At 48.8% G+C, this 57,671-nt stretch carries 51 protein-coding genes (2 of these 51 running past the window's edge); 22 read left to right on the forward strand and 29 right to left on the reverse strand.

The window, feature by feature from the left end:
* Positions 1-863 carry the 3' portion of an LTA synthase family protein gene (locus MHH92_RS28430; protein WP_340907376.1) on the forward strand. 1,120 nt of this gene lie to the left of the window's left edge, so 863 of the gene's 1,983 nt are visible here — the last part of the coding sequence; its start codon lies off the left edge, out of view; it ends in the stop codon at positions 861-863.
* Between the two features lie 184 nt (positions 864-1,047).
* Here the strand turns inward: MHH92_RS28430 and MHH92_RS28435 are convergent, their stop codons facing one another.
* Complete coding sequence (locus MHH92_RS28435) at positions 1,048-1,941, reverse strand: LysR family transcriptional regulator (protein ID WP_340907377.1); 894 nt, start codon at positions 1,939-1,941, stop codon at positions 1,048-1,050.
* 167 nt (positions 1,942-2,108) lie between these two features.
* Here MHH92_RS28435 and MHH92_RS28440 point away from each other — a divergent pair, with 167 nt between their 5' ends.
* A complete protein-coding gene (locus MHH92_RS28440) occupies positions 2,109-2,966 on the forward strand; it encodes an alpha/beta fold hydrolase (RefSeq protein ID WP_036667906.1) in 858 nt (285 codons plus the stop codon).
* Between the two features lie 159 nt (positions 2,967-3,125).
* Here MHH92_RS28440 and MHH92_RS28445 read toward each other — a convergent pair whose 3' ends face one another.
* The 4 genes from MHH92_RS28445 to cidR form a co-directional block, all read right to left on the reverse strand.
* A complete protein-coding gene (locus MHH92_RS28445) occupies positions 3,126-3,797 on the reverse strand; it encodes a hypothetical protein (protein ID WP_047840815.1) in 672 nt (223 codons plus the stop codon).
* Between the two features lie 46 nt (positions 3,798-3,843).
* The gene (locus MHH92_RS28450) at positions 3,844-4,518 is read right to left on the reverse strand and encodes a GNAT family N-acetyltransferase (protein ID WP_340907378.1); all 675 of its coding nucleotides are present in this window, start codon (positions 4,516-4,518) and stop codon (positions 3,844-3,846) included.
* Between the two features lie 254 nt (positions 4,519-4,772).
* Positions 4,773-5,630, reverse strand: coding sequence for a carbon-nitrogen hydrolase family protein (locus MHH92_RS28455; RefSeq protein WP_340907379.1), 858 nt, complete (start codon positions 5,628-5,630; stop codon positions 4,773-4,775).
* A 112-nt stretch (positions 5,631-5,742) separates the two neighbouring features.
* Positions 5,743-6,627: a cidABC operon transcriptional activator CidR gene (gene cidR, locus MHH92_RS28460; RefSeq protein WP_047840818.1), complete on the reverse strand. Its 885-nt coding sequence runs from the start codon at positions 6,625-6,627 to the stop codon at positions 5,743-5,745.
* A 161-nt stretch (positions 6,628-6,788) separates the two neighbouring features.
* Between cidR and MHH92_RS28465 the strand changes: the two genes are divergently transcribed.
* From MHH92_RS28465 to MHH92_RS28485, 5 genes are all read left to right on the forward strand, one after another.
* Positions 6,789-7,160, forward strand: coding sequence for a CidA/LrgA family protein (locus MHH92_RS28465; protein WP_340907380.1), 372 nt, complete (start codon positions 6,789-6,791; stop codon positions 7,158-7,160).
* Entirely contained in the window at positions 7,157-7,837 is a 681-nt protein-coding gene (locus MHH92_RS28470; protein WP_076251772.1) for a CidB/LrgB family autolysis modulator, read from the forward strand. Before MHH92_RS28465 ends, MHH92_RS28470 begins: the two co-directional genes overlap by 4 nt.
* A 105-nt stretch (positions 7,838-7,942) precedes the next feature.
* Positions 7,943-8,461, forward strand: coding sequence for an AbrB/MazE/SpoVT family DNA-binding domain-containing protein (locus tag MHH92_RS28475; protein ID WP_036612972.1), 519 nt, complete (start codon positions 7,943-7,945; stop codon positions 8,459-8,461).
* 130 nt (positions 8,462-8,591) lie between these two features.
* Positions 8,592-9,287, forward strand: a complete 696-nt coding sequence (locus MHH92_RS28480) for a Crp/Fnr family transcriptional regulator (RefSeq protein ID WP_340907381.1) — start codon at positions 8,592-8,594, stop codon at positions 9,285-9,287.
* Positions 9,288-9,364: 77 nt separating this feature from the next.
* Positions 9,365-10,204 (forward strand): DNA alkylation repair protein, encoded by an 840-nt coding sequence (locus tag MHH92_RS28485; RefSeq protein WP_084649982.1) that lies wholly within the window; start codon positions 9,365-9,367, stop codon positions 10,202-10,204.
* Between the two features lie 125 nt (positions 10,205-10,329).
* Here MHH92_RS28485 and MHH92_RS28490 read toward each other — a convergent pair whose 3' ends face one another.
* A complete protein-coding gene (locus MHH92_RS28490) occupies positions 10,330-10,710 on the reverse strand; it encodes a DoxX family protein (protein WP_051447288.1) in 381 nt (126 codons plus the stop codon).
* 423 nt (positions 10,711-11,133) lie between these two features.
* Here MHH92_RS28490 and MHH92_RS28495 point away from each other — a divergent pair, with 423 nt between their 5' ends.
* Complete coding sequence (locus tag MHH92_RS28495; protein WP_026081419.1) at positions 11,134-11,433, forward strand: winged helix-turn-helix transcriptional regulator; 300 nt, start codon at positions 11,134-11,136, stop codon at positions 11,431-11,433.
* A 104-nt stretch (positions 11,434-11,537) separates the two neighbouring features.
* Here MHH92_RS28495 and MHH92_RS28500 read toward each other — a convergent pair whose 3' ends face one another.
* The 5 genes from MHH92_RS28500 to MHH92_RS28520 all read right to left on the reverse strand — a co-directional run bounded on the left by MHH92_RS28500 (position 11,538) and on the right by MHH92_RS28520 (position 17,715).
* Positions 11,538-12,542 carry a Gfo/Idh/MocA family protein gene (locus MHH92_RS28500; protein ID WP_338707256.1) on the reverse strand — a complete coding sequence of 335 codons (1,005 nt, stop codon included), beginning with the start codon at positions 12,540-12,542 and terminating at the stop codon, positions 11,538-11,540.
* A gap of 68 nt (positions 12,543-12,610) precedes the next feature.
* Positions 12,611-14,269 carry a glycerol-3-phosphate dehydrogenase/oxidase gene (locus MHH92_RS28505; protein WP_340907386.1) on the reverse strand — a complete coding sequence of 553 codons (1,659 nt, stop codon included), beginning with the start codon at positions 14,267-14,269 and terminating at the stop codon, positions 12,611-12,613.
* 400 nt (positions 14,270-14,669) lie between these two features.
* Positions 14,670-16,157 (reverse strand): glycerol kinase GlpK, encoded by a 1,488-nt coding sequence (gene glpK / locus MHH92_RS28510; RefSeq protein ID WP_340907389.1) that lies wholly within the window; start codon positions 16,155-16,157, stop codon positions 14,670-14,672.
* A gap of 28 nt (positions 16,158-16,185) precedes the next feature.
* Positions 16,186-16,755: a glycerol-3-phosphate responsive antiterminator gene (locus MHH92_RS28515; RefSeq protein ID WP_074092664.1), complete on the reverse strand. Its 570-nt coding sequence runs from the start codon at positions 16,753-16,755 to the stop codon at positions 16,186-16,188.
* A 192-nt stretch (positions 16,756-16,947) separates the two neighbouring features.
* Entirely contained in the window at positions 16,948-17,715 is a 768-nt protein-coding gene (locus MHH92_RS28520; protein ID WP_340907390.1) for a GTP cyclohydrolase II, read from the reverse strand.
* 323 nt (positions 17,716-18,038) lie between these two features.
* On the opposite strand from MHH92_RS28520, the gene MHH92_RS28525 reads away from it, so the two are divergent.
* The 4 genes from MHH92_RS28525 to gntK all read left to right on the forward strand — a co-directional run bounded on the left by MHH92_RS28525 (position 18,039) and on the right by gntK (position 22,972).
* The gene (locus MHH92_RS28525; protein ID WP_053061379.1) at positions 18,039-19,313 is read left to right on the forward strand and encodes an ABC transporter substrate-binding protein; all 1,275 of its coding nucleotides are present in this window, start codon (positions 18,039-18,041) and stop codon (positions 19,311-19,313) included.
* A gap of 128 nt (positions 19,314-19,441) precedes the next feature.
* The gene (locus MHH92_RS28530) at positions 19,442-20,308 is read left to right on the forward strand and encodes a carbohydrate ABC transporter permease (protein WP_036613110.1); all 867 of its coding nucleotides are present in this window, start codon (positions 19,442-19,444) and stop codon (positions 20,306-20,308) included.
* A 20-nt stretch (positions 20,309-20,328) separates the two neighbouring features.
* Complete coding sequence (locus MHH92_RS28535) at positions 20,329-21,156, forward strand: carbohydrate ABC transporter permease (protein WP_036612996.1); 828 nt, start codon at positions 20,329-20,331, stop codon at positions 21,154-21,156.
* A 265-nt stretch (positions 21,157-21,421) separates the two neighbouring features.
* Positions 21,422-22,972, forward strand: a complete 1,551-nt coding sequence (gene gntK, locus MHH92_RS28540; protein ID WP_340907392.1) for a gluconokinase — start codon at positions 21,422-21,424, stop codon at positions 22,970-22,972.
* Between the two features lie 672 nt (positions 22,973-23,644).
* Here gntK and MHH92_RS28545 read toward each other — a convergent pair.
* A complete protein-coding gene (locus MHH92_RS28545; RefSeq protein ID WP_340907394.1) occupies positions 23,645-24,034 on the reverse strand; it encodes a nuclear transport factor 2 family protein in 390 nt (129 codons plus the stop codon).
* A gap of 319 nt (positions 24,035-24,353) precedes the next feature.
* Here MHH92_RS28545 and MHH92_RS28550 point away from each other — a divergent pair, with 319 nt between their 5' ends.
* From MHH92_RS28550 to MHH92_RS28560, 3 genes are all read left to right on the forward strand, one after another.
* A complete protein-coding gene (locus MHH92_RS28550) occupies positions 24,354-24,707 on the forward strand; it encodes an ArsR/SmtB family transcription factor (protein ID WP_445744690.1) in 354 nt (117 codons plus the stop codon).
* Between the two features lie 70 nt (positions 24,708-24,777).
* Positions 24,778-25,593 (forward strand): hypothetical protein, encoded by an 816-nt coding sequence (locus tag MHH92_RS28555; RefSeq protein WP_340907395.1) that lies wholly within the window; start codon positions 24,778-24,780, stop codon positions 25,591-25,593.
* Between the two features lie 118 nt (positions 25,594-25,711).
* A complete protein-coding gene (locus tag MHH92_RS28560; protein WP_036613004.1) occupies positions 25,712-26,671 on the forward strand; it encodes an MraY family glycosyltransferase in 960 nt (319 codons plus the stop codon).
* Between the two features lie 121 nt (positions 26,672-26,792).
* Here the strand turns inward: MHH92_RS28560 and MHH92_RS28565 are convergent, their stop codons facing one another.
* From MHH92_RS28565 to MHH92_RS28575, 3 genes are all read right to left on the reverse strand, one after another.
* The gene (locus tag MHH92_RS28565) at positions 26,793-27,611 is read right to left on the reverse strand and encodes a carbohydrate ABC transporter permease (protein WP_340907396.1); all 819 of its coding nucleotides are present in this window, start codon (positions 27,609-27,611) and stop codon (positions 26,793-26,795) included.
* Positions 27,611-28,504, reverse strand: coding sequence for a carbohydrate ABC transporter permease (locus MHH92_RS28570; RefSeq protein ID WP_340907803.1), 894 nt, complete (start codon positions 28,502-28,504; stop codon positions 27,611-27,613). The genes MHH92_RS28565 and MHH92_RS28570 overlap by 1 nt, the downstream gene beginning before the upstream one ends.
* A gap of 138 nt (positions 28,505-28,642) precedes the next feature.
* A complete protein-coding gene (locus MHH92_RS28575) occupies positions 28,643-29,986 on the reverse strand; it encodes an ABC transporter substrate-binding protein (protein WP_076320328.1) in 1,344 nt (447 codons plus the stop codon).
* 489 nt (positions 29,987-30,475) lie between these two features.
* Here MHH92_RS28575 and MHH92_RS28580 point away from each other — a divergent pair, with 489 nt between their 5' ends.
* Positions 30,476-31,507 (forward strand): LacI family DNA-binding transcriptional regulator, encoded by a 1,032-nt coding sequence (locus tag MHH92_RS28580; protein WP_076320341.1) that lies wholly within the window; start codon positions 30,476-30,478, stop codon positions 31,505-31,507.
* A 200-nt stretch (positions 31,508-31,707) separates the two neighbouring features.
* On the opposite strand, the gene cydC is transcribed toward MHH92_RS28580, so the two are convergent.
* The 4 genes from cydC to MHH92_RS28600 are packed head-to-tail and all read right to left on the reverse strand — an operon-like array spanning position 31,708 to position 37,974.
* Positions 31,708-33,645: a thiol reductant ABC exporter subunit CydC gene (gene cydC, locus MHH92_RS28585; protein WP_340907397.1), complete on the reverse strand. Its 1,938-nt coding sequence runs from the start codon at positions 33,643-33,645 to the stop codon at positions 31,708-31,710.
* Position 33,646: 1 nt separating this feature from the next.
* Positions 33,647-35,557, reverse strand: a complete 1,911-nt coding sequence (gene cydD / locus MHH92_RS28590) for a thiol reductant ABC exporter subunit CydD (protein ID WP_340907398.1) — start codon at positions 35,555-35,557, stop codon at positions 33,647-33,649.
* Position 35,558: 1 nt separating this feature from the next.
* Positions 35,559-36,614 (reverse strand): cytochrome d ubiquinol oxidase subunit II, encoded by a 1,056-nt coding sequence (gene cydB, locus MHH92_RS28595; protein WP_340018706.1) that lies wholly within the window; start codon positions 36,612-36,614, stop codon positions 35,559-35,561.
* Positions 36,559-37,974 carry a cytochrome ubiquinol oxidase subunit I gene (locus MHH92_RS28600; protein ID WP_282319970.1) on the reverse strand — a complete coding sequence of 472 codons (1,416 nt, stop codon included), beginning with the start codon at positions 37,972-37,974 and terminating at the stop codon, positions 36,559-36,561. Before MHH92_RS28600 ends, cydB begins: the two co-directional genes overlap by 56 nt.
* Before the next feature lie 382 nt (positions 37,975-38,356).
* Between MHH92_RS28600 and MHH92_RS28605 the strand changes: the two genes are divergently transcribed.
* The 4 genes from MHH92_RS28605 to MHH92_RS28620 are packed head-to-tail and all read left to right on the forward strand — an operon-like array spanning position 38,357 to position 42,852.
* Complete coding sequence (locus MHH92_RS28605) at positions 38,357-39,649, forward strand: tetratricopeptide repeat protein (protein WP_340907399.1); 1,293 nt, start codon at positions 38,357-38,359, stop codon at positions 39,647-39,649.
* The gene (locus MHH92_RS28610; RefSeq protein ID WP_340907400.1) at positions 39,646-40,641 is read left to right on the forward strand and encodes a glycosyltransferase; all 996 of its coding nucleotides are present in this window, start codon (positions 39,646-39,648) and stop codon (positions 40,639-40,641) included. The genes MHH92_RS28605 and MHH92_RS28610 overlap by 4 nt, the downstream gene beginning before the upstream one ends.
* A gap of 1 nt (position 40,642) precedes the next feature.
* Positions 40,643-42,184 carry a glycosyltransferase family 4 protein gene (locus tag MHH92_RS28615; protein WP_340907401.1) on the forward strand — a complete coding sequence of 514 codons (1,542 nt, stop codon included), beginning with the start codon at positions 40,643-40,645 and terminating at the stop codon, positions 42,182-42,184.
* A complete protein-coding gene (locus tag MHH92_RS28620; RefSeq protein WP_076251798.1) occupies positions 42,181-42,852 on the forward strand; it encodes a class I SAM-dependent methyltransferase in 672 nt (223 codons plus the stop codon). The genes MHH92_RS28615 and MHH92_RS28620 overlap by 4 nt, the downstream gene beginning before the upstream one ends.
* A 253-nt stretch (positions 42,853-43,105) precedes the next feature.
* On the opposite strand, the gene MHH92_RS28625 is transcribed toward MHH92_RS28620, so the two are convergent.
* The 5 genes from MHH92_RS28625 to MHH92_RS28645 all read right to left on the reverse strand — a co-directional run bounded on the left by MHH92_RS28625 (position 43,106) and on the right by MHH92_RS28645 (position 51,458).
* The gene (locus MHH92_RS28625; RefSeq protein ID WP_340907402.1) at positions 43,106-45,136 is read right to left on the reverse strand and encodes a glycosyltransferase family 2 protein; all 2,031 of its coding nucleotides are present in this window, start codon (positions 45,134-45,136) and stop codon (positions 43,106-43,108) included.
* 84 nt (positions 45,137-45,220) lie between these two features.
* Positions 45,221-47,191: a tetratricopeptide repeat-containing glycosyltransferase family 2 protein gene (locus MHH92_RS28630; protein WP_340907403.1), complete on the reverse strand. Its 1,971-nt coding sequence runs from the start codon at positions 47,189-47,191 to the stop codon at positions 45,221-45,223.
* Complete coding sequence (locus MHH92_RS28635; RefSeq protein ID WP_340907405.1) at positions 47,148-49,430, reverse strand: glycosyltransferase; 2,283 nt, start codon at positions 49,428-49,430, stop codon at positions 47,148-47,150. Before MHH92_RS28635 ends, MHH92_RS28630 begins: the two co-directional genes overlap by 44 nt.
* 78 nt (positions 49,431-49,508) lie before the next feature.
* The gene (locus MHH92_RS28640) at positions 49,509-50,915 is read right to left on the reverse strand and encodes a DUF6385 domain-containing protein (protein ID WP_235200712.1); all 1,407 of its coding nucleotides are present in this window, start codon (positions 50,913-50,915) and stop codon (positions 49,509-49,511) included.
* Between the two features lie 45 nt (positions 50,916-50,960).
* Positions 50,961-51,458 (reverse strand): DUF6385 domain-containing protein, encoded by a 498-nt coding sequence (locus tag MHH92_RS28645; protein ID WP_091012617.1) that lies wholly within the window; start codon positions 51,456-51,458, stop codon positions 50,961-50,963.
* A gap of 230 nt (positions 51,459-51,688) precedes the next feature.
* Between MHH92_RS28645 and MHH92_RS28650 the strand changes: the two genes are divergently transcribed.
* Both MHH92_RS28650 and MHH92_RS28655 read left to right on the forward strand, forming a co-directional pair.
* Entirely contained in the window at positions 51,689-52,222 is a 534-nt protein-coding gene (locus MHH92_RS28650; protein ID WP_340907406.1) for a hypothetical protein, read from the forward strand.
* A 30-nt stretch (positions 52,223-52,252) separates the two neighbouring features.
* Positions 52,253-52,834 carry a hypothetical protein gene (locus MHH92_RS28655; RefSeq protein WP_036671589.1) on the forward strand — a complete coding sequence of 194 codons (582 nt, stop codon included), beginning with the start codon at positions 52,253-52,255 and terminating at the stop codon, positions 52,832-52,834.
* Positions 52,835-52,926: 92 nt separating this feature from the next.
* Here MHH92_RS28655 and MHH92_RS28660 read toward each other — a convergent pair whose 3' ends face one another.
* From MHH92_RS28660 to MHH92_RS28680, 5 genes are all read right to left on the reverse strand, one after another.
* Positions 52,927-54,297 carry an MFS transporter gene (locus tag MHH92_RS28660; protein ID WP_340907407.1) on the reverse strand — a complete coding sequence of 457 codons (1,371 nt, stop codon included), beginning with the start codon at positions 54,295-54,297 and terminating at the stop codon, positions 52,927-52,929.
* Between the two features lie 69 nt (positions 54,298-54,366).
* Complete coding sequence (locus MHH92_RS28665) at positions 54,367-55,545, reverse strand: winged helix-turn-helix domain-containing protein (RefSeq protein WP_340907408.1); 1,179 nt, start codon at positions 55,543-55,545, stop codon at positions 54,367-54,369.
* A 192-nt stretch (positions 55,546-55,737) separates the two neighbouring features.
* Positions 55,738-56,532: an ABC transporter ATP-binding protein gene (locus tag MHH92_RS28670; RefSeq protein ID WP_036606660.1), complete on the reverse strand. Its 795-nt coding sequence runs from the start codon at positions 56,530-56,532 to the stop codon at positions 55,738-55,740.
* A 2-nt stretch (positions 56,533-56,534) separates the two neighbouring features.
* On the reverse strand, positions 56,535-57,395 hold the full coding sequence (locus tag MHH92_RS28675; protein WP_051154091.1) for an ABC transporter permease: 861 nt from the start codon (positions 57,393-57,395) through the stop codon (positions 56,535-56,537).
* A 193-nt stretch (positions 57,396-57,588) separates the two neighbouring features.
* On the reverse strand, positions 57,589-57,671 hold the 3' portion of the coding sequence (locus MHH92_RS28680) for an ABC transporter substrate-binding protein (protein WP_047840843.1). 967 nt of this gene lie beyond the right edge of the window; the window shows 83 of its 1,050 coding nt (coding positions 968-1,050); its start codon lies beyond the right edge, outside the window — the gene reads right to left on this strand; the stop codon is at positions 57,589-57,591.

The raw sequence follows: 57,671 nt of genomic DNA on the forward strand, positions 1-57,671 counted from the left end.
CGGATGAAGTACTGTATTCCAAAACACTGGATAAGCTGGAATCCATGCAGTCTTCGGGCGATCCCTTCTATGCCCATATCATCTCCATGTCAGCCCACCACCCGTACACTTTGCCTAAAAACAAGGTGAAGCTGACGCTGCCAGAGCGTTACAAGGATACGTTGCCCGGTGATTATCTGATATCACAGCATTATGCGGATCAGGCGGTTGGACAGTTGATTGCTGGATTGAAACAACGGGGATTATGGGAAAATAGCTTGTTCGTCTTGTACGGGGATCACCTGGGGCTTCCCATTTACTCACTGGATCGGGATGACAAAGTCCTTATGAAAGAATTGTATGGTCGGGAATACACATCAGCAGATATGATTAATATTCCACTCATTATCTCGGCCCCGGGCGTTACCCCCGGTGTACAACTGGAACAGATCGGAGGCCAGGTGGATATTCTGCCAACGATTGCCGGACTCACCGGAGTATCGCTGAAGGACCAATTACACTTCGGACAGGATTTGTTACATGAAGGTGGAAATCTCCTACCCGAACGATATTATCTTCCTTCCGGTTCCGTGCTAAACGATGCTTCTCTCTTCATACCGGCGAAAGGATACGGGGACGGAACGCATTATTCCCTAGCTGATGCGGGCAGACAAGATGCCGAGCAACAGCAGACGGGTGTTCCTTCAGAAGAGATATCGAAGATTTCGGCGGAAAAGGTACCTTCAGTATTCTCCACACCCAATAACAATGAGGTGTCTCCTTCGCGGTTTATAACCAAGGAACAATATGATCGGGCATTGGATCTTGCACACTTGTCCAACAGTTATCTAAGCCAGCTCCCGGATCGAAAGGGCGCGAACTGATTTTATTTTTCTAATATTCTAAAAAGAGCTTCATAGTGAATCACCAAGTACTGAAGTTTCTTCAAGATTACACATTTATAACGTACATGATCAATCCTACAAGGATGAACATGTGCGTTATTTGAATTACACACAATCGGCATTCAACCCTTTTCCATTTCAGAAGGCTACAAGAGCTAATGGATCAATATTCTTTAAAATATTTCAGTAGTTCCGATTGGAAACTTTCAGCAGTAAAACTACGCTCTCGATTTTTATGAACAATCAGACCATGCGTAAAGCTTATTTTAGAAGTAAAAGGAAGAATTTTTAATCTACCCATCTTTAGTTCGTTTTTGATCGCTATTTTAGGGACCAAGGCAAAACCTTTTCCACAGCATACAAGTTCCTTGATCATCTCAAGACTTGAAAGCTCTAACGCATCCTTAACCACAATCCCTTCACTCTTTAGAACATCTACAGCAGTCGTATGATACAAACAAGATGTGCCGTTACTGATAAACACCTCGTCATTTAGAATCTGCGCCCCTACACTTTCCACTTTCCAAACCAAATCCTCAGATGCAACAAAAACAATAGTCTCTTCCATAATCGGATAAAAGAGAATGTCATGTCGCTCAGGGTTTTGAGGAACAATGCCAAAATCCAGGGCATAATCCAGCACACTTTTTAGAATATCTTGATGCGCCCCTTGTTCAACACGTAAATTTACGCTTGGAAAGTTTCTCGTATATTCCTGTACAAATGGAAGCATGCGTGTAAGAAAAAAGGATTCCTGTAGTCTAATATTTATTGTTCCGCACGGCTGATTCATATCATTCATACTTTCTTTAAGGGATTCACTTAAGTGGACATACTGATAAGCATATTTGGAAAATACTTTTCCAGCTTCCGTAGGTTCCACCCCTCGTGGAAATCGATGAAACAACTTCTGTCCGCAGATCTTCTCCAGCTGTTGAATATGAGTTGTTACTGTGGACTGGACATAACCTAAGCGCTCCCCAGCTCGGCTGAAACTCTTCTCTTCAAGCAAAGCAATAAATGCCTGAAAAAAACGACCCTCTAAGGAATTTATCATATCTTTCACCCTTTTGTATTTTGATTTGAAATAGCTAGTATTCAATCTATTCGTTATTCAAATGAATAGTTTAATTATACAATAAAAACACGTCATCACCAGTTGTACAAGTAAGTAAGAGAAATAATATTGGACTTCTTAATGAATCCAGAAGGAGATGTAAAAAAATGAAGATTAGTTATCAGCACCAGAAAGTTGGAGATGTCGAAGTTTTTTACCGTGAAGCCGGGCCTAAGGATGGCCCAGTTATTTTACTATTACACGGGTTTCCATCCTCTAGTCATATGTTTCGCGACCTTATTCCCAAACTGGCAGAACAATATCGTGTCATTGCCCCTGATCTTGCTGGGTTTGGTCGTACAACAACTCCACCCCGTAGTCAGTTTGACTTCACATTTGACAGCCTGTTTCGAGTTATTGAAGGTTTCACTGAAGCATTAGCTCTTAAGAAATATGTAATGTATGTGTTTGATTATGGGGCGCCTGTCGGTTATCGCTTGGCAGTGGCTCACCCGGAACAAGTTCAAGCCATTATTAGTCAGAATGGCAACGCATATGTCGAAGGGTTTAGTGACGCATGGGGACCTTGGGAGATGTATTGGCACTCTCCAACACCTGAAAATCGTGAAGCATGTCGTGATTCCTTAACCCCCGAAACTATCCGTAACTTTCAGTATCTTCATGGAACTGATGCTAGCCTTGTTTCACCAGACGGATATTCACTGGATATTGCCTACATGTCACGCCCGGAAGCTGAAGAAATCCAACTGGATTTAATCCTCGATTATAGAACAAACGTGGATCTTTATCCTGAATTTCAGGCTTATTTCCGCAATTATCAACCTCCTCTTCTAGCTGTATGGGGTAAAAATGATCCCGCTTTTCTTCCTGCTGGAGCTTTAGCTTATAAGCGTGATATCCCATCTGCAGAAGTGCATTTACTTGATACTGGGCATTTTGCTCTCGAAACACATGTGACAGAGATCCATGAGCTCATTCACCACTTCTTAAAGAAAATATTTTAAAACCAACTTACATTGGCTCAATCTCAACCTCGAACTAAATAGAAAAAACCCGTAGAAAGCAGGTCCAATAATGGCCTGTTCTACGGGCTTTTTGCATCTGTCATCATTCTTCAAGGTACTTGCAACGCCACTATGATTTAATGTTCTATCCCGTCCAGTTTACAACGGCAGTAGCGCAACCGACTTGCGAGCAGTCAATTGCTCTACCATGGCAAGCCATTCTTGTGGTTTGTTAGGAAGCACTGCATAATATCGATTCAGGAAATCAGCCACTAGGCTTGCTGGCAGTTCACCAAGGGACTCATCGCCTGGCATAAAACACAGATCCAATCCGCCAACTGCTTCGCCGTCACCTTGCCAGGATGGATGAACATATGGGAAGTCCAGACGCTGATATCCCAGATGGGACAGAACTTCGCGACGCACATACGGGTCCATCGGCTTGATGCCGCCAAACTCGTGATCCTGACTCAGATAAGGGTTATAGATTTCGGCAAACATACCGAACAATTCTTTCCCGTTTGCTGCAGCCAGCTTTTGCAGATCACGCTTGCGGTGATTCGCCAGGAAACTGCCGATCCCCAGACCTTCACGCCCAATAATCGTAAAGTCCGTCATGGCTACGTTCCAATCCTCGTAATAACGGTACTCTGTCGCTCCAACAACCTGTCCCTCATGCACAGCCACGAACACCCGAATACCCGGATCTTCCAGTGGTTCTTCCCACAGGGGGAAGTCAAGCACTTCTTCCCGCGGGAAAATCTCCTGCATCAACTTGTGCATTTGGGCAAACAATGGATCTTTAATGGATGTAATACGCGTGAATTCCATGAATAAATACCCCCTAGATTGATGATGTATTTCGTTTAACATTTCTTTATCTGAACGGATTCCGCCACTCCATCAGGGCTGCATAGTTGCAGGATTCCTCATCGTCCAGATAGTCCGCTGTCACACCAACTGGCATGCGCCCACAACGAAGCAGGAACGATATCACCGGATCACGTCTTTCTCCCGCTGCCACCTGATCCAGATATTCCTGCGCAGACAGTTGGTCTGCAACCAGATGATAACCCGGCATTCTACCAGCACCCAGTAACCGATCCATCCCCTGAGCGATGACAAGGTGGTACATCGCCTGCATCATAAGTTGAGCCAGTCCCCATTTGCGGTACTTTGGACGAACACAGAGATCAACAATATACAGCGTGTTGCCATCCGGCTGGTGGTTACGAATATAACCGTCATCCGTTACTTGGGCCCAGGTATGACTTGCTGGATGTGCAGGGTCCCACTGCATCCGTAGCGAGGTCATTGATCCGGCCAACTCTCCATCCACTTCAATACAGATGGCACCCTCCGGGTAATGCTGCACATGACTGGTGAGCTGCTCGTGACTCCAGAGCAGTTCTTCCGGATAAGGAGGAGGGAAACTCTCCGCCTGAATGCGAATGAGTTCCTCAAAGTCGGATGCAACATAATTGCGAACGACTGCCTTTACCCTTTTACCACTTCGCTCCGGGTCGGTGGTCAGCATTTCTTTGGTATACATGTTGCCGGTTCACCCCTTTCCACTGACAAAATGAATTCCCTACTCTGTTTCGCTTCGGTTTTAATTATGTGTTCAAAAAGGTCGGTTTTCAGTACCGAGAAGATGGGATGAAGCTAGAAATGGAGTAGCGGAGCGTAGGGAAGACTACGTGAGCAACGGACATTTCGGCTGAATTCCATATTCGATGCTGATGATGCCACTAGGCATCCTTCGTAATCAAAAGCGGGCTTTTTGAACAACCTCTATAAGGTTGCCTACTCCCAATCGGTATATAGATCAGTACGGCGGTCACGCCAGGTCGTTACCGATCCACGTTCGCGCACCTCATACAACAAGTCCAGATCCAGATCGGCGGTCACGATCATATCGTTGTTAATCTCACCCTCGGCCAGAATGCCACGTGGCGGGAATGGGATATCATTCGGCGTAATGATCGCAGCCTGTCCGTAGTTGGCACGCATGAAATCAACGGTTGGCAAGTTACCCACTGTTCCGGTTAACACAACATATACCTGATTCTCCACCGCGCGGGCATGACTCGTATAACGCACACGGTAGAATCCATGACGATCGTCCGTGCAGGAAGGACAGAAAATTACGTCTGCGCCTTTGGCTTTGGCCATCCGCACAATTTCAGGGAATTCAATATCGTAACAGGTCAGCATGGCAATACGGCCTTTGTCCGTGTCGAACACCTCAAGTCCCTCTCCGGGAGCCATGTTCCATTCCTGGACTTCGGTTGGTGTAATGTGAATCTTGTCCTGACGCGCGATGCGACCATCTGGGTAGAACATGTGGGCTGTATTATATAACTTCCCTTCACGGCGAATGACGTGGGTTCCCCCGATGACGTGCATGTCGTACTTGGCAGCAAGTGACGTGAACAGTTGTTCATATTGCTCCGTAAAGTTTGGCAGATCCTCAATCGTCAGTGCATTGCCTTGTTTGTCCCCAATGGACATTAATTGCGTTGTGAAAAATTCCGGGAACAGCACAAATTCGGTTCCGTATTCACTCGCTGTCCGTATGTAATGCTCAGCCTGAGCGGCGAACTGCTCAAACGAGCTGATTGTTTGTAGCTGGTATTGTACAGCGGATACCCGCAGTTTCATGTTCGTACACCTCCATCATGATTATGCTTCCATTGTAACAACGATCCGGGGTCAACAAAAGAGTATTTACACCGGGCACTACAATGACAGAGCAACCTTCCGATCGCTTCCCTTACTCACCTAGCATCGACTGTGTGAATCCGATCCACTCTCTTGTGGCAAAAGACAGATAGCGGTCCTTCCGCCAGATCATGCCGAGCTGCCATGGAATCACCGGTTCCACCACGGGTATAATGCGCACGCGCATGTGGTCTACCTCACGACAGATCGTCTCCGGTAGCAAGGCTACTCCCAGATTGGCGGCAACCATCGCGCTGAGCAGATCCCACTGGGAGCTCTCATATACCACACGGGGCTGGAACCCAGCATGCTGACAGGCCACAATAATCCGGTCATGCAATGCAAAATCCTCCCGAAACAGCACAAAGGCGTCGTTTTCCAGTTCATGCAGGGCAACCGACTCTTTCCCTGCAAGCGGATGTGAAGGGTGTACGAGCAGGTTCAGCTTCTCTTTCACAAACACAAAATGATCCAACAGCTCATCCACGGTTGGCAGTACGGCCACGCCAATATCCAGTGCACCACTGATCACATCGGCCTCTACTTTTTTGGCACCATCCTCAAATAGTTGAATGGTCACCTGCGGGTAGGCTTTGTGAAATTCACCAATGATCATGGGGAAAAAGCTGGACCCCACCATTGGCGGCAAGCCAATCCGCAGATGGCCTTTCTTCAAGTTCATCAGGTCGTCCAATTCGGACGACAGACTGCGGAATGATTTTTCAATCTCAAGTGCCTGCCGAAAAAACACATGGCCTGCATCGGTTAGTTCAACTTTCTTCCCATAACGGTCCAGTAAAGTGATACCCAATTCCTCTTCAAGACTCTTGACCGTCTTGCTGATCGTGGGCTGGGTGATATACAGGACTTCGGCGGCTTTTGTGAAGCTCTGCTGCCGGGCAACTTCCAGAAAATATTGCAAATGGCGGATATCCATCGGTTGATACTCACCTCTCATAGACAAATGGAATAGTAAACATTCTTAATATGCATTTTACTCATGAAAGAATGCCATGTAAAATTTGTGATATCAAATGAATCATTTTCATTTTAATAATAACTTAAACGATTACGTTGATTATACAAGGAGGGATTGAAGTGAAAAAATGGGGCCTTGGTATTGCACAAGTTGCGCTCTTAATGGTTTTTTCACTGCTCATGGACCTGCTGGCCCGTAATCTCCATCTTCCTGTACCAGGTTCAATACTCGGTATGGTTGTGTTATTCATTCTGCTTCAGACTCGTGTCGTGAAGTTGCGCTGGATTGAAGTTGGAGCTGCCTGGTTGCTCGGTGAACTACTGTTATTTTTTATCCCGTCAGCCGTTGGCATTATGAACTATATGCCCATGCTGGAGCATGACGGATTGCAGATTTTATTCATCGTACTGCTTAGTACATTCCTGGTCATGTCCTGCACAGGCCTGGTGGCTACACGAATTGCCAAACGAAAGGAGCGTCACACCGGATGATTGGATTCCTCTGCCTGTTGTTAACCGTCGGTATCTATTGGGTTACCAAACGAATGTATCGCAATCTGCCTAAAGTATATCTGTCTCCGTTGCTCATTACACCGCTGCTTGTTGTTGGCATATTGCTTGCAACCGGAACGGATTATGCCACGTATAGCAGTGGTGGCAAATGGCTGAGTCTGCTTCTTCAACCGGCCACCGTGGCTTTTGCCGTACCGCTCTATACCTTTTTCCATGTACTCAAAAAACATATTTCCGAGATTGTCTTCAGTGTCATGACCGGTTCGGTCGTTGCCGTACTTTCTTCTGCCCTGCTCGCCAAATGGTTGCGCCTGGATTCAGGTCTAATCCACAGCTTGATCCCGCGCTCCATTACAACACCCATTGCCATGAACGTATCCGCCACTATCGGTGGCATACCCGCAGTGACAGCTGTTTTTGTTATTATGACTGGTCTGCTCGGAGTAATTATGGGCCCTTCCATCGTCAAAATGCTGCGCATCGATGGGGAGATTGCACGAGGCACACTGTTTGGAACCGGTGCCCATGGCACAGGGACATCCAAGGCGTTTGAACTGAGTTCCCTGACCGGTACCATCTCCAGCATCTCCATGGTGCTCGCTGCATTGTTCACTTTAGCGGTTGCACCCGTACTTTCTAAACTTATTTTCCCATAATGGATGGAATTATCCACTTTTTTGAAATATTATTGTTGTATTAAAGCCCTTTCTTCCTTACAATAAGGACAGGTTTTTAATTGTGAATATTGCGGGGGAGATGCGATGAAAAGAACCGGAATGAAGAGATCTCTGGACCGTCTTGGACGAATTGTCCTTCCCAAAGAAATGCGGGATACGATGGAAATCCATATCGGCGATCCGCTTGAGTTTTTCATTGAAGGAAAAGAGTTGATTTTAAGAAAGTACAAATCAACATTATGTATTTTTTGCGGTGATGTAGATACGGAAATGTATTTCAAAGAACAATTCATCTGCCGGACTTGTGCAATTCAATTAAAACACCCGGATGACTCTCCCAACTGGTTCGTACCTCAGAACAAACAGGCTCCTGCACCCGTGGAGCGTCCTGCTTCCAAATCCGCCCCAGTCTCATCTCCCGCTAGGGAAGAAGGGACCACAGCTGACAACCAAGAATACCCGGACCTGCGGCCAAAGACGGCACGTATGCTGCAACAGATGAAAGAAATTGTTGAACAGAATCCCGGTTTGGCTCAACAGCAAATTGCGGAAAAGCTTGGCATCAGCCAAGGACGCGTCTCTCAATTAAAAAAGTTACTATAATCAAAATGGCATTTGATCATTTATAGTCAGAAGACCTTCCGATCAGGAAGTCCCGCTGCAAGAGAACCCGTTGTTTTTCGTGGGTTCTTCTTTTTTTTTTTATATTCATATTGTAATGGAAAGGAGTTCTATGGATAAAATTCTGTATTTATCACAATTCGACCTCATGTCCTCCTTATCCGAGGCAGACCTGATTGAAATGGATGGGATGACTTCTATTACGACCATACCTAAAAACAGACAGATCCAGACACCCGATACGTTTACAGAAGGTTTCTATTTTGTAAAACGGGGAAAGGTTCGTTTATATACATTAAATCCAGAGGGCAAGCAGTTCACTCTCGATATTTTGACGGAAGGTAACGTGTTTGGAGAAATGAACGGAATCTCACTCGGAACACGCTCCGTTTATATCGAAACGATGGAGGAGTGTGATATTTGCCTGATGAACAAACAACGTTTTGAACAGTTTCTGATTGAACATCCAGAATTTATGATGAGACTGATGAACGTACTAAGCGAGCGGATCAAACGAATGAGCGAGTTGACACAGACGCTCGCACTCGGAAACCTGCATGAAAAGGTGTTACATAATCTCTTCCGGCTGGCTGAACAGATGGGATGGATCGAAGAAGATGAATACTGCCGGATTCAACTCGGGCTTACCCATCAGGAGATTGCCTGGATGGCGGGAGCCACACGGGAATCGGTTACGATTGTCATGCAAGACTTGGTAAAATCTGGACGTATTTGTACCGGATTCAAATCAGTCTCCCTTCATCGTGACGAAATCGCTAACCTCCGGAAAATCACTGACCACTTGTAAGATGCCTTACATCCCTGTTCTCCAGCAAGTTGTACTGTATAACTCATGATGTTATACAACCAAGGAGGAGTATACCGTTGGATGCTAAACCAGATCTATTTATCCCTGAAGACATTTTTCTTCGCAAAGGTGCCCGTAAAGCAACGGAAATTCCTGAGCATATCCGCAATTGGCTACAAGCAGGACATATCGAATCGGTCAATCTGACCGAATGGCTGGCTGTAGATCATGTTTCTCTTTTTCAGAAGGTTACCCATGAATGGGGAATGGATGCCGAAACCAGAGCAATTACAGAGCAGTTAACACAGATGGATGAGCAGCGGATCATGAAAATCATCCCGGCCATAGCCATGCAATGGCTTGATCTGTTGAAACGTCCATCAGTCAATGAAAAAACGAATCTCTTTTGTTCCATTGCAGAGCATCGTTCAGACAGTGTTCGCTGCTGGGCGGCTTATATCATTGGGCTAGATTCCGGTCTGAACCTGACTGAAAAGTTGGAGCATATTCGGCCCTTTGCAGCAGATCATCACTTTGGTGTAAGAGAAATCGCCTGGATGGCTGTACGGGAGTCCATCTCTGCCGAATTATCCTTAGCCTTGCAGCAGTTAATCCCATGGAGCGTTGACCCTGATCCACTGATCCGTCGATTTGCCATAGAATCAATCAGACCTCGTGGCGTCTGGGCCAAGCATATTCAGGAGTTAAAAGAAAATCCGGCCATGGCCCTTCCCTTGCTTGACGCGGTGAAATCCGATGCCCATAAGTATGTGCAGGATTCGGTAAGTAACTGGCTGAACGACGCCAGCAAGACCAATCCAGAGTGGGTGCGGCAGGTCTGTGCCACTTGGACTCAGCAGTCGGATACCAAACATACGCGGCGAATCGTTACACGTGCCACGCGAAGTCTTACATAAAAAAAGATGACCACCGCTTACTGGCAGTGGTCATCTTCTGCATAGGCATCCGCGTTTACATTCCTTTTGACAGGAATACCTTTTCCTCAGTAAATAGCCCAATAACGTTCCCTCTTATCTTTAACTTACGCCTGAATCGCGTCCATCTGGCCTTCTTCTTCCGCTTCCAATCTGCGCATGCCCACAACCAGGACAATGATGTTAGCTACCAACAACACAGCCGGGAACGGAACAGCAGCGTATTGTGCATAGATCAGATGACTTCCCACGGCCCCAATCAGAATGAAGGTCAGTATGCCAGAAGCCAGGATGCGAGTCCGTGGAATCAGCAGTCCTACAGCACTAAGCAACTCCGCAGCGCCCAGCAGATACATCGTCCATGTCGGATAAGAGAAACTTTCGAATGTCTGAATCATCATATCTGCCCCACTAATCTTGTTAAACCCCGTCATGACGAAGACACCTGCTAACACAACCAGAAAAACGTAACCCAAAATCTTGTTCATATGTAGATCCTCCTGTAACAAATTATATGTTCCTACTATGTAATGATTATTTTTGCTGCACATTGTAAAAAAAGAATCTATGTAAAAGTTCCCAAAGGTCACTCTGTTTTCAACCGTTCAGCCCCGTTCAATTTTCAGAATAGTACGCGTTCATATTATACGTATTATTTATCACCAACTTACTTTTGTGAAGTTAGTATATAATAATAATATAATTTCTTCAAGTAATTTTTCACTGTATGATGTATAATACATACAAAAGGTATGTTACAGTATATTTTGTAGTAACCCTCATTTACTTGGATGTCCTATATTCTTAAAGCGGCAGAAATCATGTCCTTTCATATACAACTTTGAAGAAAATCATTATGAATCGAGGTGAACACGTTGAAGCTGAAAAAAGTAAAATCACCAAGTCCCTGTATGATCACTCAAGCCATAGACATCATAGGCAAGAAGTGGGTACTGTTAATCATGTACCAACTGTTGTCCGGACCCAAGCGGTTTACGGAGCTTGAAGCAGAGATGGCGATCAGTGGACGACTTTTATCGGAGAGATTGAAGGAAATGGAGACGGAAGGTATCGTAACCCGACACATGTTTCCCGAGATACCTCCCCGTGTAGAGTATGAATTGACACCGAAAGGCAGAGCCATTGAACCTGTCATTGATCAGATCTACAGTTGGTCATCCGACTGGTTGAAACAGCAGAAATCCGAGTAGTTGAATTGCTACTTAATAATCTCTACTCAACATAAATACGCCTGAATCAGGCTGATCTGCGGATCATTCCCTGATTCAGGCGTATTTATATTACCTTCAACCTTTTAATGAGAGAGACGTTTTGAAGGCTGAAGCTGTACCGGCAGACCGGAATCTGCCGATGCCAGCGCCGCCGTCGTAATCTCCTGTGTACGGCAGGCATCCGCATAATCGGACAGAATTCGTGAACGGTCTCCCGTACGCAGGGCGTGAATGAACGCTTCATTCTCACGCTCGTATGGGTTATGTCCTGTCGGAATCTCCAGACCTGCCATCGCATGTTTTGCGGCACTTGGCAGAAGCAAACGTTCTGGCGTCCAATCCCACACACCTGCATCCGTGTAGAACTGGAGTCCTGCGCCGCCCTCTCCGTCTGGCAACAGACATGTATTGGCGATACTGGCAATCGCTCCACTTTCCAGCTTAAGCGTCACATTTGCCACATCGGCTACGGTCACATGTTCATGCTTCTCATGCATGCTTCGCTGAGCTGCTACAGCATATACCTCCGTAACTTCTCCTGCACAATACCGAAGCAAGTCTACAATATGTGTAGTCTGCTCTACGAATTGCCCTCCTGAACCGTCCTGACGCCGCCACCAGGCGACCCCTGGCATTCCGCCCATCCAGCGGCCAAGAGCCATGCCGACCGTCTGTTCTTTCATCGCTTGCCGCAGGACCTGCGCAGCCTCCTGATAACGGAAATGGTATCCTACAGAGGTTAACAATCCACTCTTTTGCACCTGATCCAACACCTGACGTGGAACGTCCATTCCAGTACTCAGCGGTTTCTCCACCAGGAATGGAATACCGCGGCGGATTAATTCGGACTCAATTGATCCGTGAGACATCGGAGGCACACAGATATACACCGCATCCAGCTTCTCACCATCCAGCATATGTTCAAGTTCCCCGTAACCAACAGCATCATAAACGAAGGCCATAGCCTCTGCCTTTTCGAGCGAAGTTCCACAGACACTCGCAACACGAACACCTTCCATCCGTGCGAGAATATCCGCGTGTACCTTACTGAACCAGCCTGTTCCAATGATTCCGATCTGTAATGTCATGGATGTAATCCCCTCTCTATGTTACACGCTTACATGTTCCATTCGACTCTCGATCTTGAAATCCTGCCTTAGATTTTGCCGGATGCTTCCAGCAACAGCTGATCCAGTTCCTGTGTATGTTTAACCACTTCCTCTTCTGACCAGTCCAAACGACCTGCCATATACGAGATAACTGCTGCTTTATAGCGACGAACTTCATTAATACGGAAGAATAAATCACCTGTTCTTCGTACCAAAAAGTCAGATGGAGTTGCAGCCATCTCTTCATCAATCGCGTAATGTAGCATAAGCAATAACTCCTGTGGCATGCCATGAAGATCGGACTTGGTGCGTGGATCGGGCATTCGCTCATACAGTGCCTCCACATTGGAACCATACGTGCGAACCAGCCGCTCCGCAGCAGGTCGGGCAAGCCCGAGAGCAACACCGTCCTTGATCTTGCGCTCCGCATACGATACAAATCCAGCCGATCCCCCTACATCACCGCCGGAGATGGGCATCTTCTTTGTTACACAAGGGCCTATGGAATGCCCACTCTCCTGCTCCATCTGGCGTGCGACCAGATCAACAACCATCTCGGCCATTTTACGGTACCCGGTTAACTTGCCCCCGGCAATCGTAATCAGATTGGATTCGGATACCCAGACTTCATCTTTACGTGATATTTCGGAAGGATTCTTGCCTTCCTCATGAATTAGTGGACGTACACCCGCCCATCCGGATTCCACGTCCTCGGTACCAATGTGTACATCTGGAAACATGCCATTAACTGCATCAATCACATAATCGCGATCCGCGTCGGAAATTTGCGGGTGTGCAGGATCGTCCTGATATACAGTGTCGGTTGTACCTACATAGGTTTTGCCATCACGTGGGACAGCAAATACCATTCGACCATCTGGTGTATCAAAATAGACGGCCTGTCTTAATGGGAATCGTTCACCATCAAAGACCAAATGAATGCCTTTGGTCATCTGCAGCGTTTTCCCCTGGCGCGAACCGTCCAATTCCCGCAGACCGTCCACCCATGGACCGGAAGCGTTGATCACCTTGCTTGCTTTCAGCATATATGCCTGACCGTCGATCTGATCCACGGCTTCAATACCTGTAATCTTGCCATTCTCCTTCAGGAAACCTTTCGCCTTAACGTAGTTCACTGCCTGTGCCCCACGTTTGACAGCTTCTTTCATAACCTCTATGGTGAGCCTGGCATCATCAGTCCGGTACTCCACATAGAGTCCACCACCCAACAACCCCTGTTTGCGTAACAGAGGTTCACTGTCTGACACTGCTCCAGCATTCAACATTTGGCGCCGTTCACTGCGCTTCACCCCGGCGAGCCGGTCGTACACCATCAGTCCAATGGATGTGCTGAAGCGGCCGAACGTGCCAGCCGTATAGATCGGTAACAACATCGGTTCCGGTGTGGTCACATGTGGCCCATTTTCATAAACTACAGCCCGCTCCCGTCCTACCTCAGCAACCATCTTCACTTCATATTGCTTCAAATAACGCAATCCGCCATGGACAAGTTTGGTCGAACGACTGGATGTACCTGCTGCAAAATCCTGCATTTCTACAAGCCCCGTCTTCAACCCACGCGAAGCCGCATCCAATGCAATCCCTGCGCCTGTAATCCCGCCACCAATAATCAATACGTCAAAATGTGCATTCGCCATATTTTGCAAATATTCGGTCCGTTGTGCTGACGAGAACGTTTCTGTCATTCTTGAACCTCCCATGATTTCCTTAATATTTCCGTAAAAAAAACAAAAAAAGGACCACGTCATTCGCTCAGCAATTGCTGAGCGGCACGTGGTCCCTCCCGATCTCCAGACATCATTTTTTAACTTGTGCCTTTATCCTATCACAGATTTTTGACGGCGTGAAGTCCTGAAATGACACATTATTCAAAAAAAATTCAAAAAGTTGTTCTGCCAAAGGATGGAATTTCAAATGAATCCACTAACCTTGTTTTTTTCCTTATAGTGGGTATATTTTTTGCCTTCTCCAGGAAGAATAACCCTGTAAATCATGCATCATTTTCCACCAGTAAATATCATTTATAACATATGTTTAGTTAAAAAGTACAAATACCCACACCAAGAAATATTCATTTCATTTCTTTTATTTAAAAGCCATTGCTGCGTTCACTGCACGCTTCCAGCCTGCATACAATTCTGTCCGCAGTTCCTCAGCCATAACAGGCTGGAAGACACGCTCCGTATTTTCATGATCCGTCAATTCATCCGCACTCGTCCAATATCCTACCGCCAATCCTGCCAGATAAGCCGCGCCCAATGCAGTCGTTTCATTCACCGTTGGGCGTTCGACAGGAATGCCCAGAATATCACTCTGGAATTGCATGAGAAAATCATTGGCCGCCGCCCCGCCATCCACACGCAGAGCATGCACGGGAATACCCGAGTCGGATTCCATTGCCTCCAGTACATCTTTGGTCTGATACGCCAACGCCTCAAGCGTAGCACGGATAAAGTGTTCCTTTGTCGTGCCTCGGGTCAGGCCAAACACCGCACCCTTAACCTCACTATCCCAATACGGACTGCCCAGTCCCACAAATGCAGGTACCATATAAACGCCGTCTGTCGAAGGCACACGTGAGGCGTAATCCTCGCTATCTTTTGAAGAGCGAAGCATTCTTAATCCATCACGCAGCCACTGAACCGCTGAACCTGCAACAAAAATGCTGCCTTCAAGCGCATATTCAACCTTGCCATTCATCCCCCAGGCAATCGTTGTAATCAGTCCGTGATTGGATTGTACCGGGTTCTCTCCCGTATTCATAAGCATGAAACAACCGGTACCATATGTATTTTTCATACTGCCCTTGGTGTAACAGCCCTGACCAAACATCGCTGCCTGTTGATCACCTGCCGCTCCCGCAATCGGAATCCGATGACCGAAGAAATGATAGTCTGTTGTGTGTGCATACACCTCGGATGAACCTCGTACTTCTGGCAGCATGGCCTTAGGAATGTCGAGGATATCCAACAATTCGTCATCCCATTGCAGATCATAGATGTTATAGATCAGGGTACGTGAGGCATTGGATATATCCGTGACATGTGTACCCCCGCTCAGTTTCCAGATCAGCCAGCTATCAATCGTGCCAACCAGCAGTTCACCCTTCTCTGCCCGCTCCCGGGCACCAGGGACATGATCCAGAATCCACTTCACCTTTGTTCCCGAGAAGTAGGGATCGATCAGTAATCCTGTTTTACGTCGGAAAAGGTCCCCGAGACCCTGCGTCTTCAATTCTTCACAGATATCTGCGGTCTGTCTGGATTGCCATACCACTGCATTATAGATGGGTCTGCCTGTTTCTTTGTCCCATACCACAACCGTCTCACGTTGATTCGTAATTCCAATTCCGGCAATCTGGACAGGCTTAATTCCGCTCTCTGCCAGACATGAAGCCATCACGGCAAGAATGGAACTCCAGATTTCATTGGCATTCTGCTCTACCCAGCCCGGTTTGGGAAAATATTGAGGGAATTCCTGCTGTGCAATGTGCACAATCTCCCCGCCACGGTTAAATAGAATAGCTCGGGAGCTTGTTGTTCCCTGATCCAGAGCCAATATATATTTTTCCATAAAGCCAACCTCCTGTTGTGGGTTCTTTTTAAGGTGTAAGCGATTTCTCGAAGTGTCGGATCAGATCTGTGTTGGATGTGGTCACTGCCGTAGCCCCGACGCCAAGCGCAAGTTCAACCTCTTCCGGTGAACGGATCAATCCCCCTGCAATAATGGGTATCCCTGTACGCACAGATACTTCCGCAATAATATGCGGAATGACGCCAGGTAATACTTCAATATAATCAGGTTGGGTTTTGGCCAGCAGCAGATAACTTTTCTCCAGTGCATGGGTATCGAGCAGAAAAATACGTTGAATCGCTGTAATGCCTTTCTGCTTTGCCTTCTGAATGACACTCGCTCGCGTAGAGATCAGTCCTGCCGGGCGAATGTGCTGACACAGATACTCTGCCGCATACTCATCATTCTTCAATCCTTGGACCAGATCTGCATGCAAAAGTATCTTTTTGTCGTACCGCCGAGCCTCGTCCATTACACTCTGAAGCTGTGCAATATGCGTTTCCAGCATCACCCCATAGGTATAAGGGCCTTCAATCATCGCTTCAAACTGCTTCATGCTCTTTGCAGCTGGCAATATACGTTGTCCCTCAAATGGCACCTTGGTTCCTCCCGCATTCATCAGATGACTATATTGTATAATCCGCACTGAGGGAACGGCAAGCCATTCCGTGAATCAGGAAAACCTGATCGCTACCCTATCATCCATAGCAAAAAGCCGCTGTTGTACTTCTCCATAACAGAGAGTACATCAACGGCTAGCCATCTATTCGTATACGTCTATAAATAATGATTAACCCTGCGCATGCGGAAGTAGCGTCTCTGCCCCAGCCCAACCATCACTTTCTGCCAAATGACCGGAACGGTTCACTTTCGTTTGCAGATATTTCTCGTTGAAAGCAGAGCGATCTCCCCATAGTGGCACACGTCCGCCCACATTCAATCCCGCTTCCTGCAAAGCAGCCAGCTTCCGTGGATTGTTGGTGATCAATGTAACCGGTGCGGAGCGAAGCGCACGCAATACGGCAATCGCATCGTCATAATTGCGGGCATCGTCTGTGAATCCGAGCTGTAAGTTCGCATCTACCGTATCCAGACCTTCTTCTTGCAAAATGTACGCCATGGCTTTGCTGAACAGACCAATGCCACGTCCCTCATGGTTCGCAAGATAAAACAGTGCACCCGCTCCATGAGCGGCGATCATTTTCATGGATTGCTCCAATTGGAAGCCGCAATCACAGCGTTTGCTGCCAAAGATGTCGCCTGTATGACAGATACTGTGCATGCGAATAAGCGCATCCTGTGCTTCGGCAAAGTCGCCATACACCAGGACACTGGATTGCTGGCGCTCTGCCAACTCAGCAGCAGCAAGAGATTCAATTAACTCGCCGCTCTCCATTGCTTTGTCTGACTTCATCCAGCTATACCACTGGAATGTCTTGGTCTCCCCATCAAGGTTTACCGGGAGCTTAATCGGTCCCACGAGGTATATGAACTCTTTTCCACTCGGAAAAGTCTGAATTTTGGGGGCAAGCAGTTGAATAATATGTGAATTGATCATTGTCGTTCCTCCTGTTTAGGCCAACTTGTCTGTTGATTGATTCGCATCCAAAGCGAAAATGGATCACTTGGACGTTATATAGTACGTATCTATATTATTCTCATCATCATTAGTTACTTTATGTAAGTTAGTTTAGAATAAAAATTATAATGTGTCAAGTAACTTTTATTTTTAAAGTAACTACCCAATTTATGTTACGCAATCGACACAAATATGTGTTTCATTTTAGGAATATTGGGTATGAGTTTATAAACTGCTCATACACTAATGTTGTAGTCCAAAGCACTTCATGCCTCGAACTTAATGATGAGGGGGTAATACACATGATCCGCCGGAAAAGAACATGCTGGACAGCCATACTGATGGTCTGCGTCCTGCTCATAAGCGGATGCTCCATCTGGCCCGGACAGGACGATTCAGCGAACAATAAAAAGGTAGCGCTTACATTATGGTACTGGAATCGTTCCATCGATGATAAGTTGATTGCCAGGGCTAAGGAAAAGTTCCCCAATATCGAACTGACAGCTCAGAAAATCGGCGGTGATTTCAAAGCAAAACTCAAAACAACACTCGCTGCACGCTCAGGTGAACCAGACATTGTAGCATTGAACGACTGGATCATGGAGCTATTTCCCAGTGAGGACCGTTTCTATAATCTGTATGATCTCGGTGCAGGAGATATTGAAGACCAATATCTGCCGTGGAAATGGAAGCAAGGCGTTACACCAAGCGGACAGATGATCGGTTTCCCGATGGATACGGGCCCAACAGCCCTCTTCTACCGAGAAGATCTGTTCAAGGAGGCCGGACTGCCATCTGATCCCGAAGACGTTACACGTCAGATCAACAGCTGGGATGCATATGCTGCTGCCGGAGAACAGCTCAAGGAAAAATTCGGAGGCAAGGTTTTTCTAACCGACAATATTGCAACCGTTTACAATCAAGTCATATCGCAGTCTGCAGAGCGTTATTTCCGGCCGGACGGGTCCTTTATCGGCATGGATTCCCCTATTGTGGGCAAGAGCTGGGATACGGCCGTTGCTTTCAAAGAGAAGGGACTGCTAGCCAATGCAGATGGCTGGACTCCAAGCTGGAACGCCGCGATGAATAATGGCGAAATCGCCTCTTTTGTAGGTGCCGTCTGGATGAAACAAGTGCTTCAGGAAGCCGCTCCGGATACCTCCGGGAAATGGCGGGTCGCTCGGGCACCAGGGGGAGATGGCAACAACGGGGGATCATTCCTGTCCATCCTGAAGTCGAGTGAACATCCTCAGGAAGCCTTTGAACTGGTTCGCTGGCTGCAAAGTCCCGAAAATCAACTGGAGCAATATCAGACACTGAACCTGTTCCCTTCTGCACCAGGTGTGTTTGATGATCCTGCCATGAAAGAAAAAGAACCTTTCTTCGGTGGACAGGCGACAGGGCCTGTATTTGCCGAATCGGCACAGGATGTGCCGGATGCTTTCTTTGGCGAACGATACCCATCCGTACACAACATTATCACCCGGCGGCTGAATGATGTCGCGAAGCAAAATGCCGATCCACAGCAGGTCTGGACAGATACAGTACACCGCGTCGAGCGGGAATTGCAGCGTTAACCTGAAGAACGTGTGGTTTCGTTATCCGCAAAGGAGGAATTCATATGGCTGTAACTGAACCTCGTCTTACTCCCGATCCCGGAAATGCAAGACCTGATCTGGATCGGCAGAAGTCACTATGGGCGAGAATGTGGGAGCATCGTGCACTCTATGTTGCGATATCGCCGTTTTATATTCTGTTTGCGGTATTTGGGCTGTTCCCAATCGGGTTCTCACTCTATCTGGCTTTTCATAAATGGGATGGCATCGGTGTCATGACGTTTAACGGACTCAACAATTTCAAATACATGCTGACCGATGCCGAGTTCTGGCAAGCCGTGGGCAACACGTTCATGATCTGGATCTATTCGACGATTCCGATGCTCTTCTTTGCCCTGATTATTGCCTTTTTGCTGCATGCACCATTTGTGAAGTTCCGTACCCTGTTTCGGGTCGGTTATTTTCTGCCAAACGTCACATCCATCGTGGCGGTAGCCATTATCTTCGGTGCTTTATTTGCCAACAATTATGGCTTTCTCAATTATCTGTTGCAGTCGGTCGGGCTACCGGTTGTGGAGTGGCTTAATGCACCATGGGGCATTAAAGTCGCAATCTCCTCCATGGTGGTCTGGCGCTGGACCGGATATAACGCCGTCATCTATCTGGCCGGACTTCAGAGTATCCCGCAGACATTATACGAAGCGGCCAAGATTGACGGCGCCTCAGCGATACAGTCCTTTTTCCGAATTACAATTCCGATGCTGCGTCCTGTGATCCTGTTTACGGTCATTACATCAACGATTGGCGGTATGCAACTGTTCACTGAGCCTCAAGTATTGGTAGGTAATGATGGTGGCGCAGGTGCAGCAGGCATGACGATTGTATTGTACCTCTACCGTGAATCCTTCATTAACAATTACTTCGGATATGGCGCTGCCGTTGGTTGGGGCATGTTCCTCATTATCGCCCTGTTCTCGATTGTGAACTGGAAGCTTGTTCAAGGCAAATCATCCTGATGTGATAAGGGGGAGCGCACATGGCGACCAAACACCTCAAATCGCTGGTGTTGTATACCGGTCTTATCGGGGGCATGCTCATATCCATGTTCCCGTTCTATTGGCTGATTGTAATGTCTACCCGGACAACGTCCGATATCTACAAGTTTCCACCCCAGCTCTGGTTCGGGGGCGAATTGTGGAATAATATCACGCGGGTGTTACAGCAGATTGACTTCTGGGGAGCTTTTCTGAATACGTTGTTTGTGTCCGGCCTCGTGACCATACTTGTACTGTTTTTTGACTCACTGGCGGGGTTTGCGTTTGCGAAGTTTGAATTTCCCGGCAAAAAGTGGCTCTTCATCCTGCTCCTCGCGACCATGATGGTACCTTCCCAGCTGTCGCTGGTGCCTTCCTTCGTGCTCATGGCTACGTTCGGCTGGGTCGGTTCCTTCAAAGCTCTCATTATTCCAGGCATGGTGAACGCCTTCGGTATCTTCTGGATTCGCCAGTATGCCACAGAGTCGATTCCGAACGATCTGCTGGATGCGGGCCGCATCGACGGCTGTAATTTCTTCCGACTCTATTGGAACGTGGCGCTGCCAATTCTGCGACCTGCCTTTGCTTTCCTCGGCGCGTTCACCTTTATCGGGGTATGGAATGATTATCTGTGGCCTTTGATCGTCCTGACGGATGAACGCAAATATACGTTGCAGATTGCGTTGTCTCAATTAAACGGATTGTATAACACAGACTATGCAATGGTCATCGCAGGTACGTTGCTTGCCGTCATTCCACTCATCGTTATGTTCCTGTTCATCAGCCGCCAGTTTATTTCGGATATTGCCGCAGGGGCGGTGAAGGACTAAGATTGTGGCATTTTGATCCATCCCTCAAGTCTGATATTCTTATCTATAGATGAAATAACAGATGCCATATAAGTTGGATGAATAGCGCCACGTGCACGAAGGGGACAGAAAGGGCCTGAAGAAATGGAGTTAAAAGCTTTCCAGAGGAAAGCTACTTCGAAAGCATATGCTTCGCATTTACGCGATCGGAAGGCTTTCTGTACCCGAAGTGTTAACGTGTAACAGCATTCTTTCACTTATATATTTAAGAAAGAGGGATGACAAAATGGCTTCTTCACCCTATATGATCGGCGTAGATATCGGCACGACCTCCACCAAGGCCGTCTTGTTCGAACAGAACGGAACCATTGTGGCTCAAGGCAGTGCCGATTATCCGCTACACACCCCCACACCTGCGATTGCGGAGCAGGATGCGGAAGATATTTTCAAAGCAGTCATCGAGTCCGTTAAACAGGCCACTTCCAAAGCGGGAGTGAAGCCAGAGGACATCCTGTTTGTATCCTTCAGTTCGGCCATGCACAGCATTCTGCCAGTCGATCAACACGGCAAACCGCTGATGCGGGCCATGACATGGGCAGATAATCGCAGTGCCGAGTGGACGGAAGTACTCAAATCCGAGATGAATGGTCACGAAATCTATCTGAGAACAGGTACGCCGATTCATCCGATGTCCCCTCTCACCAAGATCATGTGGCTCACCCGGGATCAGCCTGAATTGTTCAGACAGACGCACAAATTCATATCCATGAAAGAATATGTTTTCTATAAATTATTTTCTGAATACGTCATTGATCACTCCATGGCCTCCGCAACCGGACTCATGAATCTGGAGAAACTCGACTGGGATGCTGAAGCGCTGCATGTAGCGGGCATTACGCCGGAACACTTGTCCCGATTGGCCCCAACCACACATGTGCTGAAACATGGGTTGCACCCGGAGTACGCCAAGGAGATGGGCATTGCGGTCACCACACCATTTGTCATCGGTGCAAGTGATGGTGTGCTCTCCAATCTGGGCGTGAACGCCATTGATCCGGGCGTCGTGGCCGTGACCATTGGTACCAGTGGAGCGATTCGTACAGTCGTAGATAAACCGGTGACCGATCCAAAAGGACGCTTCTTCTGTTATGCGCTCACGGAGGATGCATGGGTCATTGGCGGACCGGTGAACAATGGCGGTGTTATTTTCCGCTGGATTCGGGACGAGTTTGCAGCTTCCGAGGTGGAGACTGCGAAACGACTTGGCATCGATCCGTATGAAGTGCTCACTCGTGTCGCCGAAAATGTACCTCCGGGTTCGGAAGGCCTCTTGTTCCATCCGTACATGACGGGTGAGCGGGCTCCGCTCTGGAATCCCAATGCACGGGGTTCGTTTTTCGGCCTGACGCTGCATCATAAGAAAGAACATATGATTCGGGCTGCGCTCGAAGGTGTGTTGTTTAACCTGTACACGGTCATGCTGGCGATTGAAGAAAAGATCGGTCGTCCGAAAAAAATTCAGGCGACAGGCGGCTTCGCCCGCTCTGAGTTGTGGCGCCAGATGATGGCCGATATTTTCGATCAGGATGTCATCATCCCCGAAAGTATTGAAAGCTCCTGTCTCGGCGCTGCTGTACTGGGCTTGTACGCTCTTGGCCGCATCGATTCCCTGAGCGCCGTCTCCGGCATGATTGGATCAACGCATCGGCACCAACCAAACCCGGACAGTGTCCGCGTTTATCGGGAGTTGCTCCCGATCTTCATCCGCATCTCCCGCAAATTCGAAGAAGAGTATGCGGATATCGCTGCCTTTCAGAATAAGACGATGCAGGGGTAGGGAAGACGTGGGATGGCATGCAAGATAACCGGAGGATGGGGCGGTTTAGGTTCTGAGAGTTGAAGATTTGAGGGTTACTAGCCTAAGATGTTACACGTAGGAGGGTCAAATCGTTGAACATGGAATAGCTAACGAATCGTAGACGTCTTATATGATGTTTATAGCATGTTTTCGAATCTAACGAACCTGAGACACCTTATATCGGATTTTAGCTTTGAAAAACTGCCTGAAAGTGAGAATGAACGGAAATAACGTCTCTACGGTTCGTTAGAATCTGAATTATGCCGATTTTCGGCCAATAGCGCGTCTCAGGTTCGTTAGAATTGACAGACCATTGTCACCATGCAGAAAGTCACCATCTCCTAAGCTGCGTCTGGCTCAGAATAACCTAAGGCTCTAGCGACTACGTCTTATGCACGTTCATGAGGACCGTCCGCCATGTTTAAAACATGTGGGAGGGTCTTTTTCATGAACAGATTTTTATGTACAGATCTTCATGTACAGTTTTTGTGTACCAATTTCCCTGTAGAAACTGTGCTATCAGAGTGATGAAGCCCTCGTCCCCAGCGCCTTTAAAATCACCTAAATATGCGAACAAAAAAAGCCCCACAGCTTGAAAGACTGCGGAGCTTCGTTTCCTAACGTTTCATTATTACCATTTATACTCCGCTATTACTGATTATACTTGCTGAACGCATTCTGGTCGGTCTGTACATTCTCCAGATACACGATCTGCCCCGCATCATTCACACGAGCGATATCAATGCCTGCTTTGGCATATACCGTTCCGTCTGCCGCTTGTCCGCACACCGCCCAGTTCGTTTGGTAGCTGCCGTCTGGCTGTTGCACCCACGCGTCCCACATATGTTTTACATCCTTATTGTATTCGTAGAAAGCTTTCATAAAACCATCGAATCCTGTTCGGCTGGTGCCGTTAAGCACAATCTCTGCGTCCGGTGTAAACAGGGACAATAAGTCCTGCATGGCGCGCTCGTCTGTACGTGAAGCATCAAATAAACGGAAATAGTTGTTCAACAGTGTAGTGGTACTCATAGTACTCATTTATATTCCTCCTAGAATAAAAAGCCGTTTTCCAATCTTTCAGTTCGAATATTTTCGAACTAATTGAAAAGAAATGTATCATACTTCTTATACTGCCTGCAAGAAATATATAAGTTGAGACCGACTTTTACACTAACACGGAGAGTGCAGAACCAATCTGAAGAAGCGAAGCGTTCGCCTTTATCACCGGATTTTTCCCTTGGACCAAGGGAATAAAGAAAATCTGGGGATAAGAGCGATCGAAAGATGGTACTGCAATCGGAGTAAACAAGTGTAATAGTTACAAGTTCAACTTCTATAGTTCGAAATATTTCAAACATTGAAAGAGAAAGCCGAATATGCTAACGTCATAGATATGAGAACTCCAACGATACCTATGGCTTCGGAATTGAAGTTGACCACGGTCTGCAATGCATTGGGCGATCCGATCCGCATGAAAATTGCACACTGTCTGGCCAGTTCTGGCGAGAAAAACTGCTCCGCCTTCGAAGTTGACCATATTTCCAAATCCACGTTGTCCCATCACATCAAAATTTTACGTGAAGCTGGCGTGATCCAGCCACGCATTGAAGGTAAACAGCACTTTTATTCCCTACGAAAGGAAGAATTAAACGTACGTTTTCCAGGCCTCGTCGACATGATTCTGAATACAAACGAGGAATACGTAAATTAAAGTAAGCAGGTCTAAGATTGAAGAATCACAATGATCATAATCGCAATTCCCATATAAGGAGGCTAACCATATGGACAAAAAAGCGGCAAAGATACTGCTGAGCGTCTTCTGGGGCGGTGGTGGCTGGAAAACAACCTCTCTACCCTTCTCCGGGGAGGAATTTGAATATGCCAAAAGCAAAGGTGTTATGTTTGATCCACTCACGATCACGCATGACGAGATTGTCCAGCGTCTGTACGACATGCATCAGGATGACTCGTTTAAAGAACGGGTGATTTCGGCATTTCTACATAGTCTGTCCACCAAAAAAGTCTATCTGCGCAGCGCATTATCCAGCTGGGCTTTAACATCGAACATGCCTTTACACACCTATGCAGAGCGCCCTGCCCTTCACCCTAACACCAGTTCCTGTGGAGATTGTAACTTCCTGCGTTTGCAGTCAGACAAGGAATATTCCAACGTCGACTTAAACGTCCTGAACTTTGAACGGACCAAGTGGGGCGGCGTGCGTCATGGCTGGCTTATCTATTGCCTGATGGATCTGGAATTACTGCTTCAGGACAACGATGCAAACTATGAAGTAACTCCTGAAGACCAAGCCATCCTGGTCAACCTGCTTGAAGCAGCTCAGACGGAAGACCCCAAAGACAGTGCTCGCTCACTTGAGAAAAAGTGGAAGGATCTCTTTCCTTCCAGCAAACAGGAGCGGGATGCCCTGCTGGAAATCTGGGCGGCAGCCGGCATACTGGCTCCTGGAGATAAACCGAGAAAACGCAAAGGTGGTTCCAGCGATTTTGTCTTTGCAGCAACCTGGCAAGGTGATGATGGATATCATGCAGAAGCCGTAAAACATTATTTCGGCTCCTATCTTCCTCAAATGCAATAAAACCTGAACTTTTGCTCACCTTTGCGTACGTCTGGTTACAATAATGACATCGACAGATTTCCTGTTTAACTCGTATAATAAGGGGAAATTGGTAGATGGGAGTGAAACAAGCGAGTTTATGGTATACATACTGGCTTTTATAGTGTCTTTTGCTGTCGTGGTTCTGCTTATTCCGCCGCTTGGTCGATTGGCTCACCGACTCGATTTTGTGGACAAGCCTCGGGAAGATGTGGAGCGTAAGCTACACAGGCAACCGATCCCGCTCACGGCGAGTTACGCGATATTTACTGGATTTTTCCTGACATACATTGCTCTTACGAAAGAAATCACATGGGAAACAGCGGCTCTGGTCGCTGGTGGTATGCTTCTGCTAACGATTGGTACCGTCGACGACTGGTACAAAACAAAAGGCAAAGATTTTCCTGCCCTGCCCAAAATGCTCGTACAGGTCTCTGCTGCAGTACTCGTATTTGCTTCTGGCATTGCGTTTACCGGATTCGTGAATCCCTTCAACGCGGAATATGTCATGCTTCCAATCTGGCTGCAATTCATTCTCACGATCCTGTGGATCTTCGGGGTGACAACAGTCATCAACTTCTCGGACGGCATGGACGGACTGGCTGGCGGATTATCGGCCATCTCGGCAATTACCCTGTTCATCGTGGCGCTTGCCAAAGGTCAAAGTGATTCCGCACTCATGTCGATCATTCTGGTCGGTGTAACGATTGGTTATCTGAAGTACAACAAAGCTCCTGCCAAAGTGTTCATGGGTGATGCAGGCGCTACGTTCCTTGGCTTCATTCTGGCGGTTATCGCTCTGGATGGTGCATTCAAACAAGCAACCATGTTGTCCATCTTCATTCCGATTCTGGCGCTGGGTGTACCGATCTTCGACAACATCTTTGTCGTTATCAAACGTTTCATTCAAGGTAAAGCGATCTATCAGGCCGATGCAAGTCAAGCTCATTATCGGTTGCTGCGTGCCGGATTGAATCAAAATCAGGTGGTGGGTGTGCTGTATCTAGTCAGCACATGTCTGTGTCTATCCTCCATTATTCTGATGTTAGTGGAGTTATAAAACCAAAATAACGATGAAAATAATAGAAGCCACCTTCATTGCGTTGAGGGTGGCTTTCTTATGATGTTTTTTTGGGTCGCTTGCCTTTTTTTCTTTTCAGTTAAAGCGGAGTGATTCTAACTTACGATTTAACAGCCCCTGCCATAGCACCTCCAACAATGAAACGTTGCAAAGCAACGTACAGGACAACCAGTGGCAAGGTAACAATCAGAATGCCACACGCGAGCAGCGGCCAGTTGTTCATGTACTGTCCATAAAATGTAAAGAGTCCTTTGGTTACCGGCTGATAATTCGGATCAGATAAATAAATGGTCGGCCCGATAATATCGTTCCATACACCAATCGCGGTAAGAATAATACCTGTTGCCAGGATTGGTTTCATTAACGGAACAAGGATGGTGAACAGATACCTTGTATACCCGCACCCGTCCATGGCAGAGGCCTCATCCAGTTCACGCGATATTGATTTGATATAACCCACAAACATGAGAAAGGCAATGCCCGTACCTGTCGTCTTCAATAAGATGTACCCGATTTGGGTGTTGTAAAGACCCAGATTATTGATCAGGGAAAACTGCGGAATGAGCGGGTTGGGAAGGTACATGGAAATCAGAAAGAAAATATAAATGAGTGTGCTGATTTTAACATATCTGCGTGCGAGCGGGAATGCAGCAAATATAGATAAAATCAACGTCAGCAGGGTGGACATCCCTGTATAGAGCACACTGTTCCACATATACTGAGAGAAGTTCCCTTTGTTCCATGCTTCGGAAAAGTTCTCAAGCCGGATCCCTTCAGTAAGAGCTACAGGATCGAGCAGATACTCTGTCTGTGTCTTCATGGATACATTGAACAGATAGAATAGAGGGAAAACGTACAACGCAAGCATGAGCAGAACGATAACGTAGCTGACCATTCTGGACGTTTGGCTCTGTTTCATTACGCTTCCACCTCTCTTCTGCGAAGGTAAAATAAAGGGACCATCGATATGGTAAATACAAAGAGGAACTGAATCATCGCGACAGCAGAAGCCAAACCGTAATCAGCCGTTCCTGTGCCAAATGCCGTAGCATAAACATCAAACGCAAGCGTCGTTGTATTGAACTTGCCGCCTGTAAGTACATAGATAATATCAAAGGTTTGCAATGCCCCTATGATAGACAAGAGCATGTTAACCGTGAATGCAGGAGCAATCATGGGGAATGTAATGTTTGTAAATGCTTTCCACCCCGAAGCACCATCCATGTAACCCGCCTCATACAGATCGCTTGGAATGGACTGCAGACCTGCAAGAAAAATCGTCATGGAGTAACCCATGTACATCCAGATCTGAACAAAAATAATCAGTTCGAAGGCGATATTATAATCGCCAAAAAAGTTGGAACTGGTACCCAAGAAATTCAGAAAGGACTGGGCTGGTCCGCCCAGCGGATTTGCAACGAGTTGCCAAATGAGTCCAGACACAGTAACCCCCAGCACCACTGGCAAAAAGAATACCGCGCGATATAATTTATCGCCTCTAAGCTTTTTATTGATCAAAATCGCTATAAACAACCCCACTGCATTTTGTATGATCACAACAGCAAACGCAAAGTATAAGGATCGCCCAATAGCATCCATTCGGTCTCCAGCATTGGATGCACCAAAAAATGTTTTATAGTTTTCAAAGCCGATAAAGCTCCATTCCTGGCCCCGAACACCAGTAGCATCTGTAAACGAAAACAGTATCGTCACAAGTGATGGACCGAAGCCAAACACGACATAAAGTAACAACGGAATGCTCAAATACAGATAAGGAATAAGTCTTGCCTTACCTTTCCCAAACGGATACATCATCCTCACACCTTTCATGGGGTAAAACTAAGACATAAGAAAACCGGAATAACAGCCTTGTCTGGCCTGAAGGCTCAGACCCGAGCGCTATTCCGGCGCATGCGGCCAACTTGTGCCATGAATATGAATGATTATGAATTACTTTGGAGCAGCAGCATCCCAGTCCGCTTGGGATTTACCCGCAAGCTCTTCCGGTGTTGCAATCGGTCCGGCTGGCTTGAGCATCTCTGCGTGAACGCTGGCCTCCGAAATGTACTGTCCTACATTCTGACGGTTAATGAACAACTGATCCCAAGAAAGTTTAAAGTCCTCCAGGTAAGGCTGAATGCCTTGGATAAACTCACTTGTCATCTCCACATCAGGCTGTGTAGGCAGGAAGCCGGCTGCATTCACAAATTCCGTGTAGTTCTCTTTCTCCGATAACATATCAAGCCATTTCATTGCGTAATCCTTGTTCGGTGAGTTATCCACCACCATCCAGGTCATATCGTATTTACCCGCCAGATTTTTGTTCTTGGCTGCATCATTGCTACCTGGAATTGGGAAATATCCAAACTTCAGATCAGGGTTGGCCGTTTGAATTGTTGTTGCATCCCAAGTGCCGTCAGCAATCATAGCCACCTTGCCTGTAGCGAACAAACTGGGCAATGTTCCGTAGTCAATACCCATGAAACCAGGCATTGCATTGTTCATCAGATCCTGAGATTTCTGCAAGACTTCAAGTTGAACCGGATCCGTCAGCTTGGTTTCACCAGTCCATAGACCTTTGATATAAGCAAGCTGATCTTCATGAATAGAGGCCTGAAGCCCTTGCACCGCAAGACCTATTGGCCATACATCTTTACCCGCCAGACCCAGCGCTTCGACACCATTGTCTTTGAACACTTTGATAACATGTTGCAATTCATCCCAGGTTGTAGGGATTTCCAGATTATATTTTGCGAAGAGTTCCTTATTGTAGAACAGTCCTGTGAATGCCACCTTGCCCATGTTTACACCGTACACCTTATCGTTATACGTCATTGCGTTCTGTACATCCGCTTCATTGTAGTTTTTGATAAAAGATTGATCAGACAGATCACTGATTAACCCGGCATCGATCCATTGCTTCCACATCGGATCAGCAGCACCACTGGACCATTCCTGCGGAGCGCCTACAAAGCTTGATTTGAGTGGAATGATATCTACGTCCCCATTACTTCCGGCGTTCATCCGTGTTTGCATCAACTGATCGTATGTCGCGTCTGCCGGAACCGTAGTATATTCCACCTTTACGTCCGGATATTTCGCTTCAAATTTCGTATTAAACTCTTTAATGTAGTTGTTAATATTCTCTTGCTGCCAGTGAATGATCTTCAAGGTAACTTTTTTGCTGCTGTCTGTAGCCTGAGTTCCTTCTGATTCCGAAGAGCTGTTACTACAAGCGGCGAGCACACATAATAAAGCGGTTACAAGTACAATGGTTAAAGTCATTTTCTTCATTTTCGTTGTCCCCCAAATTTTTGAATTAAATCTACGAAATCAGTTTCGTTAATTCCACCCTTATTATGACTTCAGATCTTTATTTTGTAAATAGTCATTTTGTTTTTTTGATTTCCATGCTTTAACACGCTTGATAAAAGCTTTATTTATTGCTGTATACGTTGAAATCAAGGTACCCTTTACGATAGTCACGAAATTTACGAAACACAGCACATGACATAATTTCATTTAAGCCCCAGACAACCCGGCATTCCTTTAAATGGACTCAAAATCTGTAAAATAATTAAGATTACGAGCTAAAATTCGTCCTTATTTTCGCGACAAACCTCCTTGATCACTTCAAACCTATGGATGCATATCATTTCAAGTGTGAAACCCTCTCTCTGCTGTTGACTCTCCGGTCTATGTAGCATAGAATACTTGCAAGAAAGCGAAAAAACCGATACAGCCCCAGTTTACGAAACCAGTTTAGGAATCCGAGGGATGTTTATGAATATCAAAACGATAGCGAGTTTAGCCGGCGTGTCTGTAGCCACGGTGTCCAAGATTATCAATAACTATCCAGATATTAGCGAGGAAACGCGCCAGCGCGTGCTTAAAATTATGGAAGAGACAGGCTATCGTCCATCTTCTTCAGCCAAAACACTGGCAACCAAAAAATCCAGCCTCGTTGGTGTTGTGTTTGCAGGGAAGCTGAACGTGGATTTCAGCCACCCTTTCTTCGTACAGGTTATCAATGCGTTTAAGAAACAAATTGGCTTGCTTGGATACGATCTACTCTTCTTCTCGAATGAGAAGTTTCTGGATCAGGGTGAGGACTACTTGGCGAGATCCAAGTATTTTCAAGTGGATGGCTGTATTATTATTGCGGGGGATGAGGTCGAGAGCAGCATATTCGACCTGGATGCCAGCCCGATTCCTTGTATCGGAATAGATATCGAGCTAACAGGACAAAGCTCCTGTTACATCATGTCCGATAACGATAAGATCTCAACCAAAGTTGTAGAACAATTTTATATGAACGGTTATCGAGATGTTGGTTTTATCGGGCTGGAGCGCGCCTCTCTTGTGATGCAACAGAGAGAGATGGCTTTCAAACGTTCACTAAATCAGTTTAGTCTTGATGAAAAGTCCGAGTGGGTTGTATACAGCAAAGATTATGCCGCAGCGGATGGATACGAAGCGGCCAAGAAAATGCTCGCCTGCAAGACTCTGCCACGTGCCGTGTTTGCAGCCACAGATCTACTTGCCTTTGGAGCTATTCGTGCCTTTAAGGAAGTGGGGTTACGCATTCCAGAAGATATAGCTGTGGCAGGTTGTGACGACATCGAAGCCTGTCGTTATACCGATCCACCGCTCACAACCGTCAAGCAGGATACGGATAAAATTGGACGCCTTGCTGCCATGATTCTGTTTGATCTGATGAACAAACAAATGGATAATCGTTGCATTAAAGTAGAGCCGGAACTGGTTGTACGTCAATCCTGTGGCACAGCCATGCTGCTGGCACAGGAAATCTAAGCGTTAAGTCTTTGGGACTGGCTGCTGCAGATCAATTCACATCATAGACATAGCGATTTTTCATAAAACTCCACACCAAGAAGCAAAAAGGGGATGTCCCATAAGTCATGAATATGACAGGGGACATCCCTTGTTTGTGTTATTTTGTTTTAATGAACCTGAGACACGCTATTCGCTTCCATTTGCCGAGAAAGTTCCTGCTATCTGGAAGCGGCAGTAGGCAGCTTGTCCTCTACTGTCTGCAAGTCAGACCATCCGGGTCGATCAAGTTCAATGAGACGGCGGTATCGCTCTTCCCCAGCCAGCAATTGTTCGTGAGAACCCTGCATGGCAATCTGTCCATTTTCCATAAAAATAAGTTCATCCATCTGTTCAGCACCAATCAGGTGATGGGTGACCCAGATCATCGTTTTGCCTTGCAAGCTGTCCAGAATGGTGCGCATCAGTTCGCGTTCCGTCACCGGATCAAGCCCTACGGTTGGTTCATCCAATATAATAACAGGTGTCTCCCGAAGCAGTACCCGGGCCAGAGCGATCCGTTGCCTTTCCCCACCGGAGAAACGCAGGCCCGTCTCCAGCATTGGCGTATCATATCCCTGCGGCAAAGATTCGATCAGACCGGATAACCCTACTTGCGCGGCCACCTGACGAATCTCCTCATTCGTTGCATGTGGACGACCAATCCGCAAATTATTGGCTACCGTGGTGTCGAACAGGTGAGGACTCTGATTCAGCACCGCGACAACATCAGTGACACTCTCACCCAAGGTCTGCACAGACATATTATTGATCAGAACTTTCCCCGCAGACGGAATTAATGCCCCCTGAATCAGCTTCAACAATGTCGATTTGCCGCCGCCGCTTCGTCCAAGAATAGCTAATCGTTTGCCTTGTGGCAGATGAAGGGATACATCCTGTACGGCGTAGGAATCATCCGCTGCATAACGGTAACTTACGCGATTAATCTCGATGTCTGCTCTGAGTTTGGGTGGAATGCGAAGACGAATTCGTCTGTCCGGGGTATCATTCGCAGCTGGCACGGACTCAGATGGCTGACCGGCCATTGTTTTTCTGCTTTTTACTACAGAGATTGATTCGCCCGTCCCGTCAACATCGTCCGCTCCATTCTTCCACGAAAGATGCTCTTTCCCTTCCAGCTGTTTCAAGCGGTCCAGTGATTCCCGGTATCTCGGAAGATGCTCCACCGCATCCCCTACGGGCAGAAGCGTTTCCGTGAGCGGAAATAACACCAGCACAAAAGCAGCAATCATTACGGCAGGTAATTGCCCGACAGAAGCGGCGTTTTCAGCCCATAACGTAACCGATAATACCATTAGGCCAATGACACACTGGGCCATCAGATCACGCCAGCGTGTCCAACGCCGCAACTTGCGACGAACCGCGTCGACCTGTTCTTCCGCCTCTTCCTGCTGCTGAACAAATTCCGCGGCTCGTCCACTTGCAAGCCAATCTCCCAGTCCAAGCACACCGTCAGTCAGACGGGTATACAACCTGCTGTTATCCTTTTTCAGCCGCACACGCCATTTCCAAGTCACTTTCAGCGAGATCGCAGGTAACACGGCAACGAGAAATAACATATACAAGCCCATCCACACCGCAAATCCAAGATCCACACTGCCAAAAGCAATCACAGCCCCACCGTACATCACGAGCGCCGTAACCGCAGGGAAGACTGTACGCAGATAAATATCCTGCAGCCGCTCCACATCATCGGCGAGTGCTCCAAGCACATCTCCGGTCTGCATACGAGAGCGCAGGAACAGGGCCTGTGGCTCCAGAATGCGATATAACTTCACCCGTTGATCAGCCAACACACGCAGTACGGCATCATGTCCTGCCAATCGTTCAATATATCGAAAGACGGCACGGAATATCCCAAATGCACGTACCCCAACAATAGGTACATACACCATCAAAATATTTTCAGGATGCAGCGCAGACTTGGAGATCAGAAATCCGGAGGTGAACAGCAGCAGTACCGCACACAAGGCAGCGCATGTACCCAGCGCAATGACTGCAATGAATCTCCAGCGGTACTGTGCCACGTACGGAGCGATCCAGCTATTTTTTTCTTTTCCGTTACGGACGGTCTCCATATGTTCATATCCGGACTTCATTTTATATCGCCTCCATCTGGGCCTGAATCATCTGATAATATACGCCTTGTCGTGCCAGCAATTCCTGATGTGTTCCCGTCTCTGCCACTGTGCCGCCATCCATGACAATAATTCGATCCATATGCGGCATCCAGTGCAGACGATGGGTAGCCAAAAATACAAGTTTTCCTTCAAACAGCGGCAGCATCGTCTGTTTCAGTTCATACTCTGTTTCCACATCCAGATGTGCTGTCGGTTCATCAAGCAACAGGATGTTTCGTTTACTAAGCAAGGCCCTTGCCAGCGCCACGCGTTGCTCCTGCCCACCACTGAGCTGTCTGCCTCCAGCCCCAATTAGCTCATGCAGCCCACTGGATAATGAAGACAGTAGCTTGGTTAATCCAGCTGCGCTAATGGCCTTCGCCACTTCCGCATCCGATGCCTCCGGCATGTAGAAACGAACGTTATCGGCCAGGCTTCCACTAAAGATATACGGATGCTGCGGGATAGCTGCCGTCTGTCTTCGCCAGGATTCAAGCATATCCTGTGTCACAGGCTGTCCGTTGGCTAATACTTGGCCTGAAGTAGGAAGCTGAAATCCAGCCAATACGTCAATCAACGTGGATTTGCCTGCTCCGCTGGCACCAATAATACCGATTTTGCCAAGACCCGTGATCTGAAATGTGACATCCTTTAGCGAATAAGGACCTTCATCATCATGCCGTACCTGTACATCCGTTAGAGCCAATCTGCTACTCTCATTCCAAGAGAACACTGAGGAAGAGGAAGAAACAAGCTCAGGAGTAGTAGAAACAGAAGCAGAATCAAGATGCCCCGCAGCCATTTTATCATTCAACACGACACGTATGGTCGAAGTGCCTGCTTTCCTTTTACCCGAAGATAACGATGATGCAGATCCCGTCCCATCCTCTGCCATGTCCGCATGCGCAACAACATTTGCATAGGCTTCTTTTTGTTTCTGTTCAGCAGCTTTCCCCCGTTCAATCACTTGGTTGATAGCCGCTCCAGCTTCCTTACCGTCCAATGTGGCATGATAATCAGCGCCGAGCATACGTACAGGCAGGAAATATTCGGGTGCCAAGATCAGTACCGTCAGCGCAGGGCCAAGTAGCATATGCCCTTCTGTCAGACGTAATCCCAGACCAACCGCTACGGAAGCAACGGACAACATCGTAAAGAAATCGAGTGCAAACGAAGAAAGAAAAGCCATGCGCAGCGTAGACATCGTTGCTTTCCGATACCGCTGACTGACCCGCAAAATGGACCCTTCATGTGTTTTGCTCTGTCCCAATGTTTTTAGCGTTTCCAGCCCCCGCAGGGTATCGACAAAATGGTTAGCGAGTGCTTTGTAAGATCTGAATTGTCCGTCTATCTTACGCTGAGCTGCGAGGCCAATCAGAATCATGAATACGATCAGGATTGGGAGTGTCAGCATCAGAATAACCCCGGACATCAGATCCAGCTTGAACACATACAGCAAAATGACGATGGGTGTGAATCCTATGCCCAGCATGCGAGGAATAAATAGTTCCAGATACGTCTTGTATTGAGCTGTTCCCTCACGTGCCAGTGTGACCAGATGGCCTGTGCCCTCTGTCTTGGCATAACGCGGCCCGAGCCTGAACCACTGCTCCACCATCTGTCTGCGCAGATCAGTCCCTGTCCTCTCCGCATATCGTGAAGTCACGAGTTGTAACCAGAAGGATAGGGCGTAGCGGGCGGCAAAAGCAGCCAGGAACAGCAGCAGTACAGGGTACTGCTCCGTTACGGATGAACCTTCAAATAATGCCGTTATGGCCTGTGCTAGCCATTTAGCCTGCATAATGATCGTCATCGCCTGTAGCAGCACCAGCGCTGAGGCCAGCGCAAGTACCGGCCGGATGCCCGGCAGCTTCATCAGCCCCCGTCCCATATCAGTACTCCAGGTGGTGCTGCTCGTTCAGACGTTTGCGGAAGATATAATAACTCCAGATCTGATAGCCAAGAACAAACGGCAGCAATGTGCAAGCTACAATGGTCATTACTTTCAATGAATAAGCGCCGGATGCGGCGTTGTATACAGTCAGGTCATATGCCGCCCCAAAGGAACTCACCATCACTCTTGGGAAAAGTCCGATAAAGACCGAGGCAATGGCAATGGCAATCACTGCCCCAGTCATACCAAAAGCCCAGCCTTCACGCTTCTGACGAACAAAGTATGCCGCAAGTGCAAGCGAAACTGCGCCAAGTACAACCATGATCCAAAGAGCCCAGCCTCGTACGGCGAACACATCCGTCATGAAATACGTCATTAACGCGTAAACGGCGAGCAGTGCAGCCAGCGGCAGCATCAACTTTTGCGCTGTCTTCAAGGCACGCTCTCTGAGATCACCTACTGTTCGTAGTGATGCAAACAGCAATCCATGAACCAGACACAGCAGGGTTACACTCAAGCCACCAATCACGGTGTACGGATTAACAATATCGAGGAATCCTGCACGCAACTGCATCTCCCCATCAATGGGCAGACCCTTCATCAGCGTGGCAAAAACCACGCCGAACAGGAACGGTAAAAGCGCACTGGAGACCACAATGATGATGTCCCATGTTTTGCGCCAGCGCTGCTGTTTCATTTTACTGCGGAATTCGAAAGCAACTCCGCGACCAATCAAGGCGAGTAACACCACTACAAGTGGCAGGTAAAAACCACTGAACAACGTGGCATACCAGTGAGGGAAGGCGGCAAACATCGCGCCCCCTGCCGTAATAAGCCATACTTCATTACCATCCCAGAACGGACCAATCGAGTTGATCAGGGTCCGGCGTTCACGGTCCGTTTTGGCAATAATGCCTGTAGACATCCCCACACCAAAATCAAAACCTTCCAAAAAGAAGAAACCAACAAACAATACGGCAATCAGCAAAAACCACAACTCACTTAGTGACAACGGAATAACCTCCATCCACGCCGAACGGATCGGCCGATTCATCGTGATCTTCTGGCTTCTCGACCGCAAACGGTCCTGCTTTGATCTCACGTACGAACAGGTATACCATCACGATTCCGAGAACCGTATACGCAGCGGTAAAAGCGATGGTCGAGAACAGGATCGTTCCTGCGGATACGTTCGGCGAGACCCCGGCTTCGGTTGTCATATAGCCAAATACTGTCCATGGCTGTCTTCCTACCTCGGTCATAATCCAACCTGACGTATTGGCGATAAACGGCAGGGAGATGGCGAACACCATCAGACGCATAAACCACTTTCCAGCGACCTCCAGCTTCTTACGCATGGCTAGGAACGTACCGTATAGCGCCAATGCAATCATTAAACCACCCGCTGCGATCATAATGCGGAAACTCCAGAATGTTGTCCGTACCGGCGGGATGTAGTCCCCCGGTCCATACGTCTGTTCATACTCAGCTTGAAGCTCCTTCATACCTTTGACACTACCGGAGAACTTGCTGTAGGACAGATAACTGAGCAATCCAGGGATTTTGATCTCACCCGTACTCTCCTGTTTATCCGGGTCAATAAAAGCGACCACCGTCCATGGCGCCGGATCTTCTGTCGTTGTCCATGTGCCCTCACTGGCTGCCATCTTCATCGGCTGTGTCTCCACCAGATATTGTGCCTGGAAGTGACCCGAGAATGCGACGCCGAATGAAGAAACAAGAGCGATAATGATCGCAATATTAAACGATTTGCGGAAAATCTCCACATCCTGCTTTTTCATCAATTTGTAGGCACTGATCCCGGTTACGACGAAGGCCCCTGTCATCAATGCCCCAAAGACTGTATGTGGGAACTCAACGAGAAGCTGACCATTTGTGATGAGTGCAAAAAAATCATTCATCTCGGCTCGACCGTTGTTAATCTCAAACCCAACAGGATGTTGCATAAATGAATTGGCTGCCAGAATCCACAGCGCGGACAGGAATGTGCCGACAAACACCAGCCAGATGCAGGCCAGATGCACTTTTTTGGACAAACGATCCCATCCAAATATCCACAATCCAATAAAAGTAGACTCCATAAAAAACGCCAGTAGCGCTTCAATAGCCAGTGGCGCACCGAATACGTCCCCGACAAATCGGGAGTACTCGGACCAGTTCATACCAAACTGGAACTCTTGCAAAATACCTGTGACTACCCCGACGGCAAAGTTAATCAGGAACAGCTTGCCCCAGAACTTGGCCATCGTTTTGTAGATCTCCTTACCCTTAACAACGTACAACGTCTCCATGATTGCAACCAACAGTACAAGACCGATGGATAGCGGGACAAAAAAGAAATGGAAAATCGTTGTAAGTGCATATTGGATACGCGATAACATAATCGGATCCATACCGTTACCCCTTCTTTCTGTTCACTTCGCAGTATGCGTATTTGGCATTGAAGCTGCACCTTCGCTGTCTGTCCGCCAAATACGTTGATGAACGTATTGTGCCAGATTACCTATTTTATACATGTGAGAATTATCACAATCTTCGTCTCTAGAGCAAAAAAAAGTGATCCTGGTCACACAAAAGATAAAATTCAGCCTATTATCACAGCTTGCCAACTGCATCTATTCATGGAAGATACTCATGTTTGGGACGGAATGCCCATATGTTAGTCTCAGGCATATCATGCGAAGTACCGTGAGGGCTTTACATATGAAGTGAAAGCATGAAGCACATGCAGAGTGAAGACGCTCCATATTACAGTCAAGGTGAGGTGAACTATTCATGGAAAAACCTGCACCACTACCAGGTGAAGACGCCGAAGCCAGCCTGGATAAGGCCAGTACAACACAGCCCCCTGTCCGGTATGTTCTCTTCCCTCGCAAAGGAGGCTGGTCATCCTTTCCCTATCCCGATATTGCTGCACTGCTGTCGATCGAGGGAGAGGTCTACTATGTCAGCAGCCTGACGCAAACAGAAGATGTACCTCCGGTCATTACCGTCATCTCCCTCCCTGAGGCTGAGCAGCTATTGCTGGAACCTCGCACCGTAGCCGTGGTCGCCCATCCCTACTGGCTAATAGCTACGGCTTCGCTGGAGCCTGAGCTATGTATTGCCCTGCTCCCTGAGCCTGCTGGAAACGAAGCAGAATCTCCGCTATGGGAGAGCAGTATTTCCAAACTGGTCGGCATCGCCGATCTGGTCGGCACATCCTCCGAAACACGTTATATGAGGCTGTTATTCCAAGGCGTACGTGCCATCTGGCTGGGCGGAGAAGACCCTGCACCTGCGGGTACGATGCAAAAGGATGATCTCGAAGTCCCTCTCCGGGACTACGAACTGCTCTTCTTGCATGCGCTGCGGCAGATCCTGTCAGGCACTCCAGATAGCGTCACCCTGCTTCAATGCAGTGTACGTGCCGACTTCTACCGCCAGCTCCGGGCCAAAGCAGGCCCACACGAGACGATATCCTTTTTGCTGGCAGCCTATGAGTACTTGCTTGAAGATTCTCGGGCTATCAATTCACTGCAAGAGGCCTTTACCCATGCGGTCTTGAACGGTCGCAGTGATTGTGTGGTCTCCCACTATCGCTTCCTGTCTGCCATTCATGCCCGGTCCGGCAAGTTGGAGGACGCCCTGCTGGTGTATGGAATTAGTGCAGCCGAAGAACAGGAACGCCATCATTATGAACAGCTCTGTCGCTGGTTTGAGGCGGGAGAAGATCAACTTGTACGAGCGGAACTACTGCGTATGAACGATGATTACGGAAACGCCCTGCGTATCCTGGACGAACTTGGCGGAGAAACGGCGAGACATTGGAAATTCCGCATCTACCAGGAGACTGGACGTGTGGAAGAAGCACTGGCTCTGGTGCATGCAGTCGATATTCAGGATGATGCCAGTCGCCGGGATTATCAGCAATTATCCGGTAGTGCGCTGGCACTGCGAGGGGAACGACACGGGGCAGTCCGACATTTCCTTGAGACAGCACTGGAGGATGAAGATGCGCTGGCCCGGATTGTGGAGCTGGAGCTGTTGGATCATGCTGTACAGCAATTGCTTGGGGAGGTGCCATGATGCTGGACCCGAAGAAGCGTAAACAACAGTTGAATGGGCCAATGGTGCACAGGAATATCCGAACCGAAACCACTTACACGCCAACCGAAACAGTCGATCGAACACATACAGACGCATTGGAACATGGAGATCACACCCCGGATCATGCACAACCAACGCAGGACATCCGAAGCCAAGTGCATCACTGGAATGATTCACAAGGTCAGGCAGAACAGAATGCTGCTGTAACACAAGAGGAAACAAGTGTATTCAAAGAGCCTTTCTCCATTCGTCGGGTTCGCAAAAGCAAAGGCAACAAGCTGACCGCCATGCTCCAGGTTCGCAATGAACGTGGCCGATACCTTGAAGAAGTATTGCATGATCTGAGTGAGTTCGTGGATGAGATCGTCATTGTGGACGATGCCAGCACAGACGGAACACCGGATATATGTAAAGCCTACCCTAAAGTGGTCCGTCTGGAAGTACTGGAGAAACCGCTGTTCGCTGAGGAATGGCGTCTTCGTAACACTTTGTGGCAAGCGGCTGCGGGAACATGTCCCGACTGGTTGCTCTCAGTTGATGCGGATGAGCTGTACAGCTCAGAGGCCAAGAAAGCCATACGCACTCTGATTAATCAGGAGTATGCGGACTGGTTTGCATTCCGATTCTACGATATGTGGGATGGCCGGACCCACTACCGGGAAGATGATCTCTGGTCTCTGCACAAACGGCATACCGCTTCACTTGTACGGTATATGCCTGGATATCCTTATTTTTATCCACAACAGAATCACCATGTTCCCCGCCTTCCCTTGTCCTGCACGGTATTGCCTGGGGTCAGCACGGAATTGAAGGTTCAGCATCTCGGATGGGCAGGCAGTCTGGAGGACCGGGTTCGTAAATATTTGCGTTACAAGCGCATTGATCCTAGCGGTGAGTGGGGCAATCTTGCACATTACGAGTCTATTCTCGATCCGGAACCTCGGCTGATTCCCTGGAAGGAGGGACCGTGAGATGGGCGTGGTGAGTATTCTGACGCATAGTTTCACCGACGGGTACAACCGGGAATTCGGTCGTGTATTTGGTGGTGGACTGGAGCGATATATTCTGGATCTGTGCAGTGTCATCCGAGGACTCGGGCATATTCCCGAAGTTCATCAGCTCTCTTATTTTGAAGCATTCCAGACTCGGACGGAGCAGATTGACGTATTTGGTTATTCGTACGACATGGATAATGTACCGGAAGCCTTTGACCGGATGGCAGCAGCAGCGCGCGGCCCAGTGATCTATGCCAGCTGTCTGTGGCAACCCATCACCTACAAACCCGGCAGTCTTGGCATCTGTCACGGCATTAATTGGGATCGTCCCGGACTTCCACTGGAGACCAAACAACAAGTCGCGGAACATATTCAACTGGCTCTGGATGGACTCGTGCGCATTGTATCGGTGGATTCTCACTTCCAGACCTTTTGCCGGGCTGCGTGCACCTATACCGATCCAAGGCAGGTTATCCTGATTCCCAATGCGGTGGATACATCCTATTTCACACCAGCCCCGCCAACGCGGACCTTCGAGCAGAAACAGGAAGACGAATGGCTTGTCGCATGGAAGAATGATCTGGCGAGTCATGAAGAAAATGTTGGTGCAGTTATATCAGGAGTGCAAGCTGTAGAAGGCAAGGATGGAACGAGTGGTGCTGGAGCGAACAGTGGTAAGGCTAACAGAGATGGAGGTGGAGATACAGATAGCGATCAAGAACGAGAGGGGAAAGAAACGGTAGATTTCCATTTACAGTTATCGAAACTGGAAGAAGTCGAGGCAGATGGCGAAACGTATAGGTTTGCTCATAACCACCGGAATTCAAAGGATTGGGCTACGGAGATTCTAGTAGAAGCAGATGCTGAGTATCAGGTTAATGGTCCGATTCAGGGACAGGTTGAAAAGAAAACTGTGGATGCCCGTATAACCTCTCCCCGCCCAATTCGCATTATCTATCCACGCCGCATCAGCATGGAGCGGGGTATTATTCCAATGATGTTGGCGGCGGATAAACTACTTGGAGCCTTTCCAGATCTGGAGGTTGAATTTGCCGGGGAACTGGTTGAAGGCAGTACAGTCGGGAGAGTCTTTCGTTACTGGCATCGTACTCATCCACATGCGGAGCGAATTAACCAGCGCACGTATGATTTCCGGGATATTCGGGAGGCCTACCATCAGGCAGATATCGCTGTGATTCCAACTGTGTTCTCGGAAGGCACCTCCTATGCCTGTCTGGAAGCGATGAGCTGTGGACTTCCGGTAATTGCCTCCAATGTTGGCGGATTGAATGATCTGATTCAGGATGGTTTTAATGGGCTACTGGTACCTCCTGGTGAGCAGGAACTAACCGCTGCACTGGTACGTCTTGTACAGGATCGGGCCGAGCGAGAACGACTGGGAATCTATGCGCGCGAGACTGCACTGTCCTATGATCTTGCCAGGTGGCGGAGCCGGTGGAGCACGGTGTTGGAATCTTTTTTGGCAGAGACAGGATTAAAGGAGGGAATTCGGGGATGATGGATACGCCCAAGGCAACGGAATTCATGGAATCAAGATACATTCGGCAAAGTGACCCTAAAACGGACACATTGGTCTTCCCGCTGCATCCGGCATGGTGGAGCCGTCCCTACGAATATGAATGGGCCCGGCGGTTTGCACGTCCAGATGATGTCGTCCTTGATGCAGCCTGCGGCATCTCCCATCCATTCAAATTCTGGCTCGCCGAACACTGCCGCGAGGTTCACGCCTGCGACTGGGATGAACGTATTTTGTCTGAAGAGGCGATAAGACTGGATATTGTTTCTGATTTTGGCGAGCAAGCCGCTCAGGATCTGCCAGAATCAACTCTCGCCCGATTGCACCGTGCAAAGGCCAATCTGGCCCAGCTTCCGTACGAGTCGGGTAAGTTTGATCGGGTGTTCTGTATCTCTGTACTGGAGCATCTGGATACAGGCACGATGCTGCGAGCGTTTCGTGAATTCGCTCGGGTGCTTAAACCAAACGGACAGTTAATCGCTACCTTCGATGTGCCCGAGATGCGGCCTGATCTGCTGGAGACAATCATGGCTGTCACCGGATTAACCATTGAAGATAAGCTGAATGTGAAAGAGCCAGACGATGCCATCTGGTCTGATATGTACGGCACGCCGATCCGCTGTTTTCGAGCGGTGATATGCAAAGGTTGAGACAAATTGGGTTACTTAGAGTTAAGTGCAGAGTGGAAAATTGAGGGCTTGAGAGCTCGACCCATTAGCAACGGAACAATACACGGTTCGGGAAATGCTCCGATTACCGGTAGCTCCGTTGCTTTTGCAATTTCGATCGGATGGGCTAGTTCGGGAATATGTGGGGATGGAGGTTGGGGACTAGAGACTAGCAATCAGAGATTAGTGATTAAAGATTAAAGATTAAAGATTAAGGATTAAGGATTAAAGGAAATTATAGGTGTACCAGTAACATGTTGCACTGGTTGGTGTACTCTTTGGCATAGGCTGCGCCGGGTGCTGTCAGGCACAGCAGGGTGTGCAGGCCCGGCGGGATTGTCGTCGCCGGGCGACCTGTGGCGGCAGGTTTCCGCGCAGTGAGTTGGGCCGATTCGGCCCATTCACGCGCCAGGTTCTGCCGCCCGGCGAGCAGCGCGAGCGTGCCCGCGAGGACTGCGTGAGCGGTGCGCTCCGGGGCGGGCACTTCGTCCGTGTGGGGCTGCTGCGCGCCGTCAGGCGTGCCGCATAGCGCAAGCAGCCCTTCGCGGACGCTCGCGGGTGCGCGCAGCAACCCGCAGCGTGCCGCAGGCGGAAGCGCTGCGAGCAACGCCAGCGCGCCGCGAGGCGGCAGGGCTTGCAGCAGGCGCAGCCATGCGGCCCAGGCGCCTACGCCGGCGAGCGCTTGCGAAGCCGCGAGCACGCCGCCCGGCGCAGGCGCGGTCGGGCCGCCTGGCGCTGCGCCGCGAGGCGGGCTGCACGCCAGGCCGCTGCTGCGGGCCGTGGCCCCGCGCAGCAGCAGCGCCTCGGCGGCGTGGGCCGCGGCGGGCATCGCTGCCTGCTGGCGAGCCGCCGCTCGGGCGTTGCGCCCGCCGGGCTGCTTGTGGCCCAGCGCCCACAGCGCCAGGGCCGCCTCTGGCCCGTGCTGCGCATGCGCCGCCCAGGGCTGCAAAGCCGCCCGAGCCGCGGCGTTCTCGCCCAGCTGGGCCAGCGCAAGCCCGGCGGCCAGCGGCTGTGCCCGCAGCGGGCCAGCAAGCGCCGCCGCATGGCGTAGCAGCCACTCCGGCCGATGCGCGGCAAGCGCGGCCGGGATCAACGCTTGCCATGCCGCAGGTGGCAAGCTTACCCGAGCGGCAACGCTGGCGATGGCATGCGGCCGCCCTGTGGCTGCGGCCAGTAACAACAGCCGCTGCCATGCAGCCATGCTGCCGGGTTGCATGCTCAGCGCCGCCGTGTACGCGGTTTCTGCCTCTGCCCAGCGGCCAGTCCGCTCATGCGCCATGCCTTCCAGTGTCAGGCTGCGATAGGTCCCAGCACCAGAGACTGATGTATACCTGCTGGCCGTGGAAGCAGCTGATTTAGCCTGTTTTAACCAATTCATGGCCACGTCCTCTCTCCCTTGATCCAGTTCAAGTACAGCACCAAACTCCAACAAATCCGGAAAATCCTCATACAGGGGCGCCCATGCTTCCACTACAGCAAGCGCCCGTTCCGGGCTGCCAATCTCTCGCCAGGCGTAAGCCGTTTTCAGCACCAGATCCGAGTGATATCCACACTCCGGCTTAAGCTGTGCCAATAATGGCTGTAACAAACGGAGTGCTTCATCATACTTCGCTTGCTGAAACCATTCGGCGGCCAGAGCATATAACAACTCCGGTTGATCTCCCTCCTGATTCAACGCGAAACGAATCAACTGCATGTTCCGTGCGCCTTTATTTTTGTCGGTAATCACCTGCTCCAGATATCCGTAATGAATGACTTCAAGTCCAGAATGAAGCACACCTTGCGGAGCCAGTGCCATGATGGAAGAAGCAATCTCTTCATGAATCCTGCCCTGAAAGGCAATTCGGGGATCATTTCGGAACAATCGACATACCGCATCCGTCACATGCTCTTCACCGGACACACCCAGCAAACTTGTGACCTGTATCCAGTATCCCCACACGTCATCCCTACTTGCCGCTAACAACCGCATGAGTTCTGTCTTCATCTGAGGGGTCTGTACCCATACCTCATCCGCATCAAGCACCAGAATCCACGGTTTCGTAGCAGCGGCCAGTGACAGATTACGGGCTTCACTGAAATCTCCGTTCCATTCCGTACGAATTACAACGGCACCATGGAGACGCGCAATTTCAGTTGTATCATCTATCGAACCTGTGTCCACAACGATGATCTCATCCACAACATCCTTGACTGCATTCAAGCACCGCTGGAGTGACACCGCTTCATCCTTCACGATCATACACAAGCTAATCTCTATGCCCATATTCATCACCACCCCTCACCAAAGGAGTTCAGCCGCACCAATTAGCCCGCTGAATTAAGTTGAACTCCCGCTGCCTGATCCCTCTCAGCTCTCAAACCCGTCCGCTCCCGGCAACTCCAGCCGAATATGCTGAACGACAGGCCAACAACGGTGCCGCTGTCCATCTGTATGCTGAGCGAACACCTCCAGATGATGGTCCGCAGCACTGACCAATCCTTTCACCAGCCAGCTTGTTCCCGTCAGGGTATCCGAAGCCCCAGGGAACGAATCAATGTCACTCACCTTCCCGTTTTCCTTTTTCCCTTCCATCTCTTTCTCCTTCTCTCCCATTCGAACGCTCTGTCGCACCGATAATCCTTCTCCAGCCAATTGCTGTCGACACATCTGAATTAGGCTATGCAGCTCTTTCCATCTCCCTGACTGTACACATCCTTCCATCATCAGTCCGAGCGCCTGCCAGCCATCATACTCTGCTCCTGCAACCGTTCCGTCCATACCGGAGTCCGTGTCCTTCTTCTTTGTCGCTCTCAGACCAGCAATTCGTCCTGTCTGCACAGCAGGTTCCTTATTCGTTACTGCCCCAGCCTGAGAACTACGCTTCAACCACAAGGTCAATGGATCATCTCCGTTGGCTTTCTTCCCCTCGATCCACTCCAAACGTTCGAGCCATCGTGCAGACGAGATCGCGAGTAGCCCTTTTTTCCGCTGCATAGGTTCCAATTTCAGACGCGCCTTGTTCCATCTTCCCTGTTGGATTTGGAGCATCGACTCCGCCACAGATAAACGCTCCCTCATCTCTGCGGAGGGTTGTGAGGATATACCCGATAACAATTGCAGAGCCGCATCATAACAACGAGATTGCTCCAGAATACCCAATACTTTGTGTGTAGCCTCTTCCGAACTGAGTGCAAAACGCTCCCTCACCAGCTCTGGAATCTGATGTTCCTGCCCGGAGACTCGCATAATTCGGAATATCCGATAGAGCGGCGGTAACAGACTCGATTTGGCACGTACCGCTTCCACGTAAGCATCCACCGCCCCCTCCAAATCTGCCCTTCCTTCCAGCAATCGCCCTAACGTATACCACGTCTGATAGGTGCCGATGCCTTCTTCCGTATGGTATATGGGGGGAGGTGGACCCATGCGAATAGCTTCACGGAGCGAATACTCTGCCCGATCTGCATCACCCAATGCCTCTGCACATACCCCGTGATGGTGCATCAGATCCGTGTACTCTGGAAAGAGTTCAAGCGCAGCATCAATGCGATCCAATGCCTCCCGCCAGCGATTCAGCTGCTGGAGACAACGAACTTCATATTTGAACAGCAAATGCGCGTAACTGGTCACCGCAGGATTAATCCCCATCCGAGCCACACCAAACGTCTCCAAGGCCCGCTCTGCTTCCCCCACACGCAGATACTCGACACCCAGATTATAGTGATGGAACGGCTGATCCGGTTCTTCCTCCACTGCCTGTTGCAGCAGGCGGACATTGCGGTTCACCTTATCTTTGCGCTCCACAATCGCCGTCTGATACCCATAATGATGGATGACCATGTCCGTCACATGAAAAGCAGCCTCTGGGTTCCTACGGCAAATCGCCGCGGCAATCTGCTCATGAATCCGACCTTCGAACCGATGCTCCGGGGCATTACGGAAGAGACGCAAAACCGGATTCACGGTGACCCCCTGCTGACCCGTACCTGTATAGTTATGAATGTTTAAAAACAATCCGTCACATCCGCTGACCGACGTCCAGCTCCTGATCTGCTCCCGCGCAACCCTATCGAGCGCCTCGTCCGCATCAAGAAAGAGAATCCAGTCGCCGGAAGCGCGCTCCAGGCCAGCATTCCGTGCTGCGGCAAAATCTTCGCACCACTCAAACCCCACAACCAACGCGCCATATTGCTGCGCAATCTCCGCGCTGCGATCCGATGAACCGGTGTCCACCACAATAATTTCGTCCACCGCTCCCTGGACACTGGCAAGACAATGAGGCAGCAACTCTTCCTCATCCTTCACGATCATGCATAGGGAAATTCGTTCCGCTCGCAAGCTGATTCCTCCTTTCCTTTGCATGGAAAAGCGTACGCCACGGCATACCATCGGTCGTTCGCAGCCTTTGTTCCAGTGCATTATGTTGTGCAGCGAGTACACCTGAAGAAGGAGATCGAACCAATTCCTGCCGAATCGCCTCCATTGCCAATCGCATGTAACATACAGCTGCTCCAACTCGGGCCTGCCACATATCAGGCTCCCGCTCCAGAGCCTGCTCGAACAGAGACAGCGCTTGATCATTGTGGCCTTTTGCATACAGCGTTTCACCCAACCAGAATAACCCTTCGGCATCCAGTTCACTCTCGGTCATGCACTGAATCAGGATGTTCGCGGCTACCATGGTATACCCGTGACGATACAGCAGACTTGCAAACTTTCGCCTTCGAGTTAACGTCGTTCCCCAATGATCACACATCATCATGGCCCGCAACTCATGCAGTTGCTCAGCAAGTGTGAGCTGTCCTGTCTTTACGGCTTGCTGCACAACCTTCTCTGCTACCATTTCTGCCTGCGGACCCCATTGAATAAGCTTCTGTTCTTGTGACGCAGGTTCCATGCTTCGCGGCTCTTTCGATAGCTGATCCAGCAGTCGATCCATGACCTTCCAAACGTTCTTTTCTTGTGGAAGCGTAGTTGCGAGGAACGCCTCGGATAATCGTAATCCCTTGGCCCAACAAGCCAGTGCCCAATCCATTCTGTGCTCAGCCAGCAGATTGACTTCATTTACACATCCTGCGCTCCAGTGTTCTTCTGCCAGTTGCAGTGCTTCGGAAATCCTATTCGCACACAACATCCAATGTATTCGATCCGCTACATGGATACGAGCAGTACACGCATCTGTATCCAGCATTTTCAATGCCTGTTCATATGCTCCACAGCCTGTTAGAACATAAATCACCTTCACCAGATGATCCTCATATGTCACTGCATATGAATGGGGCATTTCACCACATATCGAATCACCGTGACCCGATTTCTCGATTCCTCTGTATCTGGAAAGTAATGTTTCTGCTATGTTCTCATCCGTTTCACCGGATTGTTGCAGCACATCTGCCAACCCGGCCCATGCCGGAGCATATGTGAACATGCTATCCAGAGCCAGCCCATACAGATGTGCAGACTCTTTAAAGAATCCCCGTTTCTGTGCAAGTCTTGCCATCGCAGTATAGGCTCTGTAACTGTTAGAACCCGCTTCCATTACATATGACGCTTCTAACGCGATGCTGCCATCACTCTGTCCAACACGTGCTGTTCCCTCCCGGCAGTCCGTTGCTCGGGCATACGATTGATATGCACGCTCCTCCAAACCTTGCAGCTCCAACGTCTCCCCATACAACAGGTGCAGATCAGCATAGGATGGATAACGCTGTCTTTCCACAGCCAGAATTGCATGCGCCTCGTCGTAATGTTCCGATTCCACAAGGGTCTTTGCATAATCCCTAACCAGTGTAGGTCGATATGGTGCGAGCAGCTCTGTCAGGTGTAATGATTCACGGAACGCTTCAATTGCCTGTTCGATCTGACCAAGCTGGCAATACGTTACTCCCAGATTGTACAGGTGAAAAGGCTGTGCAGGTTCATCTGCGAGTTCCCGCTCAATCAGTTTCAAATTACGTCTTGGCTTATACTCTTGCGCAATCGTTGAAGCCAGATATCCATCATGAATCAGACATAATGGAGCAAGCGGTTCAGTCTCGATCAATTGGCTTTGTTCATCTGTATAGGTCTCGCTCTTATTCATATCAATAGCCTCATCCTGGCCAAGCCTGCTTGGGCTACTACGAACCAATTGCTCATGAATACGCCCCTTATATCGATATCCCTGATGAGCACGGAATAATCTCACTGGCTGAGAGATAACGTTCTCTTCTATCCCTTCACCATATCGATTCTCTATGGTAATACGTAATCTCGAAATGCTTTTATGGACTTTAGGTAAATAATTCAGCAGTTCTTCCAATCCCTGCGTAACGTACTCATCCGCATCCAAACACAGGACCCATTCCGTGCTCGCCAGAGGCAGGCTGATATTTCGTGCATGGGCAAAGTCATCTTCCCAACAGGCGTGCAACACCGTTGTTCCGTATAATCTAGCGATCTCGGGTGTACGGTCAGATGAGCCAGTATCGGTGATAAAACATTCCATGCTGATATGCTTCAAGCTGTCGAGACAGCGGGGCAGGTGATGTTCTTCATTTTGCACAATCATATGGATTCCAAGTAAACGGTTCTTCAAATGCAACCACCTCCAATACAAAAAAGTACATGAAGTCCACCAAAGGAACTCCATGTACCTATATGACAAATGAATGGGTTATGTGCCTTGTCCATTGAAGAACACATCAATCGTGCTTGGTGCGCCGATTAGGCTGGAGCGGTAGGAAAGACGCGTGTATTTGAGAAAACGCTGCGGTACCAATACATCGACTGACCCGGACAAAATGCCCGTTACCGTCGTCACATCTGTGTACCAGTTCGTTCCGTTGGCGCTGATCTCAACAAGAGCATCTACCCGGTTTACACCCGGCCCCCGGTTATATACAAAGAAAGAATACGTGCCAAATACACTGGTCGTAACCGCTGGGAGCGCTGTGAAGGTGTTTGCGGTCGGGGTGCTTATGAGTTGGGACTCCTGAAAACTCTTCTGTGAAATGGACGTCACACTGCTAAGTGTTCCCGCAGTAATTGTAGCACCCAGCACGCTGGTGATTGTACCATTTAGCAGGTTTGTCAACGTCCCCGCAGTTACCGTTGCGCCAAGTACGCTTGTAATGGTTCCGTTCAATAAGTTTGTCAGTGTCCCTGCGGTAATCGTTGCTCCCAATACACTCGTGATCGTACCATTCAGCAAGTTCGTCAACGTTCCCGCTGTTACCGTTGCACCGAGTACACTGGTAATGGTTCCGTTCAACAGGTTCGTCAGTGTTCCTGCGGTTATTGTCGCTCCGAGTATACCTGTGATGGTACCTGCTGTAATCGTGGCCCCGAGCACACTGGTGATCGTTCCGGCGGTAATCGTCGCTCCCAATACACTTGTGATCGTACCATTCAGCAAGTTCGTCAATGTTCCTGCGGTCACCGTGGCCCCGAGCACACTCGTGATCGTTCCGGCGGTAATCGTTGCTCCCAATACACTGGTGATCGTACCATTCAGCAAGTTCGTCAATGTTCCTGCGGTCACCGTGGCCCCGAGCACACTCGTGATCGTTCCGGCGGTAATCGTTGCTCCCAATACACTGGTGATCGTACCATTCAGTAAGTTCGTCAACGTTCCTGCGGTCACCGTGGCCCCAAGCACACTCGTGATTGTACCGTTCAACAAGTTTGTCAGCGTTCCTGCTGTTACGGTTGCCCCGAGTACACTTGTAATCGTTCCCGCCGTGATCGTTGCTCCCAATACACTCGTGATTGTACCATTCAGCAAATTCGTCAATGTACCTGCTGTTACTGTGGCTCCAAGCACACTGTTGATCGTACCTGCCGTGATCGTCGCTCCAAGTACACTCGTGATCGTTCCGTTCAGAATGTTGGTAATGGTTCCGGCGTTAATTGTAACCGTGGTCAGACCTGAGATGTTACTGATGGTTCCGTCCAAAATAATGCCAACCACGTTCCCGCTTGTATCCGTTCTGACAGGCTGGGCTGTGCCTGTACTATCCTGGCCAAAAATCAACGTTCTCAGATTATCCGGATTCGTATTAAACGTTGTAAAGTTAGGCATGTGCCTCGTCCTCCTCCCTGGTCAAATCTGTGAGATCATACTCCCTTATGGCATACGCTGCGCCTGAAAGTAAACATCGAGCCGGGTCGGCTGATCCGGTTCAACGGATCGAATTGCAAGCCGGGTATAGTGCAAAAATCGCAATGGTACCAGCGCTTTGGTCTGGCCTCCCGCGACCACCTCCTGGCTGTCCACAGCATAATCCACGGCATTGGGGCTGATCTGGATCTGTACAAGAGCCGGATGTTTGCCCCGATTCACAACGCCATAGGTATACATGCTGAGTGATGAGGTGTCTTGTGCCGGGAGTGAATCCATGCTGCTACTGGTTTCGGCTCCGACATACGTATGCTCTGTAAAACAATGAATAGCACCAGGGAGTTTCGTACGTGAGGAAGCACCCTGCTTGAACCGGGGACGAGTAATCCGGGAACAAGGGGGTTTCAGCAATTTAGCGCGGCAGGAATGACGGGAGCGACGGCGACTGACATATTTAGTTGGTTGCTTCGTTCTCTTCTTGCTTTGCTTCGCTGTTCGACTCATCTCGATTTCCCCTTAAAAAATGTGCTTACGCATCGTATGCCCGGATTGGATATACGGGCACGGCAACCGCCGTTATTTCCAGATATACGGCTCAGTCCCCAATCCATTTGCTTCTTTTCACATACACTGCAAGTACAATGAAATGCGAATCAAGAGGCACCCTTCGTAATCAAAAGCGGACTTTTTGAACAACCTCTATAAGTTAATCTGGTCTATGGGAGGTGGATGAGATGACCAACTATAATGTATTCAACCAATCTAATCGTCCCCTGTTTACTCAACTGACCAATACCTTCTCAGCCCCGGGCATTGAAGCGTCACCAGACAGCGGTGCAGCTGCTGCAGGCAGTTTTTTTGCCCTGACGACCAACAATACCTTAATTCCTTCCAACCAGAGTCTTCTTCTACAGATCCTGAATGCGGGCGGCAGCGGCCGAACAATACGTATATCCAGCCTCACAGGAGGCACAACAGCGGCAGCTACTCTTGTTATCTATTCAGGAGGAACCGTGACTGCTGGTAGCACACCAGTGCCTGTCAATACGTTACTTGGAAATACCAACGCCAGTGTAGTTACCACAAGACAAAATACAGGTACCCTGGGGGGAACCTTCACGAGCATTGCAAGTATTCCGCTCACTGCAGGAATGTATTCACTGGGTCTGAATGGCTCCATTATTGTTCCACCGGGACAAACATTATCCATTAGCGTAGGCACGGGGAATCAGACCGCAGCCATTAATCTGTTCTGGTGGGAATTCTGAGTTTGATCCTGATAAAAGGAGGTGCACACTGTGCCAAATAATAATGTATTCAATCCGTTAAGCCAGCCCGTCTATACGTCCAACACCAACACGTATATTTCTCCCGGCATTGTTGCACCTCCAGAGAATAATGCTGGCAGTACAGGCAATCTGTACAACGCAGGTTCCACCAACTCCACAACACTGGGGTTGCTGGGAGGAACGGTGATCGCCACCGTACAATTGGCCAATCCAGCGGGGAGTGGGAAAACCCTATACGTATCACGACTCTCCGGCGGAATCACGGTATCACTCAATCTGTTATCTTCCTTCAGTGGTTCCATGAGTCTGAGCGCTAATGGAACACTGACATCGCCCACCACACTCACATCGGTAAACAGCAATCTTTCCAGCAGCAATACCAGCGTAGCCACGGTACGCTTCTCTGCTGCTACACCTTCAGGAGCGACGCCATTGATGGCTATGCCCCTTCAAGCAGGGCCGTTTCTGTCCAATGAATTTGGCCGTTACGTGGTTCCTCCGGGTCAAGCCATTAACCTCTCTGTCAGCGGATCACTTTCGGTTGGTGGACTGATGGCCTCCACTGCTTATTTTGCTTGGTGGGAAGTGTGATTCGTTCAACGATGTATAACAAAGGCCACGTGCAAACAGCCGCCTTCGGATGAGTGCCGAAAGCGGCTGTTCTTTATATTGTAGATGGATGATTAAAAATGGTCCGGACAAGGCTGTCGGGCCGATTCCTGCGGAATGATCTCTTTTGCTTCAGACACGAGAGGCTGCTTCCCTTCCCACAAAATGCGCTGTAGTAGTATGCCGGCAAGACCAATTACCAGCGTAGCGAGACCGATATATTGAAAGGTGGGGCTCGGCCCTGCAACTCGAATGAGCGCTCCACCTGCAAGTGGAGCTACAACCAGTACAACACTGGATAGTGAATTTTGAATGCCAAAGACGCGCCCTACATAGGCAGGGGGGGTCTCCTTTTGCAGCAAATAATTCAGAGTTACCATAAAGAGCCCATTACCCAGCCCAATGCAGAGGCCCCAGATAATGACCCAAATTTCGGGTGTTTGTGGGCCGATCCACCCTAGCGCAGCAATTCCGGCACCCACGAACAGATATCCTCCACCCAGTCCCCACCCATACCCAATTCTCGGCAAGCGATTTAACAACAAAATGATGACGACTGCCCCGGCTCCTGCCGACGACCCCAACCATCCGAGCAGTGATTCATTACCTGGCTTGATCTCCCGAAACAGAGTCGTAAACTGATAATCAATCATAAGAATGGCCATGAGTCCAAAACAGCCGAACAAAATCGTACTCAGCACGGTGCGACTGCTCTGTATAAAACGCCAGCCTTGCTTCCACTGGGAGAACAAAGATTCCGATCCATCCTTTTCACTTGCAGCACTTCCGTCTGATTCAACGGACTCCGACTTCTCCATCAAACGCCGCAAGGGCCATAATACCGCACCTGACAATAATCGGGTACAAGCATTAATGACAATACAGATTTGTGGTGAAAAGAAGGCCAAAATGACTGCACCTAGAAGTGGTCCCGCCACTTTCGAACACTGGCTCACAAAACCGTTTAGGGACGATGCCTGAAACAGATGCTCCTCTGCCACCACCTGGCGGGTTAACGCCTGCTGAGCTGGAACGTGGAACACTCCCATCATGGCCCGCAGGGCAAGAAGTGGAAGCAGCCAAGCCGGGCTTGGTGCGAATAAAATAGCAACGGTTAATCCCACGGTGATCACATCACACAGGATCATGATCTTTACTTTGTGCAGTCGATCAGCCAGGGCACCTGCAAAGGAGCCAAGCAGTATGCCTGGGACAGCCATACATACAGGAATAAGTGCAATGATCAGTGGATCAGCACCCCAGCGGTAGGCCACCATCACCTGGATGGCAAGTGCATCGAACCAATCTCCAAACGTAGCCAGCGAGTATGCAATAAACATGCGGACAAACCGGAGGTTAGTCCATAAGCTTTTGGAAGATTCCGCAGATGAGGCGGGTGATTCGGTGGATTCATTGGATGTGGGTTCATTTGAAATGACGGTCATACATGTACTTCCTCCCTTGATTACAGCCGCTTGTGGCCTGTATGTTCCTTGGCTGTAATCATAAAGGAGTTATATCAGAGGAAGATCAGAGGATGGGGAGGTAGGAGATAAGAAGTTACGTATTTCATCTACAATTTGTTGTCCATATGCGGGTACACCGTAACTTTTGCCGATCTCTGCATACACTTGACGATACTTACTACGAATTCTGCCTTCGATTCGATGATGACCCAGGAATAGGAGAATCTGATATGCAGCATTCAGATATAGCGGTGCGTTCAGCGACATTTTCAATACATCCAGACCGTCATCCATTCTTAACTCTGCCTCACGAATCCGTCCCTGTCGAAGCAACCATAGGCCTTCCATCACCTGAAAACGTCCAATCTCTCGCAGATAGGGTGCATCCTTCAACCCTGCTCGCAGGACTGCCATCTGGGCCTCAATAGCTTCGCCGCTTCCACCCCATAGTTCCACATACAACGCTGCAAGTGCTACAGGCAGTCTGAAATTCTTGAGCTCGTCTGTCTCTATTACACGATACGTTTCTTCCAGCTGCTCTTTGGCACGTTGATATTGGCCCACCTCTACATATACTTCAACGATGTTCAGAATGCGGAGTTCGCGAAGCTGATCGGCAGACAATGCAGCTGAACTCAAAGCTTTCTCATACAGCTGTATACTATCCGCTGGCTCGATCAGGGGGTGCACGAAAATCAGTAGCCAGTATAGACGCTCCTCAAAGGGAATTTCCTTTGTTGTAATCAGCCATTCCAGATCTCCCTGTATAAAACGGATATACAACTGATAATACGGGACAATCTGAATACCGAGTGTTTCCTGCTGTTGGACCAAGGTCTGTATGGCGTTTCCCTGCCCAAACAAGTGATATTTACGAAGTAATCCGTGAATGACCTCCTGCATTTCTGGGTCCTGAGCAGAGGGGCTAGCGGGTAGAGCGGACTTGTTCTCATGCACAGCAAGCCGATATCCATAGCCCCTTACTGTATCCAGACGGATCTCATCCCAGCGTTTCAATTTCTTGCGCAGGCGATAGATATGATCGTCCACAGTGCGTTCAACCGGATATTCAAGCGGCCATACCCGATCCAGCAGTTGACTGCGGGTGAAGGCTTTCTCCTTGTTTTCATACAGGAAATGCAGCAGTGCAAATTCCTTGGCGAGTAGACAAATGGATTCCGTTCGCCGTGTTACCGTATATGTCCCTTCATCCAATTGCAAAGACATGCCTGGTTCCTCCTACTATGTATAATTCGCTGATCCGAAATCGTATAGATTCATTCCATTTTTTCAACGTGTTCAACATACCACAAAAACCCTTTGCGAGAACGCAAAAGGTTTTTATGGTCTAACTTATAGATGGCTTAGATTGTGGGTTACGGTACGTATATCTGTTCTTCCAACAAGTGTTCCCTTGTCTTAACCCAGCACGACACGATCATCTGCCATTTTTTTGCCGCTAATCCGTTCGAATTCACCAAGCAACTCAGGGACAGTCAACGTACGCTTGCGCTCTTCGCTGACATCCAGAATAATTCGGCCTTTGTCCATCATGATCAGACGGTTACCCAGACGAATGGCCTGCTCCATATTGTGCGTCACCATCAATGTAGTCAGTCTCATCTCACGCACAAGTGTCTCCGTTAGTTCCGTGATCAGTTCGGCACGTGATGGGTCAAGGGCTGCCGTATGCTCATCCAATAGCAAAATTTGCGGCTGGGTAAACGTAGCCATTAACAGGCTAAGTGCCTGGCGCTCCCCGCCAGACAAGAGACCCACTTTTGCATTCGGCCGCTTTTCCAGTCCAATTCCCAGCTTCTCCAGTTGCGTGTTGAAAATCTCCCGTCTGGCACGGGTAACTCCGAAGCCCAGTCCGCGTCCTTTACCACGTTTGTATGCCATCGCCATGTTTTCTTCAATGGACATATGTGGTGCTGTTCCTGCCATCGGGTCCTGAAATACCCGGCCAATCCAGCTGCTACGTTTATGCTCCGGCAGGTTTTTAATGGAGCGGTCATTGATCAGCACATCACCCATGTCCGGCTTCATCACACCCGAAATGATGTTCATCAGCGTGGATTTACCCGCTCCGTTACTGCCAATCACCGTCACAAAATCTCCCGGATTCATTGTCAGATTCACACCGACCAGCGCGGTCTTCTCATCCGTTGTACCTGGGTTGAACAGCTTGGTTACTTGCGTAATCTCCAGCATGATCACATACCTCCCTTCGCCTGATGACCCCCGGATCGCATCAACTCTTCCGTTCGTTTGCGAGCCAGACTTCGCTGCTTCATGGAGCGCTGCATCGTTGGGAATACAAGAGCAATAATGACGATCACCGCGGTGATCAACTTCAGATCAGATGTATCAAACCATTCCACTTGAAGGGCAAGCGCGACCACAATCCGGTAAATGATTGAACCAACGATCGCTGCAAGTGTAGCCCAGAATACCGTTCTTGCTCCAAGAATGGCCTCACCGATAATGACGGAAGCCAGTCCAATAACGATCATACCGATGCCCATCGTGATGTCTGCAAAACCTGATTGCTGTGCAATGAATGCACCAGACAGGGCAACCAATCCATTGGATAAGCTGACACCTACAATGGTAGTCACATCCGTATTTGCACCAAAGCTGCGAATCATGCGTTTGTTATCACCTGTCGCGCGGAGTGCCAGTCCAACATCTGTTTTCATGAACAGATCAAGCATGATTTTAAATACCAGCACCACGATGATAATTAACACCATGACATGCTCACCTGAGAATGGATTATCCATACCCATAATGGATTTATTCGGTGCGCCAAGAATACGCATATTAATGGAGTAGAGCGCGATCATCATCAAAATCCCGGATAATAATCCGTTGATTTTGCCTTTGGTATGAAGCAGACCTGTACAAGCCCCAGCCACCATGCCGCCAGCCATTGCCGCCAAACAGGCGAGCCAAGGAGAGAAGTCATTGGAGATCATAACCGCCGCGATTGCGCCTCCTGTTGTAAAACTTCCGTCTACGGTAAGGTCAGGAAAATCGAGTATGCGGAACGTAATATATACACCAAGTGCCATCAGTGCATATAAAAGCCCCAGCTCGATCGCCCCTTCAATTGAATTCCAGCTTATACTCACACTACTTCCTCCCTGTCTATCGAAAAGAATGAGGCGAACCCGTTGCACGTCCGCCTCGCATCCATACTGCCGGATTACACTCCGGTCAGATTATTGAATCAATCTCATAACTCATTAAATTTATGAATTGATTCTATTGAATAATGTTGTTTTCCTGGTCTTTTACTTCCGCTTTCATCTCATCCGTAACCGTGATACCTTGGGCTTCAGCCGCTT

The sequence above is a fragment of the Paenibacillus sp. FSL M7-1414 genome (genome assembly GCF_038003195.1).
Classification (GTDB): Bacteria; Bacillota; Bacilli; order Paenibacillales; family Paenibacillaceae; genus Paenibacillus; species Paenibacillus amylolyticus.

Excerpts from the sequence above, each read along its gene's own strand:
- MHH92_RS28495 (WP_026081419.1), top strand. The coding sequence starts at position 11,134 with ATGATCACTCAAGCCATAGACATCATAGGCAAGAAGTGGGTACTGTTA.
- gntK (WP_340907392.1), top strand. The coding sequence starts at position 21,422 with ATGGCTTCTTCACCCTATATGATCGGCGTAGATATCGGCACGACCTCC.
- cydB (WP_340018706.1), bottom strand. The coding sequence starts at position 36,614 with ATGAATCGGCCGATCCGTTCGGCGTGGATGGAGGTTATTCCGTTGTCA.
- MHH92_RS28455 (WP_340907379.1), bottom strand. The coding sequence starts at position 5,630 with ATGAAACTGCGGGTATCCGCTGTACAATACCAGCTACAAACAATCAGC.
- MHH92_RS28670 (WP_036606660.1), bottom strand. The coding sequence starts at position 56,532 with ATGCTGGAGATTACGCAAGTAACCAAGCTGTTCAACCCAGGTACAACG.
- MHH92_RS28615 (WP_340907401.1), top strand. The coding sequence starts at position 40,643 with ATGGGCGTGGTGAGTATTCTGACGCATAGTTTCACCGACGGGTACAAC.
- MHH92_RS28625 (WP_340907402.1), bottom strand. The coding sequence starts at position 45,136 with ATGGGCATAGAGATTAGCTTGTGTATGATCGTGAAGGATGAAGCGGTG.
- MHH92_RS28650 (WP_340907406.1), top strand. The coding sequence starts at position 51,689 with ATGACCAACTATAATGTATTCAACCAATCTAATCGTCCCCTGTTTACT.
- MHH92_RS28480 (WP_340907381.1), top strand. The coding sequence starts at position 8,592 with ATGGATAAAATTCTGTATTTATCACAATTCGACCTCATGTCCTCCTTA.
- MHH92_RS28445 (WP_047840815.1), bottom strand. The coding sequence starts at position 3,797 with ATGGAATTCACGCGTATTACATCCATTAAAGATCCATTGTTTGCCCAA.
- MHH92_RS28535 (WP_036612996.1), top strand. The coding sequence starts at position 20,329 with ATGGCGACCAAACACCTCAAATCGCTGGTGTTGTATACCGGTCTTATC.
- MHH92_RS28560 (WP_036613004.1), top strand. The coding sequence starts at position 25,712 with ATGGTATACATACTGGCTTTTATAGTGTCTTTTGCTGTCGTGGTTCTG.
- cydC (WP_340907397.1), bottom strand. The coding sequence starts at position 33,645 with ATGAAGTCCGGATATGAACATATGGAGACCGTCCGTAACGGAAAAGAA.
- MHH92_RS28520 (WP_340907390.1), bottom strand. The coding sequence starts at position 17,715 with ATGATCAATTCACATATTATTCAACTGCTTGCCCCCAAAATTCAGACT.
- MHH92_RS28490 (WP_051447288.1), bottom strand. The coding sequence starts at position 10,710 with ATGAACAAGATTTTGGGTTACGTTTTTCTGGTTGTGTTAGCAGGTGTC.
- MHH92_RS28440 (WP_036667906.1), top strand. The coding sequence starts at position 2,109 with ATGAAGATTAGTTATCAGCACCAGAAAGTTGGAGATGTCGAAGTTTTT.
- cidR (WP_047840818.1), bottom strand. The coding sequence starts at position 6,627 with ATGGATATCCGCCATTTGCAATATTTTCTGGAAGTTGCCCGGCAGCAG.
- MHH92_RS28470 (WP_076251772.1), top strand. The coding sequence starts at position 7,157 with ATGATTGGATTCCTCTGCCTGTTGTTAACCGTCGGTATCTATTGGGTT.
- MHH92_RS28575 (WP_076320328.1), bottom strand. The coding sequence starts at position 29,986 with ATGAAGAAAATGACTTTAACCATTGTACTTGTAACCGCTTTATTATGT.
- MHH92_RS28600 (WP_282319970.1), bottom strand. The coding sequence starts at position 37,974 with ATGGATCCGATTATGTTATCGCGTATCCAATATGCACTTACAACGATT.
- MHH92_RS28435 (WP_340907377.1), bottom strand. The coding sequence starts at position 1,941 with ATGATAAATTCCTTAGAGGGTCGTTTTTTTCAGGCATTTATTGCTTTG.
- MHH92_RS28565 (WP_340907396.1), bottom strand. The coding sequence starts at position 27,611 with ATGAAACAGAGCCAAACGTCCAGAATGGTCAGCTACGTTATCGTTCTG.
- MHH92_RS28645 (WP_091012617.1), bottom strand. The coding sequence starts at position 51,458 with ATGAGTCGAACAGCGAAGCAAAGCAAGAAGAGAACGAAGCAACCAACT.
- MHH92_RS28525 (WP_053061379.1), top strand. The coding sequence starts at position 18,039 with ATGATCCGCCGGAAAAGAACATGCTGGACAGCCATACTGATGGTCTGC.
- MHH92_RS28450 (WP_340907378.1), bottom strand. The coding sequence starts at position 4,518 with ATGTATACCAAAGAAATGCTGACCACCGACCCGGAGCGAAGTGGTAAA.
- MHH92_RS28580 (WP_076320341.1), top strand. The coding sequence starts at position 30,476 with ATGAATATCAAAACGATAGCGAGTTTAGCCGGCGTGTCTGTAGCCACG.
- MHH92_RS28610 (WP_340907400.1), top strand. The coding sequence starts at position 39,646 with ATGATGCTGGACCCGAAGAAGCGTAAACAACAGTTGAATGGGCCAATG.
- MHH92_RS28640 (WP_235200712.1), bottom strand. The coding sequence starts at position 50,915 with ATGCCTAACTTTACAACGTTTAATACGAATCCGGATAATCTGAGAACG.
- MHH92_RS28505 (WP_340907386.1), bottom strand. The coding sequence starts at position 14,269 with ATGACAGAAACGTTCTCGTCAGCACAACGGACCGAATATTTGCAAAAT.
- MHH92_RS28530 (WP_036613110.1), top strand. The coding sequence starts at position 19,442 with ATGTGGGAGCATCGTGCACTCTATGTTGCGATATCGCCGTTTTATATT.
- MHH92_RS28570 (WP_340907803.1), bottom strand. The coding sequence starts at position 28,504 with ATGTATCCGTTTGGGAAAGGTAAGGCAAGACTTATTCCTTATCTGTAT.
- MHH92_RS28555 (WP_340907395.1), top strand. The coding sequence starts at position 24,778 with ATGGACAAAAAAGCGGCAAAGATACTGCTGAGCGTCTTCTGGGGCGGT.
- MHH92_RS28605 (WP_340907399.1), top strand. The coding sequence starts at position 38,357 with ATGGAAAAACCTGCACCACTACCAGGTGAAGACGCCGAAGCCAGCCTG.
- MHH92_RS28665 (WP_340907408.1), bottom strand. The coding sequence starts at position 55,545 with ATGTCTTTGCAATTGGATGAAGGGACATATACGGTAACACGGCGAACG.
- MHH92_RS28500 (WP_338707256.1), bottom strand. The coding sequence starts at position 12,542 with ATGACATTACAGATCGGAATCATTGGAACAGGCTGGTTCAGTAAGGTA.
- MHH92_RS28545 (WP_340907394.1), bottom strand. The coding sequence starts at position 24,034 with ATGAGTACTATGAGTACCACTACACTGTTGAACAACTATTTCCGTTTA.
- MHH92_RS28660 (WP_340907407.1), bottom strand. The coding sequence starts at position 54,297 with ATGACCGTCATTTCAAATGAACCCACATCCAATGAATCCACCGAATCA.
- glpK (WP_340907389.1), bottom strand. The coding sequence starts at position 16,157 with ATGGAAAAATATATATTGGCTCTGGATCAGGGAACAACAAGCTCCCGA.
- MHH92_RS28675 (WP_051154091.1), bottom strand. The coding sequence starts at position 57,395 with ATGGCACTTGGTGTATATATTACGTTCCGCATACTCGATTTTCCTGAC.
- MHH92_RS28475 (WP_036612972.1), top strand. The coding sequence starts at position 7,943 with ATGAAAAGAACCGGAATGAAGAGATCTCTGGACCGTCTTGGACGAATT.
- cydD (WP_340907398.1), bottom strand. The coding sequence starts at position 35,557 with ATGGGACGGGGGCTGATGAAGCTGCCGGGCATCCGGCCGGTACTTGCG.
- MHH92_RS28620 (WP_076251798.1), top strand. The coding sequence starts at position 42,181 with ATGATGGATACGCCCAAGGCAACGGAATTCATGGAATCAAGATACATT.